Source organism: Enterovibrio gelatinilyticus (assembly GCF_028683095.1).
Lineage (GTDB): Bacteria > Pseudomonadota > Gammaproteobacteria > Enterobacterales > Vibrionaceae > Enterovibrio > Enterovibrio gelatinilyticus.
The window spans coordinates 57,672-115,342 of record NZ_JAJUBC010000002.1; the positions used below are offsets into that span (position 1 = coordinate 57,672).

At 48.1% G+C, this 57,671-nt stretch carries 57 protein-coding genes and 1 other RNA gene (1 of these 58 only partly in view); 26 read left to right on the forward strand and 32 right to left on the reverse strand.

The features are described 5' to 3' along the window. Nucleotides 1-73 precede the first annotated feature (73 nt). From LRP50_RS01765 to zapA, 3 genes are all read right to left on the reverse strand, one after another. The gene (locus LRP50_RS01765; protein WP_274162792.1) at nucleotides 74-676 is read right to left on the reverse strand and encodes a 5-formyltetrahydrofolate cyclo-ligase; all 603 of its coding nucleotides are present in this window, start codon (nucleotides 674-676) and stop codon (nucleotides 74-76) included. 41 nt (nucleotides 677-717) lie between these two features. Next, nucleotides 718-901, reverse strand: a non-coding RNA gene (ssrS, locus tag LRP50_RS01770) — 6S RNA. A gap of 13 nt (nucleotides 902-914) precedes the next feature. Next, nucleotides 915-1,223 carry a cell division protein ZapA gene (gene zapA, locus LRP50_RS01775; RefSeq protein ID WP_274162793.1) on the reverse strand — a complete coding sequence of 103 codons (309 nt, stop codon included), beginning with the start codon at nucleotides 1,221-1,223 and terminating at the stop codon, nucleotides 915-917. A gap of 281 nt (nucleotides 1,224-1,504) precedes the next feature. On the opposite strand from zapA, the gene LRP50_RS01780 reads away from it, so the two are divergent. From LRP50_RS01780 to LRP50_RS01790, 3 genes are all read left to right on the forward strand, one after another. Next, nucleotides 1,505-2,080 (forward strand): YecA/YgfB family protein, encoded by a 576-nt coding sequence (locus LRP50_RS01780; RefSeq protein ID WP_274162794.1) that lies wholly within the window; start codon nucleotides 1,505-1,507, stop codon nucleotides 2,078-2,080. A 94-nt stretch (nucleotides 2,081-2,174) separates the two neighbouring features. Further along, on the forward strand, nucleotides 2,175-3,380 hold the full coding sequence (gene ubiH / locus LRP50_RS01785; RefSeq protein ID WP_274162795.1) for a 2-octaprenyl-6-methoxyphenyl hydroxylase: 1,206 nt from the start codon (nucleotides 2,175-2,177) through the stop codon (nucleotides 3,378-3,380). Further along, nucleotides 3,380-4,591 (forward strand): FAD-dependent 2-octaprenylphenol hydroxylase, encoded by a 1,212-nt coding sequence (locus LRP50_RS01790; RefSeq protein WP_274162796.1) that lies wholly within the window; start codon nucleotides 3,380-3,382, stop codon nucleotides 4,589-4,591. Before ubiH ends, LRP50_RS01790 begins: the two co-directional genes overlap by 1 nt. A gap of 233 nt (nucleotides 4,592-4,824) precedes the next feature. Here the strand turns inward: LRP50_RS01790 and eno are convergent, their stop codons facing one another. The 5 genes from eno to rlmD all read right to left on the reverse strand — a co-directional run bounded on the left by eno (nucleotide 4,825) and on the right by rlmD (nucleotide 12,573). Next, nucleotides 4,825-6,126, reverse strand: a complete 1,302-nt coding sequence (eno, locus tag LRP50_RS01795; RefSeq protein ID WP_028022958.1) for a phosphopyruvate hydratase — start codon at nucleotides 6,124-6,126, stop codon at nucleotides 4,825-4,827. An 80-nt stretch (nucleotides 6,127-6,206) separates the two neighbouring features. Beyond that, nucleotides 6,207-7,841, reverse strand: a complete 1,635-nt coding sequence (locus LRP50_RS01800; protein WP_274162797.1) for a CTP synthase — start codon at nucleotides 7,839-7,841, stop codon at nucleotides 6,207-6,209. Nucleotides 7,842-7,980: 139 nt separating this feature from the next. Further along, nucleotides 7,981-8,799, reverse strand: a complete 819-nt coding sequence (gene mazG / locus LRP50_RS01805) for a nucleoside triphosphate pyrophosphohydrolase (RefSeq protein ID WP_274162798.1) — start codon at nucleotides 8,797-8,799, stop codon at nucleotides 7,981-7,983. Between the two features lie 124 nt (nucleotides 8,800-8,923). Next, complete coding sequence (relA, locus tag LRP50_RS01810) at nucleotides 8,924-11,137, reverse strand: GTP diphosphokinase (RefSeq protein WP_274162799.1); 2,214 nt, start codon at nucleotides 11,135-11,137, stop codon at nucleotides 8,924-8,926. A 116-nt stretch (nucleotides 11,138-11,253) separates the two neighbouring features. Then, nucleotides 11,254-12,573 (reverse strand): 23S rRNA (uracil(1939)-C(5))-methyltransferase RlmD, encoded by a 1,320-nt coding sequence (gene rlmD / locus LRP50_RS01815; protein ID WP_274162800.1) that lies wholly within the window; start codon nucleotides 12,571-12,573, stop codon nucleotides 11,254-11,256. A gap of 224 nt (nucleotides 12,574-12,797) precedes the next feature. Between rlmD and barA the strand changes: the two genes are divergently transcribed. Further along, complete coding sequence (gene barA / locus LRP50_RS01820) at nucleotides 12,798-15,542, forward strand: two-component sensor histidine kinase BarA (RefSeq protein WP_274162801.1); 2,745 nt, start codon at nucleotides 12,798-12,800, stop codon at nucleotides 15,540-15,542. A gap of 59 nt (nucleotides 15,543-15,601) precedes the next feature. On the opposite strand, the gene LRP50_RS01825 is transcribed toward barA, so the two are convergent. Genes LRP50_RS01825 through LRP50_RS01835 form a run of 3 tightly spaced genes read right to left on the reverse strand, consistent with a single transcriptional unit; the run spans nucleotide 15,602 to nucleotide 18,371 of the window. Further along, a complete protein-coding gene (locus LRP50_RS01825) occupies nucleotides 15,602-16,831 on the reverse strand; it encodes an NAD(P)/FAD-dependent oxidoreductase (protein WP_274162802.1) in 1,230 nt (409 codons plus the stop codon). Between the two features lie 41 nt (nucleotides 16,832-16,872). After that, a complete protein-coding gene (locus tag LRP50_RS01830; RefSeq protein WP_274162803.1) occupies nucleotides 16,873-17,946 on the reverse strand; it encodes a class I SAM-dependent methyltransferase in 1,074 nt (357 codons plus the stop codon). Between the two features lie 29 nt (nucleotides 17,947-17,975). Further along, on the reverse strand, nucleotides 17,976-18,371 hold the full coding sequence (locus LRP50_RS01835; protein ID WP_274162804.1) for a hypothetical protein: 396 nt from the start codon (nucleotides 18,369-18,371) through the stop codon (nucleotides 17,976-17,978). Between the two features lie 131 nt (nucleotides 18,372-18,502). On the opposite strand from LRP50_RS01835, the gene LRP50_RS01840 reads away from it, so the two are divergent. Genes LRP50_RS01840 through LRP50_RS01920 form a run of 17 tightly spaced genes read left to right on the forward strand, consistent with a single transcriptional unit; the run spans nucleotide 18,503 to nucleotide 33,604 of the window. Next, entirely contained in the window at nucleotides 18,503-19,255 is a 753-nt protein-coding gene (locus LRP50_RS01840; protein ID WP_274162805.1) for a beta-ketoacyl synthase chain length factor, read from the forward strand. Continuing rightward, the gene (locus LRP50_RS01845) at nucleotides 19,236-20,054 is read left to right on the forward strand and encodes a lysophospholipid acyltransferase family protein (RefSeq protein WP_274162806.1); all 819 of its coding nucleotides are present in this window, start codon (nucleotides 19,236-19,238) and stop codon (nucleotides 20,052-20,054) included. The genes LRP50_RS01840 and LRP50_RS01845 overlap by 20 nt, the downstream gene beginning before the upstream one ends. Then, nucleotides 20,038-20,298 carry a phosphopantetheine-binding protein gene (locus LRP50_RS01850; protein ID WP_274162807.1) on the forward strand — a complete coding sequence of 87 codons (261 nt, stop codon included), beginning with the start codon at nucleotides 20,038-20,040 and terminating at the stop codon, nucleotides 20,296-20,298. The genes LRP50_RS01845 and LRP50_RS01850 overlap by 17 nt, the downstream gene beginning before the upstream one ends. 2 nt (nucleotides 20,299-20,300) lie before the next feature. Next, nucleotides 20,301-20,558, forward strand: coding sequence for an acyl carrier protein (locus tag LRP50_RS01855; protein WP_274162808.1), 258 nt, complete (start codon nucleotides 20,301-20,303; stop codon nucleotides 20,556-20,558). After that, entirely contained in the window at nucleotides 20,558-21,112 is a 555-nt protein-coding gene (locus LRP50_RS01860) for a COG4648 family protein (RefSeq protein WP_274162809.1), read from the forward strand. The genes LRP50_RS01855 and LRP50_RS01860 overlap by 1 nt, the downstream gene beginning before the upstream one ends. Next, complete coding sequence (locus LRP50_RS01865; protein ID WP_274163005.1) at nucleotides 21,112-22,479, forward strand: AMP-binding protein; 1,368 nt, start codon at nucleotides 21,112-21,114, stop codon at nucleotides 22,477-22,479. The genes LRP50_RS01860 and LRP50_RS01865 overlap by 1 nt, the downstream gene beginning before the upstream one ends. Before the next feature lie 22 nt (nucleotides 22,480-22,501). After that, nucleotides 22,502-22,852 (forward strand): ApeI family dehydratase, encoded by a 351-nt coding sequence (locus LRP50_RS01870; protein ID WP_274162810.1) that lies wholly within the window; start codon nucleotides 22,502-22,504, stop codon nucleotides 22,850-22,852. After that, nucleotides 22,849-24,543 (forward strand): glycosyltransferase family 2 protein, encoded by a 1,695-nt coding sequence (locus LRP50_RS01875; protein ID WP_274162811.1) that lies wholly within the window; start codon nucleotides 22,849-22,851, stop codon nucleotides 24,541-24,543. The genes LRP50_RS01870 and LRP50_RS01875 overlap by 4 nt, the downstream gene beginning before the upstream one ends. Then, a complete protein-coding gene (locus LRP50_RS01880; protein ID WP_274162812.1) occupies nucleotides 24,527-26,074 on the forward strand; it encodes an HAL/PAL/TAL family ammonia-lyase in 1,548 nt (515 codons plus the stop codon). The genes LRP50_RS01875 and LRP50_RS01880 overlap by 17 nt, the downstream gene beginning before the upstream one ends. Then, nucleotides 26,071-26,511 carry an acyl-CoA thioesterase gene (locus LRP50_RS01885; RefSeq protein WP_274162813.1) on the forward strand — a complete coding sequence of 147 codons (441 nt, stop codon included), beginning with the start codon at nucleotides 26,071-26,073 and terminating at the stop codon, nucleotides 26,509-26,511. The genes LRP50_RS01880 and LRP50_RS01885 overlap by 4 nt, the downstream gene beginning before the upstream one ends. Then, nucleotides 26,489-27,106 (forward strand): outer membrane lipoprotein carrier protein LolA, encoded by a 618-nt coding sequence (locus tag LRP50_RS01890; RefSeq protein WP_274162814.1) that lies wholly within the window; start codon nucleotides 26,489-26,491, stop codon nucleotides 27,104-27,106. The genes LRP50_RS01885 and LRP50_RS01890 overlap by 23 nt, the downstream gene beginning before the upstream one ends. 34 nt (nucleotides 27,107-27,140) lie before the next feature. Next, nucleotides 27,141-29,378 (forward strand): MMPL family transporter, encoded by a 2,238-nt coding sequence (locus LRP50_RS01895; RefSeq protein ID WP_274162815.1) that lies wholly within the window; start codon nucleotides 27,141-27,143, stop codon nucleotides 29,376-29,378. A gap of 2 nt (nucleotides 29,379-29,380) precedes the next feature. After that, nucleotides 29,381-29,962 (forward strand): DUF3261 domain-containing protein, encoded by a 582-nt coding sequence (locus LRP50_RS01900; protein WP_274162816.1) that lies wholly within the window; start codon nucleotides 29,381-29,383, stop codon nucleotides 29,960-29,962. Nucleotides 29,963-29,986: 24 nt separating this feature from the next. After that, complete coding sequence (locus tag LRP50_RS01905) at nucleotides 29,987-31,189, forward strand: beta-ketoacyl-[acyl-carrier-protein] synthase family protein (RefSeq protein ID WP_274163006.1); 1,203 nt, start codon at nucleotides 29,987-29,989, stop codon at nucleotides 31,187-31,189. Next, complete coding sequence (locus LRP50_RS01910) at nucleotides 31,186-31,650, forward strand: hotdog family protein (RefSeq protein WP_274162817.1); 465 nt, start codon at nucleotides 31,186-31,188, stop codon at nucleotides 31,648-31,650. The genes LRP50_RS01905 and LRP50_RS01910 overlap by 4 nt, the downstream gene beginning before the upstream one ends. After that, nucleotides 31,647-32,372 (forward strand): 3-ketoacyl-ACP reductase FabG2, encoded by a 726-nt coding sequence (locus LRP50_RS01915; RefSeq protein ID WP_274162818.1) that lies wholly within the window; start codon nucleotides 31,647-31,649, stop codon nucleotides 32,370-32,372. The genes LRP50_RS01910 and LRP50_RS01915 overlap by 4 nt, the downstream gene beginning before the upstream one ends. Then, nucleotides 32,369-33,604 carry a beta-ketoacyl-ACP synthase gene (locus tag LRP50_RS01920; protein WP_274162819.1) on the forward strand — a complete coding sequence of 412 codons (1,236 nt, stop codon included), beginning with the start codon at nucleotides 32,369-32,371 and terminating at the stop codon, nucleotides 33,602-33,604. The genes LRP50_RS01915 and LRP50_RS01920 overlap by 4 nt, the downstream gene beginning before the upstream one ends. A gap of 89 nt (nucleotides 33,605-33,693) precedes the next feature. Here the strand turns inward: LRP50_RS01920 and acpS are convergent, their stop codons facing one another. The 11 genes from acpS to rpoE form a co-directional block, all read right to left on the reverse strand. Next, on the reverse strand, nucleotides 33,694-34,074 hold the full coding sequence (gene acpS / locus LRP50_RS01925; RefSeq protein WP_274162820.1) for a holo-ACP synthase: 381 nt from the start codon (nucleotides 34,072-34,074) through the stop codon (nucleotides 33,694-33,696). Further along, entirely contained in the window at nucleotides 34,074-34,805 is a 732-nt protein-coding gene (gene pdxJ, locus LRP50_RS01930; RefSeq protein ID WP_016960299.1) for a pyridoxine 5'-phosphate synthase, read from the reverse strand. Before pdxJ ends, acpS begins: the two co-directional genes overlap by 1 nt. Continuing rightward, nucleotides 34,805-35,515, reverse strand: coding sequence for a DNA repair protein RecO (gene recO, locus LRP50_RS01935; RefSeq protein WP_274162821.1), 711 nt, complete (start codon nucleotides 35,513-35,515; stop codon nucleotides 34,805-34,807). Before recO ends, pdxJ begins: the two co-directional genes overlap by 1 nt. Nucleotides 35,516-35,535: 20 nt before the next feature. Then, complete coding sequence (gene era / locus LRP50_RS01940) at nucleotides 35,536-36,450, reverse strand: GTPase Era (protein WP_274162822.1); 915 nt, start codon at nucleotides 36,448-36,450, stop codon at nucleotides 35,536-35,538. Continuing rightward, nucleotides 36,447-37,121, reverse strand: coding sequence for a ribonuclease III (gene rnc / locus LRP50_RS01945; RefSeq protein WP_274162823.1), 675 nt, complete (start codon nucleotides 37,119-37,121; stop codon nucleotides 36,447-36,449). Before rnc ends, era begins: the two co-directional genes overlap by 4 nt. A gap of 11 nt (nucleotides 37,122-37,132) precedes the next feature. Then, on the reverse strand, nucleotides 37,133-38,032 hold the full coding sequence (gene lepB, locus LRP50_RS01950; RefSeq protein ID WP_274162824.1) for a signal peptidase I: 900 nt from the start codon (nucleotides 38,030-38,032) through the stop codon (nucleotides 37,133-37,135). A gap of 22 nt (nucleotides 38,033-38,054) precedes the next feature. Then, the gene (gene lepA / locus LRP50_RS01955) at nucleotides 38,055-39,851 is read right to left on the reverse strand and encodes a translation elongation factor 4 (RefSeq protein ID WP_274162825.1); all 1,797 of its coding nucleotides are present in this window, start codon (nucleotides 39,849-39,851) and stop codon (nucleotides 38,055-38,057) included. A 76-nt stretch (nucleotides 39,852-39,927) separates the two neighbouring features. Then, nucleotides 39,928-40,422 (reverse strand): SoxR reducing system RseC family protein, encoded by a 495-nt coding sequence (locus LRP50_RS01960; protein ID WP_274162826.1) that lies wholly within the window; start codon nucleotides 40,420-40,422, stop codon nucleotides 39,928-39,930. Further along, nucleotides 40,419-41,408: a sigma-E factor regulatory protein RseB gene (rseB, locus tag LRP50_RS01965; RefSeq protein ID WP_274163007.1), complete on the reverse strand. Its 990-nt coding sequence runs from the start codon at nucleotides 41,406-41,408 to the stop codon at nucleotides 40,419-40,421. Before rseB ends, LRP50_RS01960 begins: the two co-directional genes overlap by 4 nt. 5 nt (nucleotides 41,409-41,413) lie before the next feature. Beyond that, nucleotides 41,414-42,040, reverse strand: coding sequence for an RseA family anti-sigma factor (locus LRP50_RS01970; RefSeq protein WP_274162827.1), 627 nt, complete (start codon nucleotides 42,038-42,040; stop codon nucleotides 41,414-41,416). Between the two features lie 29 nt (nucleotides 42,041-42,069). Further along, nucleotides 42,070-42,648: an RNA polymerase sigma factor RpoE gene (gene rpoE, locus LRP50_RS01975; RefSeq protein WP_274162828.1), complete on the reverse strand. Its 579-nt coding sequence runs from the start codon at nucleotides 42,646-42,648 to the stop codon at nucleotides 42,070-42,072. Nucleotides 42,649-43,098: 450 nt separating this feature from the next. On the opposite strand from rpoE, the gene nadB reads away from it, so the two are divergent. Beyond that, nucleotides 43,099-44,715, forward strand: coding sequence for an L-aspartate oxidase (gene nadB, locus LRP50_RS01980; protein WP_274162829.1), 1,617 nt, complete (start codon nucleotides 43,099-43,101; stop codon nucleotides 44,713-44,715). Between the two features lie 74 nt (nucleotides 44,716-44,789). On the opposite strand, the gene LRP50_RS01985 is transcribed toward nadB, so the two are convergent. From LRP50_RS01985 to LRP50_RS01995, 3 genes are all read right to left on the reverse strand, one after another. Further along, nucleotides 44,790-46,598 (reverse strand): methyl-accepting chemotaxis protein, encoded by a 1,809-nt coding sequence (locus LRP50_RS01985; protein WP_274162830.1) that lies wholly within the window; start codon nucleotides 46,596-46,598, stop codon nucleotides 44,790-44,792. Between the two features lie 136 nt (nucleotides 46,599-46,734). Further along, a complete protein-coding gene (locus LRP50_RS01990) occupies nucleotides 46,735-47,142 on the reverse strand; it encodes a protein YgfX (RefSeq protein ID WP_274162831.1) in 408 nt (135 codons plus the stop codon). Beyond that, on the reverse strand, nucleotides 47,114-47,374 hold the full coding sequence (locus tag LRP50_RS01995) for an FAD assembly factor SdhE (RefSeq protein ID WP_274162832.1): 261 nt from the start codon (nucleotides 47,372-47,374) through the stop codon (nucleotides 47,114-47,116). The genes LRP50_RS01990 and LRP50_RS01995 overlap by 29 nt, the downstream gene beginning before the upstream one ends. Before the next feature lie 224 nt (nucleotides 47,375-47,598). Between LRP50_RS01995 and ygfZ the strand changes: the two genes are divergently transcribed. The 4 genes from ygfZ to LRP50_RS02015 all read left to right on the forward strand — a co-directional run bounded on the left by ygfZ (nucleotide 47,599) and on the right by LRP50_RS02015 (nucleotide 50,413). Further along, nucleotides 47,599-48,579, forward strand: coding sequence for a tRNA-modifying protein YgfZ (gene ygfZ / locus LRP50_RS02000; protein WP_274162833.1), 981 nt, complete (start codon nucleotides 47,599-47,601; stop codon nucleotides 48,577-48,579). Then, on the forward strand, nucleotides 48,569-49,063 hold the full coding sequence (locus tag LRP50_RS02005) for an aminoacyl-tRNA deacylase (protein ID WP_274162834.1): 495 nt from the start codon (nucleotides 48,569-48,571) through the stop codon (nucleotides 49,061-49,063). The genes ygfZ and LRP50_RS02005 overlap by 11 nt, the downstream gene beginning before the upstream one ends. A gap of 5 nt (nucleotides 49,064-49,068) precedes the next feature. After that, nucleotides 49,069-49,995, forward strand: a complete 927-nt coding sequence (locus tag LRP50_RS02010; protein WP_274162835.1) for a LysR family transcriptional regulator — start codon at nucleotides 49,069-49,071, stop codon at nucleotides 49,993-49,995. A 214-nt stretch (nucleotides 49,996-50,209) separates the two neighbouring features. Continuing rightward, nucleotides 50,210-50,413, forward strand: a complete 204-nt coding sequence (locus LRP50_RS02015) for a DUF1107 family protein (protein ID WP_274162836.1) — start codon at nucleotides 50,210-50,212, stop codon at nucleotides 50,411-50,413. Nucleotides 50,414-50,576: 163 nt separating this feature from the next. Here the strand turns inward: LRP50_RS02015 and gcvH are convergent, their stop codons facing one another. From gcvH to tkt, 7 genes are all read right to left on the reverse strand, one after another. After that, nucleotides 50,577-50,969: a glycine cleavage system protein GcvH gene (gcvH, locus tag LRP50_RS02020; protein ID WP_274162837.1), complete on the reverse strand. Its 393-nt coding sequence runs from the start codon at nucleotides 50,967-50,969 to the stop codon at nucleotides 50,577-50,579. Nucleotides 50,970-51,224: 255 nt separating this feature from the next. Beyond that, nucleotides 51,225-52,058: a small-conductance mechanosensitive channel MscS gene (mscS, locus tag LRP50_RS02025; protein WP_274162838.1), complete on the reverse strand. Its 834-nt coding sequence runs from the start codon at nucleotides 52,056-52,058 to the stop codon at nucleotides 51,225-51,227. Nucleotides 52,059-52,299: 241 nt separating this feature from the next. Continuing rightward, nucleotides 52,300-53,211 carry a small-conductance mechanosensitive channel MscS gene (gene mscS / locus LRP50_RS02030; protein WP_274162839.1) on the reverse strand — a complete coding sequence of 304 codons (912 nt, stop codon included), beginning with the start codon at nucleotides 53,209-53,211 and terminating at the stop codon, nucleotides 52,300-52,302. A 157-nt stretch (nucleotides 53,212-53,368) separates the two neighbouring features. Next, a complete protein-coding gene (fbaA, locus tag LRP50_RS02035; RefSeq protein WP_274162840.1) occupies nucleotides 53,369-54,445 on the reverse strand; it encodes a class II fructose-bisphosphate aldolase in 1,077 nt (358 codons plus the stop codon). A gap of 226 nt (nucleotides 54,446-54,671) precedes the next feature. Next, a complete protein-coding gene (locus LRP50_RS02040; RefSeq protein WP_274162841.1) occupies nucleotides 54,672-55,835 on the reverse strand; it encodes a phosphoglycerate kinase in 1,164 nt (387 codons plus the stop codon). Between the two features lie 70 nt (nucleotides 55,836-55,905). Next, nucleotides 55,906-56,946, reverse strand: coding sequence for an erythrose-4-phosphate dehydrogenase (gene epd, locus LRP50_RS02045; RefSeq protein WP_274162842.1), 1,041 nt, complete (start codon nucleotides 56,944-56,946; stop codon nucleotides 55,906-55,908). A 229-nt stretch (nucleotides 56,947-57,175) separates the two neighbouring features. After that, nucleotides 57,176-57,671: the final stretch of a transketolase gene (gene tkt / locus LRP50_RS02050; RefSeq protein WP_274162843.1), read on the reverse strand. 1,502 nt of this gene lie beyond the right edge of the window; only the last 496 of its 1,998 coding nucleotides appear in the window; the start codon falls outside the window, past its right edge; its stop codon occupies nucleotides 57,176-57,178.

Consider the following 57,671-nt stretch of genomic DNA (forward strand, 5'->3'; position numbering starts at 1 on the left):
TACAGATCTCAATCGGTAAGTTGGGGATTTTTACATACACAGATCCCGTTCCGACTGATCCAATCAGATTCGTTCATATCGTCCACTGCCAGTGTTTTGAAGGCGTCAATATTTCAGGCAATGGAACATCCCACGCTTCGACGGGGAGAGCGTTCACTTGCTGACAGTCATGTGCAAGCCCCAAAGGCTTAGCACCTTGCTGCGTCTCATACCAAGGTGCAAGCGTGCGATCATAATAGCCTCCTCCCATGCCCAATCGTTGACCTGTTTGATCAAACGCCACCAACGGGGTGCAAATCAGATCGAGTTTGCTCACTGGTAACACATCTCTCACATCCAATTTGGGCTCTAGGATATGATAACGATTAGGAATGAGGACGGATTGACGATGGTAATGAAGAAAGAGTAAATGCCCTTTACTAAAAGGGTGAATCACTGGCAAATACACAGACTTACTTTCCGCCCAGCAATGCTCTATCAGTGGTGTCGTATCAATTTCGCCGTCCACCGACAAATAAAGAGCAATATGCTTGGCACTGCTGACAACCTCAGCCTGCTGAAAACGCGAGAGCAATTGCGCTGCAGCGTCTTGCTGGGATGAGTCTGATAAGGCGCGCCTCTGAAGGCGGATTTGTTTGCGTAGCGCTTGGCGCTGATCGGACGTTGTTGCTTGCATCGGCGGTCCTTGCCGTTTGCTGAATGGTCTATCTAAGAAGGGATGGCCCCGGAGTGCCGTTGGGGATCTTACGCCCTTGAACCCTGCGGTTCAAGGCGGATGGGCAGAACAGACCGTAGGCTTCTCGGTACGAGCCGAGCTTGCACAAAAGCCTGTAACAACTCACCCTTAGATGTGCTTATCGGCTCAGGGACTCAGATCCACTGACGCACACTCCAGGGTCAAACAGGTAAAGCCCTTAGGCTTTCGACGCGCTGTGCTTCAACAACGCCTCTTCAATCGTTTGCTGCAACAGCGTAATACGCTGCTCCATATCATTCTTTTCATCGACACTTTTTTGCTTTTCTGCCAACAATTCGTAGCAGACATTAAGTGCCGCAATCGTGAGCAACTGCTCTGTATTCGTTACTTTAGTGCGCCCAGACAATTCATGCAACCGTTGATCAAAGTCGTTCGCTGCTTCAACCAATGCCTCTTCCTGCCCTGCTGGACAGTTAACGCGCATCGTCTTACCTAGGATTTGAATTTCAACAGCCTGCGTAGTCATTATCTTTTTGAGCTCCCTTCAAAGTGCGATGTCGCACCCTGACGTAACGGGCACAAACTATAGAAAATGGCAGATTAAACTGCAAGTTTATCCTAATGTCTTGTGTCTCTCGACGCACTGATTAGACGAAAAGTCGTCAATGTGATGAAAATCAGAGCTATTTTGAAATTCTGAAAGACGTTTCCGTGGGCATGCATGGACTTTTTAGGTTGAGATGTTCAGTGACATTGCGCTAAGTGGTAGCATACGGCAAGAAACTAACGGTATCCAAGGTGGCCCTCGTGACACAAGTAACTTTACCTGAATACAGCATCATTGCTACCACTCTAAAGTCCGACAGCTTGGCGGTGACCCCCGCTGAAATGCAAGGATTGCTTTGCGGCATGCTTTGCGGTGGACTCGACCCAGAACTCGGCAATTGGATGCCAATGCTTTATGACTACACCAACGATGGTGCTGGCTGGCCACATGAATCAAAAACGCTGGCAGCCACCTCGCTGGGTATTGCTAATAATCAACTGACATCAGGCCAAATGGATTTCGACCCTCTGCTGCCAGACGAAAACGTTGAACTTGTTGACCGTGCTGATGGCCTATCAGAGTGGGTGAATGCCTTTATCGCAGGTATCGGTCTTGCTGGTGTGACTGCTGGGAAGCTCTCTGACGATGCAAAAGAAGTGCTTGCCGATTTGGCTGAAATTGCACAACTTGGCATTGATGAAGACGAAGACTTAGAAGAACAAGCCCTGCTGCTTGAGCAAGTGATTGAGCATGTACGTGTATGCGCCATGACTCTGCATATTGAGCTTGGCGCCAAAGCGCAAAACGATGAAGATGCGAAGCCAACACTTCACTAAGCCAGCACCGCAATAAACCAAGGTTAAGATCAGCGTATCACCAATTAACAACACGCGATTGTTATCAGAAGCACTCGCTGGAGAAAGGCAAGGAATGGACGCAACAGCGCCGTCAACACACACATATGATGTAATTATCGCAGGAGGCGCAATGGCTGGTGCAACACTCGCACTCGCCATTGAGCAACTGACGCAGGCTCAACTGTCCGTCGCCGTTGTGGAAGCCGCTATCCCTGACCATGCCCATCCTGGGTATGACGCGAGAAGCATCGCGCTGTCCTACGGAAGTTGCCAATTGCTTGAGCAGTTAGGTATTTGGCATCACGTTGCACCATTCGCCACCGCCATTAACACCATCCATGTTTCAGATCGTGGTCATTTCGGACTCACCGAGATGAATGCTAGCACGGAAGGCTTACCCTACTTGGGCAATGTGATTGAACTGGCTGATGCAGGGCGTGAATTTCATCAAGCCCTGAGCCAAGCTAAAAACATCACTTTGTACTGCCCCTCTTTCGTCACCGAACTGACCCGAGAAACGGACAAGGTCACGATAACGCTCAATGATGGACAAGTGCTTACCACCAAACTGATGGTTGCTGCCGACGGCGCCCTTTCCTCATGCTGTGACATGGTCGGTATCGCCCGCCATGAACATGATTTTGAACAAGTCGCGCTGATCGCCAATGTCACTACATCGTTGCCTCATCAAGGCAAGGCGTTTGAACGCTTTACCGAAACCGGTCCAGTCGCGTTGTTGCCAATGTCTGAAGGTCGCAGCTCATTAGTGTGGTGTGTCAAACCACACGAAGCGCCCGATTTTCTCGCGCTGTCTGATCGTGAATTTGCAGAGAAACTCCAACAAACGTTCGGCTGGCGCCTTGGCCAGTTGTTACATGTTGGGCAGCGAAACAGCTATCCACTGATCTTGCGCCAAGCAACTCAGCTGATCAGCCATCGCTTTGCTGTTGTGGGAAATGCAGCCCAAACGCTACACCCAATTGCAGGCCAAGGCTTTAACCTTGGGCTTCGAGATGTAGTCACCTTGGCAGAAGAAATTGCCAAGGCACACAAAGAACAACAAGACTGTGGCAACATGATAATGCTTCAGCGTTACCTTCATCGTCGCGAACCAGACAGAGATGCCACTGTCGCCATGACATCGGGCCTTGTTCATGGTTTTTCCAATACGTCTGCGCCACTCAGTCTTGGGCGCAATTTAGGACTGGCGGCAATGTCCGTCTTTAGCGGATTAAAAGCGCCATTGCTAAAACGTGCAATGGGGCTGGTAGAACGATAATGAAAATGACAAATGTAGACATCGCCATTATTGGTGGCGGTATGGTGGGATTAACATTGGCAGCTGCACTCGCTGACAGCGACCTTCGCATCGCCGTCATCGAAGGAAAAATGCCAGACATCGATCTGCCTCCCCTTCCCGATTTGCGTGTTTCTGCGCTCAGCCGCGCCAGCGAAAACATCTTAAAAAATGTAAGTGCATGGGACGGAATTACGTCTCGACGCAGCAGCCCATATCAGAAAATGTCGGTGTGGGAACAAGACAGCTTTGGCGCGATTGATTTTGATGCCATGGACATGGGTCAGCCGAACCTAGGCTATATCGTCGAAAACCGCGTTATCCAACTGTCATTGTTTGAACGCATCAAGCAGCAACACAATGTCACCCTATTTTGCCCAGACAAATGCGCGAGCATGATGTTCGGCGAAACCGAAGCTTGGCTAACACTCGATTCTGGCAATGCCATTACTGCGAAACTGGTGGTTGGTGCTGATGGTGCAAATTCATGGGTTAGAAATCAACTGTCCATCCCGCTGACTCATTGGGACTATGGGCACAGCGCGCTCGTTGCCAACATTCGCACTGCAGAGCCTCATGGCGGCGTTGCACGCCAAATCTTCACCCCTGATGGCCCATTGGCATTCTTGCCGCTGTCAGACCCGTACCTTTGCTCTATCGTGTGGTCTCAATCCCCTGAGCTTGCAGACCAACGATGTGCTTTGTCTGATGAAGACTTTAACAAAGCACTGACTGCCGCATTTGATACACGACTGGGGATTTGCTCTGTAGCAAGCGAGCGGGCTGCGTTTCCGCTGAAGATGCGCTATGCCCGCGACTTCGTGGTCGAGCGCGTCGCACTGATCGGGGATGCCGCTCACACCATTCACCCGTTGGCAGGTCAAGGTGTCAATCTCGGGTTGTTAGATGCCACCAGCTTAGCGCAAGAGTTAGTGCGTTTGCATGAAGAAGGCAAAGACATTGGCGAGAAAGCCAACCTTCGCAGTTTTGAGCGCTGGCGCAAAGCCGAAGCGGCTCACATGATTGCCGCCATGCAGGGGTTTCGCGATATTTTCTCAGGTGAAAACCCCGCCAAGAAACTGTTCCGTGGCATTGGCTTGATGGCCGCAGCGACCCTGCCAGGGATTAAAACGCAGTTTATTAAGCGAGCTTTGGGGTTAAATGGGGATTTGCCCGAGTTGGCAAAGAAATAGGGTACTGGGTACTGGGTACTGGGTACTGCAAAATGTTTTTGACGGCCTGAGATGCGGTCAAGCTTTTCGCTTTCGCTCTTCCTAGGATCTAGGGCCTGCTCTTCCTAGAACCTGTTTTTCCTAGATCTTTGTATTCCCTATCCTACAAACCCTACAAACAAAAAAACGGCTCCCGAGGGAGCCGTTTTCATATCTAAATCAGCGTATCGCCGACTGAATGAAGAGCTAAGCGATTACGCTTGGCCTTTAACTTCTTTCAGACCGTTGAAAGGTGCGCGTTCGCCCAGAGCTTCTTCGATACGGATAAGTTGGTTGTACTTAGCAACACGGTCAGAACGGCTCATAGAACCCGTCTTGATTTGGCCTGCAGCAGTACCAACAGCTAGGTCAGCGATAGTTGCATCTTCAGTTTCACCTGAACGGTGAGAGATAACTGCAGTGAAGCCAGCATCTTTAGCCATCTTGATAGCAGCCAAAGTTTCGGTTAGTGAACCGATTTGGTTGAACTTGATCAGGATAGAGTTAGTGATGCCTTCTTCGATACCACGAGCAAGGATCTTAGTGTTAGTAACGAATAGATCGTCACCCACTAGCTGAATTTTGTCGCCTAGAAGCTCAGTTTGGTGTTTGAAACCAGTCCAATCAGACTCGTCCAGACCGTCTTCGATAGAAACGATTGGGAATTGCTCAACGAGACCAGCAAGGTAGTGGTTGAACTCTTCAGCGGTGAAGGTTTTGCCTTCGCCTTTCATGTTGTAGATGCCAGCTTCCTTGTCGAAGAACTCAGATGCTGCACAGTCCATAGCAAGAGTGATGTCTTTGCCTAGCTCGTAGCCAGCAGCTGCAACAGCTTCTGCGATAACTTCTAGCGCTTCAGCGTTAGACTTAAGGTTAGGAGCGAAACCGCCTTCGTCACCAACTGCAGTGTTGTAGCCTTTAGACTTCAATACTTTCGCTAGGTTGTGGAATACTTCAGCACCCATGCGAACAGCTTCTTTCAAAGTTGCAGCGCCAACTGGCTGAATCATGAACTCTTGGATATCAACGTTGTTGTCAGCGTGCTCGCCACCGTTGATGATGTTCATCATTGGTAGAGGCATAGAGAACTGACCAGCAGTGCCGTTTAGTTCAGCAATGTGCTCGTACAGTGGCATGCCTTTAGCAGCAGCTGCTGCTTTTGCGTTCGCTAGAGATACCGCTAGGATTGCGTTAGCACCGAACTTAGATTTGTTCTCAGTACCGTCCAAGTCGATCATGATTTGGTCGATTTCTGCTTGGTTTGTCGCGTCTTTACCTTCTAGAGCGTTAGCGATTTCGCCGTTTACTGCGCCGATTGCTTTAAGTACGCCTTTACCTAGGAAACGAGCTTTGTCGCCGTCACGCAATTCAAGAGCTTCGCGAGAACCGGTAGATGCGCCAGATGGTGCAGCTGCCATACCTACGAAACCACCTTCTAGGTGAACTTCTGCTTCTACAGTTGGGTTACCGCGTGAATCGATAATTTCACGACCTAGAACTTTAACGATCTTAGACATTGTGTTTCCTCTCGTATGTCATATAGCTTAAAAATGCGAAAAGCGGCTGCACTACCTTCGCAACCGCCCTTTGTTCTCAGTTACAGCTCACCACGCTGATTTTTACCTGCCGCTGCCACAAAGCCTTCAAACAAAGGATGGCCGTCGCGCGGTGTAGAGGTAAATTCAGGGTGGAACTGGCACGCCACAAACCATGGGTGCTCAGGGTTTTCAATAATTTCAACCAGCTTCTTGTCCGCTGACAAGCCCGATACCACAAGGCCGGCTTCTTCAATTTGCGGACGAAGCACATTGTTGACTTCATAGCGGTGACGGTGACGCTCGTGAATAGACGCATTACCGTATAGCTCACGCGCTTTGGTGCCGTCTTTTAAGTGACACAGCTGTGCGCCAAGGCGCATGGTGCCGCCCAAGTCGGATTTCTCAGTACGCGCTTCAACCTTACCTTCGCCGTCGACCCACTCAGTGATCAGGCCAACAACTGGGAATTTGCTTTCTTTATTGAACTCCGTAGAGTTCGCGCCTTCCATGCCCACAACGTTACGTGCGTATTCAATCAACGCAACTTGCATGCCTAGGCAGATACCCAAGTAAGGAATTTTGTTTTCACGCGCAAACTTCGCTGCCAGAATTTTGCCTTCTACGCCGCGATCACCGAAGCCACCTGGAACTAGAATTGCGTCTAGGCCATGCAGTGCTTCTTCACCTTTGGTTTCTACGTCTTGAGAGTCAACATACTTGATGTTCACGGTCAGGCGATTCTTAAGGCCAGCGTGCTTCAGTGCTTCGTTGACAGACTTATAGGCGTCTGGCAGTTCGATGTACTTACCAACCATACCGATAGTCACTTCACCGGTCGGGTTCGCTTCTTCAAAAATAACTTGTTCCCACTCAGACAAGTCTGCTTGTGGCGCCGTGATACCAAAACGCTGACAAACCAAGTCATCCAAGCCTTGTGAACGGATCAGTGAAGGGATTTTGTAGATAGAATCCACATCCTTCATTGAGATAACGGCTTTTTCTTGCACGTTACAGAACAAGGCAATTTTAGAACGCTCGTTTGCAGGAATAACACGGTCGCTACGGCAAACCAGAATGTCTGGCTGAATACCGATAGACAGCAGTTCTTTCACTGAGTGTTGAGTAGGTTTGGTTTTCACTTCACCTGCAGCTGCAAGGTAAGGAACCAAAGTCAGGTGCATGAACATGGTGCGCTCGCGACCAAGTTCAACCGCCAACTGACGGATAGCTTCTAGGAATGGCAATGACTCGATATCACCAACAGTACCGCCGATTTCAACGATAGCCACATCGTGACCTTCGCCACCAGCAAGCACACGCTCTTTAATCGAGTTAGTGATATGTGGGATAACCTGAATGGTTGCACCCAAGTAGTCGCCGCGGCGTTCTTTGCGCAGTACATCGGCGTATACACGGCCAGACGTAAAGTTGTTGCGCTTAGTCATCTTGGTACGGATGAAACGCTCGTAGTGACCCAAGTCTAGGTCGGTTTCTGCACCGTCTTCCGTAACGAATACTTCACCGTGCTGGGTTGGGCTCATCGTGCCCGGATCCAAGTTGATGTAAGGGTCGAGCTTCATCATGGTCACATTAAGACCACGTGCTTCTAAAATCGCTGCTAAAGACGCTGCAGCAATACCCTTACCGAGGGAGGAAACCACCCCGCCAGTTACAAAAATGTAATTCGTTGTCATGCTAAACCTGAGAGTTGGATTTAGGGGAAATATTGGAAATCTGGACGGGACGACATGTTACCAGAGCCCGAAACTTCCCACAACGTGAAAACTATCACACGACCAAACGTTTTTTTTTGTCGTAAATCAATGGAGTGATTTACATTGCTTTGTTGCCTTCGTCACGTTTCACTTGCTGCCAGAGATTTTCGAGCTCATCTGTCTGACTTTCCTGCAAGTTTTTACCATTTTCGCGTAATTTCATTTCAATTTGACGAAAACGTTTTTCGAATTTTAAATTAGCTTTTCTTAATGCACTTTCGGGATTTGTCCCAACATGGCGGGCTAAATTCACTACGGCAAACAACAAGTCGCCTACTTCTTCATCAACACGTGCTTGATTGACGTCCACCATCAAGGCTTCTTCCATCACTTCTTCAAGCTCTTCTTGGACTTTTTCAGCCACCGGACCGATCGCATCCCAATCAAACCCGACGCTAGCGCAACGTTTCTGAATTTTTGTCGCTCGGCCTAATGCAGGTAATGCGGTAGGTACGTCATCCAATAAACTCACCGCCACATCTGGCGCTGCTTTTTTGGCACGTTCTTGTGCCTTAATGCCTTCCCAATCAGCTTCTTGAAGTGGGTTGCCGTCCGCATCTTTCTCACCAAACACATGAGGATGACGACGAACCAATTTGTCACAGATAGCCCCAACCACATCGTCGAAATCAAAGTCGCCCTGCTCTTTACCGAGTTGACTATAGAACACGATCTGAAACAGGAGATCGCCCAGTTCATCGCGTACATCCGCCCAATCTTGGCGCTCAATCGCATCCACGGTTTCGAAAGTTTCTTCGATGGTGTAAGGAATTATGGAATCAAACGTCTGCTTTTTATCCCACGGACAGCCATTATTCGGGTCTCGTAGGGTCGCCATAATTTCTAGTAATTCTTGCATTCGCGACATTTTTTTCATGTCTATTTACCCACTGTCAGTGTGTTAAAACGTGTTCAATAATAAAAAGGGAAAGCCTAAGCTCTCCCTTTTTTATACCGAATATTTTTTACCCAAATCAACCTGAAGATGCGCGATTTCTCACTCAGTGAAGTCGTTTTGCTTCGTGAACATCTCGCACCTGCTCAAGGCGAGAGATCACTCGACTCAGCACTTCTAAATCACTCAGTTCCAAATCAAAGTCCATGATCGACATGTTTTGCTTATAGTCGACTCGGCTTTGCATGCCTGCTACTTTCACTTTGTCATTGGTCAGTACGTTGGTTAGGTCTTTGATCAACCCATTGCGCTCTGACGCCAACACGCGAACCGTGATCTGGTAGTTACCTACAAACCCCCCGCCCCACACCGTATCGATAATACGCTCAGGCGCATGATGGCGAAGCTCTGATAATTGATCACAGTCTGAACGGTGAACCGATATACCACGCCCTTGCGTCACATAACCTTCGATGGCATCCCCTGGGATCGGCTGACAGCAACGTGCAAGGTGGGTCATCAGGTTATCAACCCCTTCAACCACCACGGCATCTCTGCGCGGTTTTTTCGGCGCTGACGAGGTTTCGGCTTGTTCGAGCTTTTCGCGAAGCTGTTGGTCTTCTTGTGCCTTGGTGGGTTTATTCACCAAGGAGTTGATATAATTCACCACTTGGTTGATGCGCAAGTCGCCACTGCCAACACCGGCATACACTTCTTCCAAGCTGTTCATGTTGAAGCGTTTCATGGCCAGCGAGGCATCTTTGCTAACCGCACCAATTTTCGCCAGTTCGGTATCGAGGATCTCTTTGCCCGCAATCATGTTCTTTTCACGTGATTGCTTGCGGAACCATGCATTGATTTTAGCGCGAGCACGGCCAGAATTGACGAAGCCCAAACTTGGATTTAGCCAGTCACGCGAAGGGTTCGGCTCTTTCTGAGTGATGATTTCAACTTGATCGCCCATTTGCAGGTGGTACGTGAACGGCACAATGCGCCCTTCCACTTTGGTACCAATACAACGGTGACCCACTTCAGAGTGGATGTGGTAAGCAAAATCTAGCGGCGTAGCACCGATAGGCAAATCGACCACATCACCTTTTGGTGTAAAGGCATAAACGCGATCATCAAAGACTTGGCTACGAAGTTCATCGAGCATTTCACCCGAATCAGACATCTCTTCTTGCCATGCCAACAGTTTGCGCAGCCAGGTGATTTTCTCATCGTAGCCACTGCGACCGCCCGCTGATGCACCTTCTTTGTATTTCCAGTGCGCCGCTACGCCGAGTTCGGCATCATCATGCATTTGCTTGGTGCGGATTTGGATTTCAACGGTTTTCCCTTCAGGACCTAGCACTACGGTGTGAATAGACTGATAGCCGTTAGGTTTCGGGTTGGCGACGTAGTCGTCAAATTCTTTAGGGAGGTGGCGATATTTGGTGTGCACCACACCTAATGCGGCGTAGCAGTCTTGCAATTGGTCAGCAATGATTCGGACAGCACGCACATCGAAAAGCTCATCGAAGTCGAGGCTCTTCTTCTGCATTTTCCGCCAGATGCTGTAGATGTGCTTTGGACGACCGTACACCTGAGCATTGATGTTGGACGCACCCATGGCCTGCTGCAAGTCTGTCACGAAGGTATCAATGTAGTCTTCGCGATCAATACGGCGTTCCGCCAGTTGCTTAGCAATTTGCTTGTAGGTGCCCGAATGCTGATAGCGGAAAGTGTAGTCTTCAATTTCCCATTTCAGTTGGCCTATACCCAAGCGGTTGGCCAACGGTGCGTAGATATTCGCACACTCTTTGGCAACAGCTTGACGAACATCGTCTGGTTCGTTTTTCACTTCACGCAGATAACTAATGCGCTCCGCCAGTTTGATCACGACACAACGAAAGTCATCAACCATCGAGAGCAACATACGGCGCACGTTATCCACCTGCGCTGCGGTGGCTTCTTCATTGTTGGAGTTCAAATGACGAATAGACGCCATCTCTTGCACCCCATCAACCAATTTGGTGATGTTGCTGCCGTAGCGTTCTTTCAAGGCCTCTGGCGTGAGTAGGCCATCTTCCACCACAGGGAAGAGCAACGCGGCAATCAAGGTTTCCTTGTCCATGCTAAGAGTGACAAGGATTTCAATCATCTCTCGACCAAACCACAATGATTGAGCGAGGGTCTGCTCGTCACCCAGTGTTTGGCAATCATAATAGGCGTTTATCAGCGCCTGCGAGACATCCGCATCTTGCGCTAGACCATCGACCCAGCGTTCAAGCAAAAATTCTGTGTTGTCATTTAGGTGCGCGCCACGAATTGCGACCATTTCACTATCCTGTTTGTTCTAATCCATATACACAAACCACCTCAACTTGCCTGTTCAACGCACAAGGAAGTAGCTTGTGTATAAACCAGCAACCCTCATGGTTGCCGGTGTGTCACTTATGCCTTTTTGATGAACAGCGCCATCGACTCTAAGTGCCCTGTGTGCGGGAACATGTCCAACATGCCCAACTTAGCCAATTTGTATCCTTTATCGAGCAGTATTTGGCTGTCTCTTGCGAGTGTTGCAGGGTTACAAGACACATACACAATACGCTCAGCACGTGATTGTGCCACATAAGGCATAACCCCTAAAGCGCCAGCACGTGCTGGGTCGAGCAAAATTTTGCTATAACGCTGCTTGCCCCACTCAGTCTTGCCCGCATCGAGTTCAAGGTTTGCATGATAGAAGGCCACATTGTCCAGCTTATTGCGTGCCGCGTTGTCGGTCGCACGTTGAACCATGTCCTCAACACCTTCAACGCCCACCACAGATGCCGCCTTGCTAGCCATTGGCAAACTGAAGTTGCCAAGTCCACAGAATAAGTCGAGCACTTTGTCATTACTATCAAGTGCAAGCCAATCAAGAGCCTGGGCAATCATTTTCAGGTTGATGTCGGCATTAACCTGAATGAAATCCTGCGGTTCAAACTCAAGAGAAAACGTATCTAGCGAATAATACGGCGCACTACCACAAAGACGCTGCGCCTCCGCATCTCCTTGCTGAAGATACAAAATCAGCGCCTTGTCATCAGCAAACTGTTTGAGAGTCACAATGTCGTCATCATGCAATGGCTTAATCGCACGCACTAACAGCACGCGCCCTGCATCAGATTCCACCAGCTCAATATGACCAATAATACGGCGACCGCGCAATGCATCCAGCAGTGAGTAAACCTCTGGAAGCAGTGCATCAAGTACTTTGGCTAACACTGGGCAATGCGTCACTGTCACAATGTCTTTCGAGCTTCGTTGACGAAAGCCCATTTCCAATTCACCCGTTTTAGCGATTTTCACGCTCAATCGCGCACGTCGGCGATATCCTTCACCAACAGAGCACACTGGTGCATCTTGGGTGAGTTCAGCATCTGCAAACTTTCTCATCAGCTGTGAAAGTGAGGTTTGCTTGGCTTTGATCTGCTCATCATGTCCAAGGTGCTGCAAGTTACATCCACCGCACACCCCATAATGGGCACAAAATGGTTCAACACGCTCTGCACTGGCAGTGGTCACTTTGATCAATTTGGCTCGAGCAAACTGACGTTTGTCTTCCGTCAATTGAGCTACAACGTCTTCACCCGCTAATGCACCCGCAATAAACACCGGCTTTTTACCGTCAAAGGCCACACCATCGCCTTGATGGTCAAGACGCTCAACGGTGAATGCCTTGTGTTTGGTGTCGATACTTTTCTTCTTCTGGGGCTGAAAAAAACGCGCCATGTTGATTTTCCAATGTCGGCCATCGCCACCTTTTCCTCTGGTGATGACAGCAGTGAATCGTATATTGGCGAACAGCGGGTTGTGATAACCTGCTGAATTCTCGCCGACAGCTTTGGTGTACAGCCGCACCTAGGATTAGAATGTAGCCTTAGGCACGTCATGATTTTATGTCATGAACAGGTACGTCATGAAAATGATGGCAATTCTCCCACAGAACAAACAGCATGACCAAATACGGACTTCGCGCCAGAGTAATTACCCTTACCATTGCACCGACATTGATCATCGGCATTTTACTGAGTGCCTATTTTATCAAAAACCGCTATCAAGAGCTGGAGCAGCAATTGAGCGTAGCGGGTCAGGCAATCATTGAGCCGCTGGCAATCGCTAGTGAAATCGGTCTTTCTAACGAAAGTCGCGAAAACGTGCGTCGCCTTATCGGTCACACTCACCGACAACACAGTCAATATATTCGAAGTATTGCGGTATTTTCGGGCAAGAATGATCTCTTCGTGACCTCAAACTACCACCGCAATCTCGATTTGATGGCCGTCCCTGACGGACAACCGATACCCGATCGCTTGGAGATAAGCCGACTGCAAGACACCTTGCTGCTTCGTGCACCTATTCGCGCTATCGGCAATTTCAATAACGCGCTAGCACCTGAAATGCCCATCGGCTACATCACGATGGAAATGGACTTGTCCACGGTGAAGCTTAAGCAATACCAAGAAATCATTTCCGCCAGCGTGGTGCTTATTCTTGGCGTTATTCTATCGGGATTCTTTGCCTATCGCTTGTTGCTTGATGTTGAAACGCCAATAAAGCAAATGATCAATATGATCGACAGAATCCGCCGAGGGCATCTCGATGTTCGGATTGAAGGCAAATTATTGGGTGAGCTTGATACCTTGAAGAACGGTATCAACGCCATGGCGATTTCATTGTCTGAATATCATTTGGAGATGCAACAGAGCATTGATCAGGCAACGTCAGACTTACGTGAAACGCTCGAACAGCTTGAAATTCAAAATGTTGAATTAGACATCGCCAAGAAAAACGCGCAAGAAGCGGCACGGGTGAAATCCGAGTTTCTTGCCAACATGTCTCATGAACTGCGTACACCACTCAATGGTGTGATTGGGTTCACCCGCCAAATGCTCAAAACCCAATTAAGTAGCAGCCAACAAGATTATCTGCAGACCATCGAAAAATCAGCCAACAATCTACTCACGATCATTAACGACATTCTCGACTTCTCGAAACTCGAAGCTGGCAAGTTGCTGCTTGAAAACATCCCGTTTGATTTCGAAGACTCTTTAGAAGAAGTCATGCGTTTGCTTGCCCCCATGGCGCACGAAAAAGGACTAGAGCTGAATTTACGCATTGACCCTCGCATTCCTTCTGGGGTGATTGGTGACCCGCTTCGCATCCAGCAAGTGCTCACTAACTTGATTGGTAACGCCACTAAATTTACCGAGCGTGGCCATATTCGTATTAGTGTTGAACTCAAACAGCAACGTGATGAGCAACTGGAATTACAGTTCGTGATACGAGATTCTGGTATCGGTATTTCCGAACGCCAACAGGCTCAGTTATTCCAAGCATTCCGACAAGCGGATGCGAGTATCAGCCGTCGCTATGGCGGAACCGGGCTAGGCCTCGTGATCACCCAAAACCTCGTGCAGCAAATGGGCGGAGACATTGGATTCAGTAGCCGATTGCACCAAGGGTCTACCTTCTGGTTTACCTTATCGCTGATGAAGACCGACTTGCCTTTGGTACAACCTGTCGATGATCAGGCGCTTGCCGGAAGTTCGCTAATTTTAGTAGAGAACGACCTAGAAAGTCGCCAGATCACCAGTGAGAAACTCTCTCAATTTGGTCTCAGCATCCGAAGTGTTGATCAGCTACCCGAGCATTCGGAACGCGTCTCTTGTGTGATGATTTGTATCGATGCCGACGCCGTTCCAGAACCCGATGCGTTAATAAACCAAGCATCTCGCGCTAAAGTCTTCAGTGATAAAATCGTATTTTGCCTTCCGACAACGGAACTCGCACTGTCAGAGCACCTCTTAAATGCGGGTGTCGATGCATGCTTACCGAAACCGCTGTCTGTACGTAAGTTAGTAGAGCTACTTCAGGGTGAACCACAACAACCTAAGGCACTTCCTGCCGTGGTTGAAGCGCACGTAAACAAACTGCCAATGACCGTCATGGCGGTGGATGATAACCCAGCGAACCTCAAGCTCATCGCGGCACTATTAAAAGAACGCGTGACCAATGTGGTGACGGCGCATGATGGTAAGCACGCGGTAGAGCGTGCGCACGCTCAACGTTTTGACCTGATCTTGATGGACATTCAAATGCCAGAAATGGATGGGGTGACAGCTTGTCAGGAAATTCGTCGTTCACCACTGAACCATCAAACCCCAGTTATCGCCGTCACCGCTCATGCCATGGCGGGTGAGCGAGAGCGTTTGCTTGGCGAAGGCATGGACGATTACCTCACCAAACCGATTGAAGAGCATATTCTCGAACAAGTCCTGCACCATTGGACTCACCCGCAATCTGGAGACGTACCTTCCTATAGCCCACTGACCCACTCAAACACGGTCAGTACATCGCTCAGTGTCGATTGGTCACAAGCCATGAAGCAAGCGTCAGGCAAAGAAGCTCTGGCGAAAGAGATGCTGCAAATGCTGGTGCGCTCATTCGATGAAGTAGAAGACAAAGTGAACCTTGCATTAGAGGGCGATACGATTGAACTCTGGCCTGTGATCCACAAGCTACATGGCAGTTGCGCCTATAGCGGTGTACCAAAGCTCAAAGGGCTCTGTTATGAACTGGAAACACAGTATAAGCAGGGAGCCAACAACGAAGACCTTGAACCTGAGCTCTGTGAATTACTCGATGAGATGAATAATATCCGCGAGCAATCCCCGCATTATTTGAGTGAGGAAAGCTGATCGAAAAACGGCAGAAAAGTCTGACTTTCCTGCCGTTTCATCGTTAGCTATTGGAGGGTTTACTCCGCGCAGATAGAAGCCAATATGTCCAGACGTCTCACGGGTTCTTTCACATAGGGATTGCCCTCGTCCCATGCATAACCCGCGAGTATAGAACAAATCATCTGTTTGATTTTCGCATCAGGGTTTGGATAAAAAATCACATCCTGCAATGTGCCTTTGTACCACCCCTCGACATAACATCGAAACGTATCAATCCCTTTTAGAAGAGGCTTTTCATAATCAGCGGTCCAATCGACTTTCTCACCACTCAATTGACGCAATAACGCGTCAGTTGCGTACTCAGCAGACTTCATTGCAATGGTCACACCGGATGAAAATACCGGGTCAAGAAACTCTCCAGCATTACCCAGCAAGGCAAATTTATCGGTAGCCAGTGTTGATACATTTGCAGAGTATCCGCCAATTTCTCCAGCAGGGTTAGGGTACTCTGCCTGAGCGAGCAATATAGCTAAACGCGGCTCTTCCGATGCCAGTTGGCGAATTGCATCAATGTGATCTTCGGGGTAGCGTTCGAAGAAAGTCGGCTCGCCCACAATACCAAAAGAACATGTTCCATTGCTAAATGGGATCAGCCAATACCAAACATCTTGGTTGTTAGGATGAACAGAAATTAAAATCTTATCGCGGTCATATTGCTCGTCATCAATACGATCTGTAATGTGCGTGAATATCGCTTTTCGAGGTGGAAGGCATGATGGTGTTTCAAGGTTCAATAAACGCGGTAACACTCGTCCAAAACCACTCGCATCAAGGATAAAATCCGCTTCAAGCGTATATTTTTCACCGTTCGCATCCTTGACCGTCAGGCGCGGAGATTCGCCGTTAAGTTCTACCGACTCAATCTCATGTTGGTAGCGAATCGTTACACCTTGTCGCTCTGCATCATCAGCCAGCACTTTATCAAACGCACCACGCTGAACTTGAAAGGTGGTGCCGATACCCTGTGAAAACTTGTCCGTGAAGTCGAAACTGACATAGCGTCCTCGACGGTTAAACGCCGCGCCATTTTTGAATTGAAAACCTGCATGATTAACCGCATCCAGCATGCCTGCAGCCCGAATGGATTCCATACACGCTGGCAACAAACTCTCACCGATAGAAAAGCGAGGGAATGTCGCTTTCTCAATCACAATAACGTCAATTCCCTTTTGGTTTAACAATGCTGCTGCAATCGCGCCAGATGGCCCAGCGCCAATAATAGCCACCTGTGTGGTTTCCAAATTCAAACAATGTCTCCTTACAATGTACGCAGAGCGATAATGCCTTGCTAATCCTGACGAGCGTTAAGTTTCAACAAAGTGTGTCCAAGACCGATGTCATCCGTTTTTTCCACCACGTCAAACCCTGCCTCTTCAACAATTTGAACAAACTCTTCGCAGCGATAGAAGCGACTGTTCCCATTGGCAAGGCAAGTAAAATACAACGAAGTCGCATTCAGACTATACGCCGCCGCTTCATATTTCTGAGCATCCCAAAATAGGTCCAAGATATAAACCGTTGCATCCGGCTTCATCGCTTGGCGAACGCGGCGCAAAATGCTCAAAATCTCCATTGGCGAAAAGCAATCTAAAAATTGACTCATCCACCATACATCCGCACCTTGAGGCAGGGACTGAGAAGCATCAAGTGCATTAAAAGCATGACCTTTGATTCGACCTTCATAGCCAATCTCTTTTGCCTGCTCTAATGCCATTTCAATCTGCGGAGGAAGGTCAATAATAGTGACTGTCACATCAGGGCAGTATTGACAACATTGCCTCGCCCATTGCCCTGTATTTCCACCAATATCAAACACGTTTTTAGGCGTATCCGCGAACACTTTTTCGAGCAACAAGGGAAAAGAGCGATCAGAGTAAAAGTGATCGAACTGGAACCAGCTTTTCTTGGCCTTTTCTGGTAGCTGCGATAAGCCTTCGTAAATCGTACTCCAGTCTCCTAACTCTTTTAGGCCTGCAGGCGTACCAGTTTCTATAGACTCGGTGAGATGGCTCATCGCGGCGTAACAAACGTCAGCAGTGAAATCCATATTTGCACGTGTCATTCCATCATGCAGCAGGAAATATCCCAGGTTGGCAATACAATAGCGCGGTGACTTCCACGTAACGATATGGGCAGACACTGCCATATCGAGTAGCACTTTAACACCGTACTCTGATACTCCCGTTGTAGTTGCGATCTCTGTGGCATCAAGGCCATCACTTCCCGCCTCATCAAGGGCAGACAAAATATTGAGATCTCGCAATGTGCGAGCGGTATGAAAAACAATTGGCGCAAAAGCGAGCTTTTGCGCCTCTGTTTTTGCGCTCAATCCGTTATACGGATCAACTTCATAAGACTTCACGCTAAAAACCTACTACCTAAACAGTGTACTTATGACTTAGAGGCACTCAGCACCGCTAAGTGCTTACGGATATCAACATCCAGATTGTTGATCCAGCGATTGTAGTTACGATGAATTTTACCATCACTGTATTTAAGATTTTCAGAATCAACGTAATCAATCGAATAGCTCTTATCGCTATACGTCACATCAATCACAGCACGATGAGAACGGACAAAGAGTTCACCCCGAATCACACCTGGTGCCGTTTCTGTCATGATCCAACCACGATCAGCGCCAGATTCCATAATGGCCTGCTTTACCGATAGCACTGGCACATTAAAAGCAACGGGAACGCTCTCAACATTTTTGATAGGTTGAACACGACCACAACCAACCAGCCCCACGACAACTGCCAACAAAACTAGACATTTCTTTAGATTCACGACTGACTCCTTATTATTGATTCAAACACCTTGTTGCGTGTTACAGTGATTACGATATCATCAACATTACACATTGTTCATGCTAACAATACCTTGATCAATCACATATGCACTGATGTTATAGCCCGCCAATGAGTAGTATTCAATTTAACCTACGAAAACTTAATGCACTGTCGCCTGGTCTAGTAAATCAAGAAGACTGGACAAACTGGTCTCATCTCGATTATCAATGGCCAGAAGGGGAAAACACTCCACCGGCCAGTGCCATACCAGCAATGATGCGCCGCCGCATGAGTGCTATTAGCAAATTAGCGGTGCAAATAGCAACAGAGCTCATTGAGCATGAAAGTGTCGACTTTGTGGTTTTCTCAAGTCGGCATGGTGAACTTCAACGTACTATCACCCTGCTTAACGAAATACAGGCTGGTCAAGATGCGTCACCCACGGCATTCTCTCAATCGGTCCACAATACAGCTGCAGGCTTATTTACCATCGCAACAAAACAAGCCATACCCGCGACATCCCTCTCTGGTGGTGAGGATTCTTTTCATTATGCCCTCACTGAAGCTGCTATTTATTTAACAGAGAACCCCAAACACAAAGTATTGGTTGTTGATTTCGATGCTCCCTTACCTGAACCATATACGCCATTTAACCAATATCACGTTCCCCCATATGCTTTTGGCGTAATTATCGAACACGGTGAGCAGTTCACTGTTTCTCGCTCTAGCGCTAGCCGCCATGACGCAACGCTCTTATTACCGCAAGCACTCGCGTTTTATGCCAATGTCATGAATGCAGCACCCACCTTCGTCATTCAAAGCTCACGGCAACATTGGGAGTGGTGCACAAAGGGGACATGGAATGTTGATAGCAATCAGTAAGGGCTGGCGAATTCTAGCCACAGGTTTTTGCTTTAGTCTCTTTGGGGTTGGGGCTTTATGCCTAACCTTTATTATATGCCCAATAATGACGTTTTCAGCACGCGACGCGCGAGAACGGGAGCATCGCGTGCAGCGAATCATTCAGCGCACTTTTATCGCATTTTGTCTGACGATGAAATATACAGGCGCTATCAACTTTCGAATTTCAGGTGCAGATATTCTGAAGAAAGACAGACGCTGTCTTATTTTAGCCAATCACCCTAGCTTGATTGATTACGTATTAATTGCATCTCAATTACCCCAATGCGACTGCCTCGTTAAAGCCGCTATTTGGCGTAACCCCTTTATGAAAGGCATAGTGAAAGCGGCTGGTTACATCCCCAACAATGATCCAGACGACCTACTGTCACGCTGTAGTGATCGCTTAGACCAAGGCAATGTGTTGTTGGTGTTTCCTGAAGGTACTCGAACCACACCCGGCGAAAAGCAAAAGCTGCACAGAGGGGCATCACAAATTGCAGTTCGCACCCAAACCGACATCCGAATCATCCACATTACAGTCACCCCCAGCTTTCTTACCAAAGAGAGAAAATGGTATCAGGTTCCTGACATTCGCCCCTTTTTTCATGTGGAGGTGAAGGGTAAGATAAGCGCCAGTGAATTTAGTGGCAGTGATGCAGCGGAACCAACAGAAGCTCGTCGTCTAAATCGGAGACTGGCAACCGAACTATTCCCCACCCCAATTAATTCCAAACATCGATATTCAACGAAAGAGGGCCACTGTGAGCACACTACATAACGACATTAAAAAACTGATCATCGATGCATTGAATCTAGAAGATCTCTCCATTGAAGACATCGACACCGACGCCCCTCTGTTTGGAGAAGGTCTAGGACTAGATTCTATTGATGCACTTGAGCTTGGCCTAGCCATTAAGAAAGCGTACAACGTGGTCATTGATGCTGACGATAGCAACACACGTGAGCATTTCGCCTCTGTCGCTAATTTGGCTTCGTTCATCTCTGCTAACAAAGCGGAGTAAACATGACTGACGTAAACAAAGCACAAATATTCGAACAAGTTCGCGATGCGCTAGTCGAACTCTTTGAATTAGCACCTGACGACATCACCCCTGAAGCCCGCCTCTATGATGAGCTGGATCTTGATAGCATTGACGCCGTTGATCTCGTGGTACATTTACAAAACACCACAGGCAAAAAAATCAAACCCGATGAGTTTAAGTCGGTGCGTACAGTGCAAGATGTTGTCGATGCTGTTGCTGATTTGCTAGCAGCACAGTAATGAGATCCCTCAGTGCGGTAGCCGGAATGCTGCTTCTTGCTTACCCACTGGCGGTCTATGCAGGATTGTCCTATTGGGGTGCAGCACCTTTGGCACTGGTTCTCATTGTTCTTTTTGCTTGTCGTATCGTATCAAGCAGACGTTCAAAGAGTGGGCCACTCAAACATTTAGCCATACTCACTGGCACAATAGGAATAGCACTGGCATCTCTGGGCTACCTTTTCAAACAGCATGACTGGTTTCTCTACTATCCCGTGGTGGTCAACGCTGTCATGCTGGCGATATTTGCGCATAGTCTGAGTCAACCTCAGAGCATTGTTGAAAAGTTAGCGAGATTGCAAGACCCAGACCTTCCCCCCTCGGGAGTCAGTTACACGCGAAAAGTCACCAAGGTCTGGTGCCTGTTTTTTCTCCTAAACGGTAGCATTGCATGGCTCACCTGTTTCATGCCTCTGAGTAACTGGACTTTGTATAACGGCTTACTCAGCTACTTAGCTGCAGGAACACTGTTTGCCGTGGAGTATTTAGTAAGAAAAAAGGTTCAAGCTTCGTGATTTCTTTCACTCCACTTTCAGCACTGATTAGCTCGACGGATAGACCCCACACTCATCCCGTCGCCATTGACGACAATGGTAACGAACGAAGCTGGCGTGACTTCACTCGCCATGTCATGACGCTTAGCCACCAGCTCGCTGCGCGACCTGAAAAAGAATGGGCTCTAGCCTTTGAAGACAGTTACCTCTTTTCCGTCGCGTTTTTTGCATTGTGTCATGCCAACAAGTCGGTCATTTTACCAGGAAACCTTCAGCCGGGAGCACTCACTGAGCTCACAAGCTGCTGCGATGGCATTCTTCACGATACACGTGTGATAGCGCCAAAAGGCCTCTTAACACTAACGTTGCCGGACGCGCTCATCCCAACCAATGACGCGCTACCCGCGCTACAACCGTTTACTGATCTTAAGTTAACCTTGTTCACCTCAGGCTCAAGTGGCGTACCTAAAGCTATCGAAAAGTCACTACATCAACTACAAGAAGAATTGAACCAGCTTGAACAACAGTGGGGAAAGCAGGTTCAACAAGCGACGTTTTTTAGCACTGTTTCTCACCAGCATATCTACGGTTTTCTGTTTCGTATTCTCTGGCCATTAAGCGCAGGTCGCCCATTTATGTGCCGCGACTTGGTTTACCCAGAACAAGTTATTGCTCAAGCAAAGGGGCACCATGTGCTCGTCAGTAGCCCCGCGTTGTTAAAACGGTTATCAGAACAAACCAACTCTGACGGTTATTGCTCCATCTTTTCATCTGGAGGCCCCCTTCCGTATGACGCCGCACAGCACAGTATCGCCAGTCTTGGGTATCTTCCGATCGAAGTCTATGGCAGTACGGAAACAGGCGGCATTGGCTTTCGTCAGCAAACCAGTGAGTCCTCACCTTGGCGTTTGTTTGATGGGATCACGGCATCACTCAATGAAAGCGGCTGCTTATCCTTACGCTCCCCTTATATTGACCCTCAGCAGTGGTATCACACCGCGGATATCTGCGAACTGTTCGATGATCGCCACTTTCTTCTGAAAGGCAGAGCCGATCGAGTGGTTAAAGTTGAAGAAAAACGCGTATCTCTGACGGAAATCGAGCAACGCCTTTGCCAAAGCCCGTGGGTGACGGACGCGGCGTCAGTTGTGCTATCACAAGGTGGTAGGCAGGTCATTGCCGCAGTCGTGGTATTATCTGCACAAGGTTTGGATATTATCCAAGAGACTAGCCAAGGAAAATTCAAGCTTTCGCTCCGTCACGCTATGAGAGAATGGCTTGAACCTATTGCGATTCCACGGCGATTAAAGTTCGTGCAAAATATCCCGCAAAATAGTCAGGGGAAAAGACAGCATTCGCTCATTGAAGCTCTATTTACCGACGAATAGCATCACGGCATACAGGAACAATATGCAACGAAAACCCACACTGGTCAGTGTCGAACTCAATGAAGATTCGGCCTCATTAAAACTCAAAATGGACCATACGCTCGAGGATTTTAAAGGGCATTTCCCGCAATACCCAATCCTCCCTGGCGTCACACAAATCGATCTAGCCGTTCAGTATGCTCGTGAGTATTTTGGTCTTTCTGGCTCGTTTGGTGGAATGGAAGTGATCAAATTTCAAGAACCAATATTGCCCGACATGGTCGTCACCCTCTCATTGACGTGGCACGCTGAGAAGCAAAAACTGTACTTCCGCTATGACTCCGACAAGTCTACTCACTCGTCAGGACGGATGATGTTGAGTGAGCATGCATGAGCGCATACTCTCCTTGTTTTTTAATCCCTTGTTATAACCACGGCGCAACGATTGGTGCTGTGGTTGAGGCACTGCGTGACTTTTCACTCCCCGTGTTAATTGTTGATGATGGGAGTGACGAGCAAACCAAGCAACAATTGTCTGTGGTTGCTCAATCGCCTCACGTCTACCTTCATACGCTAACCGAAAATCAAGGCAAAGGCGGCGCCGTCATGGCGGGGTTCAGAAAAGCCACCGAGTTGGGCTTTTCACATGCATTACAAATTGATGCTGACGGACAACATGATTTGACAGCCGTCCCTTCGTTGATTGCAGCCTCAACTGCGAACCCAGCTTCGTTAATCTCGGGTCGTCCGATCTACGATGAATCGGTGCCCAAATCACGGCTATATGGACGTTATATCACCCATTTTTGGGTCATGCTGGAAACTCTGTCCACAACAATCAAAGATTCGATGTGCGGTTTTCGTGCTTATCCATTGGTACAAACCCTTGCCGTGATTGACCAATCATCACCCGGTAAGCGCATGGATTTCGACATTGAAATCATGGTGCGCATGTACTGGGAAGCGATAGACGTTCGGTTTATTGATATTCGCGTCATTTATCCAGAAGGCGGCATCTCTCATTTTGATGCGCTTAGAGACAACATGCGGATCAGTAAAATGCACACCTTACTGTTCTTTTCTATGCTGCCGAAAATCCCTCATCTCCTCGCGATGAAACGCCAAAATAAGCAGCACTGGTCGGCACGTAAAGAACGCGGCACCATTTTAGGTATAAAGATTCTGTTGGGTATCTACCGCTTGCTTGGGCGCAAAGCTTTTAGCTTATTGTTACGTCCAGTCATGGCCTATTACTGGTTAACGGGTAAAGCGGCTCGAGAAGCATCAAAAGACTATTTGTCCAAACTAGAAGCCTTTTCCACCCAATATGGTCACCCCATACCCCCTAACCTATCGACTTACCGACACTTGGTTTCTTTTGGCGAAACCATGCTGGACAAGCTAGCAGCATGGCAGGGTGATTTTAACGAAAGCCATTTAACTATTTCCGGCGCAGAGCATTTTCAACACTTAGCGGCAGAAAAACGTGGAGCCATATTAATTGGCTCACACCTTGGGAATATCGAACTTTGTCGAGCGCTCAGTCGGCGCCATACCCACATAAAAATTAATGCACTGGTGTTTACTGAACACGCTGAACAATTCAACAGCGTGATGGATGAAGTCAACGCGAATTCCTCGGTGAACCTCATCACGGTATCCCACTTAGGGCCAGACACCGCGATCATGCTGCAACAAAAAATAGATGACGGCGAATGGGTAGTGATCGTTGGAGATCGCACATCGGTAACGCGAGAAGGTAGAGTCGTCATGGCTGATTTCTTAGGTGAGCCTGCGCCCTTTCCCCAAGGCCCATTCATTTTGGCCGCCGTGTTAAAAGCACCGGTATTTCTTCTTTTCGGCATTCGAGACGAAAACAGCAACGATCCACATTTCAACGTGTATTTCGAACCATTCTACGATCCCATCCTCCTTCCACGCGGGAAGCGAGAGGACGCTCTACAAAAAGTCGTCGCACACTATGCAAGCCGACTTGAACACCACACACTAAAAGCGCCACTTCAATGGTATAACTTTTTCAATTTCTGGCAGTTAACGAGCAACGACAATGACATTCAACGCTGATAACACAATCGTATTCGGTGATGGCCTACTCACCATCGAATCAGTGGTCGCCATTGCAAATGGACACCATGCCACACTAAACCAAGCTCCTGAGTTCTCAGCACGCATTGATCGTGGAACGCAATTTTTAGAACGTCTACTCAAAGAGGAAGGCGTGATCTATGGCGTCACAACAGGCTATGGGGACTCCTGCACTGTCGCGATTCCTCCTGCGCTGGTTAACGAACTTCCCCTTCACTTAACACGCTTCCATGGCTGTGGGCTGGGACAAAACCTTGATCACATGCAAAGCCGTGCGGTACTCGCCACGAGACTCAATTCTCTGACTCAAGGCGTATCTGGCGTTAGCATGGAGCTGCTCAATCAGCTAGTTACCCTGATAAACAAAGACATTGCGCCACGGATTCCGCAAGAAGGCTCTGTAGGAGCGAGTGGTGATTTAACGCCGCTATCCTATGTCGCAGCCACCTTGATTGGTGAACGCGAAGTCTCTTACAAGGGGGAGCTGCGTCCTACGGCTGACGTATTCGCGGAACTTGGCATAAAACCTATCACGCTAAAGCCCAAAGAAGGCTTAGCGTTGATGAACGGGACCTCTGTAATGACGGCGCTGGCGTGTTTAGCCTTCAAGCGCGCCGAGTACCTCGTGCAACTATCTACTCGTATTACGGCAATGGTGTCTCTGGCGATGCACGGCAATGACTTCCATTTTGATGAAGCGCTTTTCGCCGTAAAACCTCACCCAGGTCAACAGCAAATTGCTCGCTGGTTACGTGAAGACTTACAAGCAGATCGCCCGCCACGCAACAGCGACCGCCTTCAAGATCGTTACTCTTTGCGCTGTGCCCCTCATGTCATTGGCGTTCTGCAAGACACTCTGCCTTGGCTCAGACAGATGATCGAAAACGAGCTTAACAGTGCAAACGACAACCCAATCATTGATGGCGATAATGAGCGAGTGCTGCATGGCGGTCATTTTTATGGTGGTCATATCGCCATGGCCATGGACACCCTAAAAACCGCGGTTGCGAACATTGCCGATCTGCTTGATCGCCAAATGGCGCAATTGATGGATTACAAATTTAACAATGGTCTGCCGTTTAACCTAACAGGTGCTGAGGGTGAGAGAAAGCCCATCAACCACGGATTCAAAGCGGTACAAATTGGCATTTCAGCATGGACTGCTGAAGCATTGAAAAACACCATGCCCGCCAGTGTGTTCTCACGCTCTACAGAATGTCACAACCAAGACAAAGTCAGCATGGGGACAATTGCAGCGCGAGATTGTTTACGCGTACTGGAGTTAACCGAACAAGTGACTGCAGCCAGCTTATTGGCGTCTACACAAGCATTGGAAATACGACGTCGACACGGCGAACTGGATATGAACCATTTCAGCCCCGCACTACGCGAAATGACACAAAACGTGCTAAGTGACTTTGATTTTGTGGTTGAAGATCGACCATTGGAATGCGATCTTCGTCGCTTCATCACACACATTCAGCAACAGGAATGGAACCTGTACAAATGACAAAGGTAGTCCTTGAGGCAGAAGTCACTCTGGTCACGGCATTTCAAGATGCCGATCCCATGGGCGTGATTTACCACGGCAATTACTTTCGTTTTTTCGAAGAAGCGCGTCGGGTCATGATGGAAAAGATTGATTATGGGTACGTTGCAATGATGGATTCCGGCTATATGTGGCCAATCATCGACACTGCCGTCCGATATGTAAAGCCGATACGCTTCAATCACACCATAAGAGTGACCGCCAAACTCTCTGAGTACGAAAATAGACTCCGTACTGATTATGTCATTTATGATGCCCAATCCGGTGCTCGCCTCACCAAAGGGCATACCACTCAGGTAGCCGTGAGTATTGAAAGCGAGGAAATGTGCTTTGTTTCGCCACGAGCATTAACCGACAGATTGGAGGCATATTGCCATGCTGCATCACCTAATCATTAACGTCATACTGCTTATTGCGGTGATGCTCTCTCTGCCAGCAAAAGCATTTGATTTACCTGAGCTCCAGCAACAGCTTTCTTTATCTCCTGTTGTGCGAGGCGATTTTATTCAGGTACGCGAAATCGCCTTGCTGGACATGCCTCTTCAATCACAGGGGCAATTCCTACTGAGTGAGAAGCATGGTTTATTGTGGGAGCAACAAACACCCTTTCCTGTGTCGTTGACCTTGGCTGGCGAAACACTTCGTCAGCGTATTCCAGGGCAACCGGAAACGGTCGTACACGCCAACGAAAATCCAATGGCATTTTATTTTAGTGAGATGTTCCTCTCTCTGTTCCATGCCGACACTCACGTACTAAAAGAACAATTCAACCTCTCGCTAACCGGTGATAAAAACCAATGGCAACTGACATTGATTCCGAACGCCGCCCCTTTGACTCAAGTGTTCAAAAATATTGTGTTATCTGGCGGAGATAACATTGAAACCTTGTCATTGCATGAGCTGCGCGGCGACAAAACCACACTCACCTTTTCTGATATTCAGCATATGCCGACAGTATTAAGCGACGAGGAACGTCTTGCCTTTAGCCACTAGAGCCATTATTTGGCTAATGAGTTTGACTATTTTGATGGGAACAGCCCTATGGCAGCACCCTTCAAATACCCCGATGTTAGACACCAACATCCTCAATCTCCTGCCCAAAGACCAGCAAGATCCGACAGCTCAAAAAGCGTTTCAGCACGTCGCTGAGCAAATGGAAGATCAGGTTGTTATTTTAGTCGGTCACGACACGGAGCAAGGCGCTATTGAAGCTGCTGATTCACTGGCCTCGACACTTTCCACCTTGCCACTTTTTCAACACGTTGATGGAAAGATTTCTACTGAAGACCAAATGGCCTGGATTCGCTCATTCGCTCCCTATAAAGCCCAGCTTTTAACTCCCGCACAAAGAACACGTTTAGCCGCCTCACCCCAGCAACAGGTTAAGCAGGTCATCCAAACGGTGTATAACCCGTTTTCTGGGGTGACAGGATCGGAACTGGCAAGCGATCCTTTTTTATTGTTTCGCGAGTACGTTCAATCTCTTAATGCCCAAAATAGCCGTTTTAAGATGCTCGACGGCTACCTCACCACGTCTCATGAAAACAAACATTATGTGCTGCTTCGCGCCACGCTTCGCGGCTCGTCATACAGCATCGCCAATCAACAATTATTGCCATCACTCATCGCTGCTGAAAACGACGTCGCACAACAATTCAATGCCGACATTCTTCATACTGGTGTGATTTTCTATGCGGCATTTGGTACAGAAAGTGCGCGATCGGAAATTAGCACCATCGGATTAGGATCACTCGTCGGCGTTATTCTCTTGGTGCTGGCGGTATACCGAAGCGTTTTGCCACTAGGGTTAACACTTTTATCCGTCGGAGCAGGCTTGGCTACCGCGTTTGCCGTTAGCTTAATGGTATTTGGGCAAATCCATCTCTTTAGCCTTGTCATGGGGGCTAGCCTTATCGGTGTCTCCATCGATTATGCGTTCCATTTTCTGACAGAACGTCTGGCTGCAGGACAAAAATGGCATCCGCGAAAAGGATGGTTATCCGTGCGTGTCCCCATTACTTTCGGGCTGATTTCAACGCTCATCGCTTACCTCAGCATGCTGGTTGCCCCTTTCCCGGGCTTACAACAATTAGCTTTATTTTCAGCGTGTGGTTTGATCGGTGCATTCCTCTCAGTGATGTGCTGGTTCCCGGTACTTGCCGCCTCGCCATCACGAGATATTGCGCTGCCTCTTTCGCAGCTATCGCATCACTACCTGACTCTTTGGAGGCAATCGACAGTACGATGGGGATTACCTTTCCTTGCCATCGGAATTAGCGCCCTAGGGCTTCACTTTGCTGACTACAACGACAACATCCAGCAATTACAATCGCCTCCCCAAGCACTGAAAATGCAAGAGCAACGTATCCAGTCCATCACAGGACTGAGCAGCAGCCAACCTATGCTGTTAGTGAGAGGCAGCAGCGAACAAGATGTTCTAGAGCAGCTCTACACTCTAAGCCCTTCGTTAGACAAGCTGAAAGAGGAAGGGGCGATTTCCAATTTCCGAAACCTTGCTGATATCGTACCGCCCGCATCGGTGCAAAAAGCCGACTTCGACATAGTACAAGCGCTTTATGCTTCACACTCACAATCCCTTGCAACAACGCTAGGCTTACCGAATAAACCTGCCGCACCCGATGATTTCACAGCACTATTACCTGAACCATTCTTGGCTTCGGCAGCGGGTAAAGCCATGTCTCCACTTTGGCTAGGTGACATTGATGGACAATTTGCTGCCATCGTATTGCTGCAAGAAGTCACCGATACCCAACAGGTTCAGTCCTTAGTTTCAGCGACACCATCCATTACCTTGCTCAATAAAGCGCAAGAAGTGTCGGCACTTTTTGGTGAGTACCGCACGCGTATCAGTGTATTAATGAGCCTGTCGGTCATGGCGATATTATTGGTATTAGCGTGGCGATTTGACCTACGCCAAGCATGCCTTGTCGTTTTGCCTCCCGTGCTTGCTGCAGGTGTTGGTTTGGCGGCAGGGGCTTTGAGCTCAGTCCCCATGAATTTGTTCAACCTTCTTGGTCTGTTTCTGGTACTGGGCATCGGCATCGACTATGCATTGTTCTTTGCTGAACAGAAAGACAGTCAGCGAGCATTGCTCGCCAATTCGTTAGCAGCCCTCACCACCATATTGTCATTCGGTTTGCTCTCCTTGAGTAAAACTGAAGCCATTCATAGTTTTGGCATTACGGTTTTAGTCGGTATTTCCATTGCTTGGCTTTTGTCTCCGCTAGCTATCAAGAGACGTTGATTATGAAAAAAATCCACATCCTCGTTGGGATTATCATGCTATTTGGCTTTACAGGCTGTACCTCCGTCCCCAGAGGAAATCAGGTCAACATTGCGCCGAATACCACAGTAACACTGCCATCACCCGCCAGCTTTGGTGCAACAACCAGTGTCAGCCAACTCATCACCGCAAATTGGAATGGGGAAACGCACACGCTACCGGTTCAATTACAAATTTCTGAAAATAGCGTGGTGTTGGTTGGGTTTTCAAGCTGGGGGACACGCATTCTCACGCTGTCCTATTCAGAAAATGAGATTGAAGAAGACACCTTGGCAGGATTGAATGCCGTATTGCCGGATGGTCGACAAGTACTGCTCAATATCATGTTAACGCTGTGGCCCATAGAGTCATGGATACCGCACCTTTCGCCAATTGGATGGCAACTCATTGAGCGAGATGATAATCGTGTCTTGTTCAATGCCAATGGCGAAACAATCGCTGAAATAAAGTATGATGAACCCCTGCTCGCAGGGAAAATACCGGACACTATTCGCTTTGAGCAATTACGTCAGGACTATCAAATCACCATTAACACCTTAAAGTAAAACGGACTGAAACTCTTAGCGATGATGGTATCAACACACACGACAACCCCCGTTTACATCCATGCTTGTGGCTCACATTCAGCACTCGGGCTGACCGAGACTGACATTCATGACAGCCTTACAACAGGCGAAAGTCGAGGCATGACGGGTGATGCATTTCTTCTCAATGATGGCTCCACTGTGACGGTTGGTAGAGCCACAGATGCGCTACCTGCTATTAACCCGCACAACCCCCATCACAACACTCGCAATAACCAACTTGCCGCATCAGCGCTGTTACAAATGCGGGATAAGATTGAACAGGCAAAAGTAACATTTGGTGCTGATCGCATCGCCGTGGTGGTAGGTTCGAGCACCTCAGGGATCTCTGATGGGGAGTTGGCACTTAAGCACCTTGATGACAATGGCGCACTCCCAGAGGGGTTTCACTATTATCAACAAGAGCTTTGCAACCTCTCTGATTATATCAATGACACGTTTGGTTTAACGGGGCTACATTATGTGGTTTCCACTGCGTGTTCATCCAGTGGCCGGGTGTTTATTACCGCAAAGCGCTTACTCAAAGCCGGATTGGCTGACGCCGTCATTGTTGGGGGGACAGATAGCCTTTGTGCCCTGACTCCGAATGGATTTCACAGTTTAGATTCCGTTTCATCGTCACTTTGCCAACCTTTTGGTGCAGAGCGAGATGGCATTAATATCGGCGAAGCTGCAGCGTTTATGCTCTTATCTTTAACACCTCCCGACAACGGCTCTGCCATCGCATTGTTAGGCGCGGGTGATAGCTCAGACGCACACCATATCTCCGCGCCAGAACCGGAAGGCAAAGGCGCTGAAGAAGCCATGCGAAAAGCGCTAAAAGATGCAGGGTTATCAGCCAATGATATTGGCTATGTCAACGCGCATGGTACCTCAACGCGACTAAACGACGCCATGGAGTCCAAAGCGATACTCCGTGTTTTGGGTGACCAAATCCCCGTCAGCTCCACCAAGCCACTAACAGGACACACTTTAGGTGCGGCCAGTGCTATTGAAGCGGTGATTTGTTGGCACATCCTAAACCACAATCTTTCTCTACCGGTTCCGGCTCAAACGCATGAACGCGATCTATCTATTGCGCCCATTCGCATCGCGAATCATGGTGAACACCTTGAACGTAAAGTGATTTTGAGCAACTCGTTTGCCTTTGGTGGCAATAACGTTTGCCTGATTTTTGGAAAGCTATGAACAATCATCCTTCACTCAACCAGCTTTTGCCTCATCAAGCGCCCATGATCCTGATTGACGCATTGATCGATGTCGGCGAAACGCATGTGCATTGTCGCGTCACTGCCCACGCTGACAACCTCTTTTTCGATAAAGATGCTCAAGCTATTCCGGGCTGGGTTGGCATTGAATTCATGGCACAAACGGTTGCTGTATGGTCGGGGTATCAGGCATGGAAAGACGATAAACAGCCCCCGATTGGTTTTTTACTCGGTAGCCGCAGATACCAAAGCGAACTCGCAGAGTTTCGCGCAGGAACCGTACTCGACATTCATGCCACACACATGATGGAAAGCAATGGCATGGCCGTATTTAGCTGCCGTATTGAACATCAAGGTCAAGACATTGCCAGCGCACAACTGAATGCCTATGTACCATCAGAAGAAAAGCTTCAAGAAATGATAAACAGGACCCCAAAATGAATCGAGATGTACTCGTTACCGGTGCCAGCAAAGGAATAGGACGAGCGATCGCCCTCCAACTGGCGAAAGACGGTTTTAACGTAGTGATCCATTACGGCCGCGATCTGACTGGTGCACAATCCACACTTGCTGAAGTTGAAGCAGCAGGTGGACAAGGGCGACTGATCACCTTTGATATTGCCAATCGAGAGCAATGCAGAACCATGCTTGAAGCCGACATCGAAGCCCATGGTGGTTACTACGGTGTAGTAAATAATGCGGGTATCACCGCAGACACGGCCTTCCCAGCAATGACAGACGACGAATGGGACGGCGTCATACACACAAATTTAGACAGTTTTTACAACGTACTGCACCCTTGTGTCATGCCAATGATCCAATGTCGTCGCGGTGGCCGCATTGTCACCATGGCGTCGGTTTCTGGCATCATGGGGAATCGCGGACAAACCAATTATAGCGCTGCCAAAGCCGGCATTATTGGAGCATCCAAAGCGCTTGCGCTAGAGTTGGCAAAACGAAAGATCACCGTAAACTGTGTCGCACCTGGCCTGATAGATACGGGAATGGTAGACGATCACGTCAAAGAGCATGCACTGCCACAGGTCCCGATGCGCCGCATGGGCAAACCTGAAGAAGTTGCTGGATTAGTCAGTTATCTTATGTCTGATTCAGCTGCATATGTCACCCGTCAGGTAATCTCAGTCAATGGAGGACTGATATGAATCGCAGAGTTGTTATCACTGGTATGTCTGGTGTTACTGCGTTTGGCAACGAATGGCAAGATGTGCAGCTTAAGCTGCGCGAAATGAAAAATGCTGTGCGTTATATGCCTGACTATGAGCAGTACAACGGGCTTAACACCAAACTGGCCGCGCCAGTGCCCGGTTTTTCACTGCCCGCACATTACCCTCGTAAAAAAGTGCGTGGTATGGGGCGCGTGTCTCAATTGTCTACGGTGGCGACTGAAAATGCCCTGAATCAAAGCGGGCTGATTGGTCATGAGGTACTCACTAATGGGCAAACAGGTATTGCGTATGGTTCATCGACAGGCAGTACCCCCGCCATCGGTGCATTTGGTGTCATGCTGAATGAAAAAACCACTAAAGCCATCACAGCGACGACCTATGTTCAAATGATGCCGCATACTGCCGCGGTCAATGTTGGGCTCTTTTTTGGCTTAAAAGGCCGAGTGATCCCAACCAGTAGTGCTTGTACATCCGGAAGCCAAGCTATTGGGTACGCTTACGAAGCTATCAAACACGGTTATCAAACCGTCATGGTCGCTGGTGGAGCAGAAGAATTGTGCCCAACAGAATCCGCAGTGTTTGACACCTTGTTCGCCACCAGCCTTAAAAATGATGCGCCAGAAACAACCCCCCGACCTTACGACGTTGATCGAGACGGTTTGGTGATAGGCGAAGGTGCTGGCACCTTGGTTTTAGAAGAGTATGAGCACGCTGTTCAGCGTGGCGCGAATATTTTCGCCGAAATCGTCGGGTTTGCAAGCAACTGCGATGCCGCACACGTTACCCAGCCTAGTCGTGAAACTATGCAGATTTGCATGGAAATGGCACTCGAAAATGCCCATTTACCTGCGACGAAAATTGATTATGTCTCAGCACATGGGACGGCGACCGAAAAAGGTGATATTGCGGAAAGCCAAGCCACTGCAAATGTGTTTGGGTCACGTATACCGATGAGTTCTCTAAAGAGTTATTTTGGTCATACACTCGGTGCCTGCGGTGCAATCGAAGCTTGGTTGAGTGTAGAAATGATGAATGAGGGGTGGTTCAGCCCAACATTGAATCTCGAGAATATTGATCCTGCCTGTGGCGATTTAGATTACATTCGCGGTGAAGGCCGTCACATTGATTGCAGCTACATCATGAGTAACAACTTCGCGTTTGGTGGTATCAATACCTCGATTATCTTTAAGCGCCACATCCCTGCATAACTCCCGCTAATAAGCATAAAAAAACGCCCGGGATATTGTTCAGTATCACGGGCGTTATTCGTTCAGTACTTTTCGCTCAACACAAACCGCTATCGCTCCAGTAATACCGTTGCAACGGCATAACGCTTTTCGTCTGCAATGGTAAGCAGGATATTTGTCACTTGGCGCTCATCCGCTAACTGTTTAGCGACACCAGTAAACGCTACGATAGGCTTACCCAAGTCATCATTGCTGACTTCGAAATCATGCAGCGTCACGCCACACGCTATTCCTGTGCCCAGTGCTTTTGCCGCAGCTTCTTTAACAGCAAAACGCTTTGCCAAATAACGAGCAGGAAATTTGGTGGTGTTGTACTTAACCATTTCGCTGTCAGTGAGTACGCGTTTAGCAAACGCGTCCCCGCTTCGCTCGATGATTTTATCAAGTCGATCAATCTCAACAATGTCTGTCCCTAGACCAACAACTGACATTAGCGACGTGCGTCCTGCATGATAGCTTTCATGTCTGCGACCGCTTTTGGTAGACCATCAAAGACGGCACGACCAATAATGGCATGACCGATATTCAGCTCGTAGATCTCTGGGATCTTGGCTATCGGTGTCACGTTGTGATAGGTCAGACCATGGCCTGCATTCACCTTGATACCTTGGTCTGCTGCATAGCTCGCACCCGCAGCGATTTTCTTCAGTTCAGCTTGCATCTCTTCTTCAGATTCTGCATCCGCATAACTGCCGGTGTGAAGTTCAATAAACGGCGCACCACACGCTTTCGCAGCATCAATCTGCGCACGGTCAGCATCGATAAACAGTGACACTTTGATGCCCGCTTCCGTTAACGTCTGCGTGGCAGCTTTGACTTTCTCTAGCTGACCAACCACGTCCAAGCCACCTTCAGTGGTTAGCTCTTCACGCTTCTCTGGTACCAAGCACACGTAAGCAGGTTTTACGTCCAATGCGATGGCGACCATTTCATCGGTCACGGCCATTTCTAGGTTCATACGCGTTTGCAGCGTGTCTCTAAGAATGTAGACGTCACGATCTTTAATGTGGCGGCGGTCTTCACGTAAATGCACAGTGATACCATCAGCACCTGCACGCTCTGCTATTTCAGCTGCATGAACAGGATCAGGGTATTTAGTGCCACGTGCATTTCGAACGGTTGCGACGTGGTCAATGTTGACGCCCAGATAAATGGTATTCATTACGTTAATTTCCTTGTTCTTAACGAAAATAGCTCTCGGCTTTTTAGAGGCTTGGAGCCAAGATACGGCTTGAGTGCCAGCCGTGTAAAGCGCTTCGCCGCTTTTAGCTGGTCTGCCGTTGAAAATTGTCTCGAAGATAGCGCCATCAAGTCGCTGCCCGTAAACACAAGGTTGTTGCTCTTCATCAGCGAAGCCACAAAACCAAGTTGTTCCCGAAATATATATGTCATGCGCTCGTCAACAGGTTCACCGCTGCCCGCACAATTGAGAAAGTCGATACCGTAGCCAAGAGAGTCGAGCAAGGCAAGTTCAAAGCGACGCAAAGCGGGTTCAGGGTTGGCGTGTTGTGCCAATTCCGTCAATGCCGTCACGTAATCAAAGAACAGCTGATGATAAGACGTTTCCTGTTCAACCACACGGCTCAATATCTCATTAAGATAGAAGCCTGAGAACAGTGCATTACCAGAAAGCGGGATCGCGAGGCCAATCGCTTCAGCATGCCGAAGGGTCCGCATTTCACCGCGACCAGACCATTTCATCAAAAGTGGAGTAAAGGGCTGAAGTGCCCCTTTAAGGGGAGAGCGCTTGCCACGAGCGCCTTTCGCCATAATGCTGACGCGCCCGTGGCTTTCGCTGAATACATCGAGGATCAGGCTGGTCTCACTGTAAGGGCGTGAGTGCAGAACAAAGCAGCGCTGCAAGCCTTCCATAAGGTATTCCTAATTGTGGATTAAAGGTCGTCGATATAGCCAAGGCTGCGCAATGCGCGTTCGTCGTCAGCCCAACCCGATTTCACTTTCACCCAAAGCTCAAGGTAGACCTTGCGCTCGAACAAACCTTCCATATCCAGTCGTGCTTCACGACCGATGGTTTTAATTTTGTCGCCCGCCTTGCCAATCACCATTCTCTTCTGGCTATTGCGCTCCACGAGAATCAAGCCATTGATTTCAAACCCATCTGTCGCAGGGTTGTAGTCAAAGCGCTCGATTTCTACGGTAACGGAGTATGGCAATTCATCACCCGTAAAACGCATTAGCTTTTCACGGATAATTTCAGATGCCATAAAGCGCTGAGAGCGATCGGTCACGTACTCTTCAGGGAAGTACCACTCGCCTTCAGGCAAATGTGCGCGAACCAATTTCTCAACCACATCAATGTTTTTACCGCTCTTCGCAGAAACAGGCACAACGTCAACGAAGTCCATCTTCTCGCTTAGCGCTTGAAGGTGTGGGAACAAGTCCGCTTTTTCTTTTACGTTGTCGACTTTGTTGATCAGCAGAACAACAGGCAACTCAGACTTTTTAAGCTTATTGAGAACCATTTCGTCGTCGTCAGTCCAGTGTGTACCGTCAACAAGGAAAAGTACCAATTCCACATCCGTTAATGAACTCGCTGCGGCGCGGTTCATCAAGCGGTTAATGGTGCGTTTTTCTTCGATATGAAGCCCCGGAGTATCGACATAAACCGCTTGGAAACCATCACGCGTATCAACACCCATAATGCGGTGGCGTGTGGTTTGTGGCTTACGCGAAGTAATCGACAGTTTCTGACCCACTAAGCGGTTCAGTAGTGTCGATTTACCGACGTTAGGGCGACCAACAATAGCGATAAAGCCACAGTGGTGAATTTCGTGCGTGTCTGTCATGAGTCCAGCTTTTCTAATGCTAGTTCTGCAGCCGCTTGCTCAGCCTTGCGACGACTACTGCCTTTACCAACTACAGGTCGTTCCAAACCTGCTACTTCACACTCAACCGTAAACTGTTGGTTGTGCGCTTCACCGTGCACCTTTGTTACATTATAGGCTGGCAGTGGCTTTCTACGCCCTTGCAGGAACTCCTGCAAACGCGTTTTAGGATCTTTTTGGTTCACGCCCGGCATAATGGTGTCCAGACGCTGCTTGTACCAACTCAGCACTATTCCACGTACCGTTTCCAGATCGCTGTCGAGATAGATAGCACCAATGATCGCTTCTACAGCATCAGCCAGAATTGAGTCACGGCGGAAACCACCACTTTTCAACTCACCAGGGCCCAGCTGCAGGACATCTCCTAGTTCGAACTCGCGGCCCAATTCGGCCAACGTGTTACCACGAACTAAAGTTGCACGCATGCGGCTCATGTCGCCTTCATCAACGTTCGGGAAACGATGGTAGAGATCGTCAGCAACAACGAAACTCAAAATAGAATCACCCAAAAACTCCAAACGCTCGTTGTGTTTTCCACTGGCGCTGCGGTGTGTAAGGGCAAGACTGAGAAACGCCGCATCGTTAAATTCATAACCAATGCGACGTTGTAGTTTATTTGTAGGTGTTGTCATGTCTTTCCAAGTTAATCAATGCCGCCGATACGCTCGAAGCGCACGCCGACAGGTACCCAAGACGGTAGGAAGCTATCGCCTTGTTCGTCAAATTCAAAACTGGTCCAGATAGCGACGGCCTTGCCCACAAGGTTGGCTTCAGGCACAAAACCCCAGAAACGGCTGTCTTTACTGTTGTCACGGTTATCACCCATTACAAAGTATTGGCCTTCTGGTACAACCCATTCACCCTCACCTGGGGTCGGATAATACTGACCTTCTTGGTTTGGCATGTAAGGGTTAACTAGGATTTGGTGTGGTTCTTGGCCTAGCTGTTCTTGTGCTTGAATTAGGTCAACTCCGCGCTGTGTGAATTCACTTTTATGAACATCATCAACCGGCACTAGCTCACACGTTGCTTCACCTTGCTTTTGAACACACAGACGCTTTTCTTCGCTATAGCGAATGGTGTCGCCTGGTAAGCCGATCACGCGCTTGATGAAGTCGATACTAGGCTGTGGCGGGTATTTGAACACCACCACATCACCACGCTCTGGTTTGCCCGTTTCCACCAATTGATGACGGAAAACAGGATCTTTTAAACCGTAAGCGTATTTCTCAACCAGAATAAAGTCGCCCACCAATAAGGTCGGCATCATTGAGCCTGACGGAATTTGGAACGGCTCGTAAATAAACGAGCGCAGTACCAATACCAAGCCAATCACAGGGAACACTGATGCTGCCGTCTCCACCCAGCTAGGCTGAGGGGCGACGCTAGCGATTTGTTCAGCACTTATCTCGCTGCTTTCCAGATTAAGCGTATCCGCCGCTTTTTGCTGACGCAGAGGTGCCCATCTGAATTTATCCAATGCCCAGATAATCCCAGTAAACAGGGTGACAAGCACCAGAATCAGCGAGAAAGTATTAGCCATTATGTTCCCTTAAGTCCTTTTATTACTTATCTTTGCCTACGTGCAGAATTGCAAGGAAGGCTTCTTGAGGCAGTTCAACGTTACCGATCTGCTTCATACGCTTCTTACCGTCTTTTTGTTTCTGCAGTAGTTTCTTCTTACGGCTAATATCGCCACCGTAACACTTAGCGGTTACGTTCTTACGTAGCTGTTTCACGGTTGAACGCGCAATGATGTGCGTACCGATCGCCGCTTGAATCGCAATATCAAACTGTTGACGAGGAATGAATTCCTTCATTTTCTCAACCAAATCACGGCCACGAGTCTGTGCATGATCTTTGTGAGTAATGATCGCCAATGCATCCACGTTATCACCGTTAAGCAATACATCGACACGCACCATGTTTGACTCTTGGTAACACTGGAAGTTGTAATCCAGTGACGCATAACCACGTGAGGTTGATTTCAAACGGTCAAAGAAGTCGAGTACCACTTCCGCCATTGGAATATCATACGTCAACGCCACTTGGTTACCGTGATAAACCATGTCTACCTGTGTACCGCGTTTCTCAACACACAAGGTAATTACGTTACCTAGGTATTCAGATGGTACCAAGATGTGACAGCGAGCAATTGGCTCACCCATGATTTCCACGTCGTTAGTCGCAGGCAGCTTCGCCGGGCTGTCAACGTAGATAACGTCACCGTTGGTTTTCTTCACTTCATACACTACGGTCGGTGCTGTGGTGATCAGATCAAGGTTGTATTCGCGCTCTAGACGCTCTTGAATGATTTCCATGTGCAGCATACCAAGGAAGCCACAACGGAAACCAAAGCCAAGTGCTGCTGAGTTCTCTGGTTCATAGAACAGAGATGCATCGTTAAGGCTCAATTTGCCCAATGCGTCACGGAAGTTCTCGTAATCATCAGACGACACAGGGAATAAACCTGCGTAAACCTGAGGCTTCACTTTCTTAAAGCCAGGCAACGCTTTTTCTGCGCCGTTTTTCGCTTGAGTCAGGGTATCACCGACAGGTGCACCCAAAATGTCTTTAATACCACAAACAACCCAGCCCACTTCACCGGTACGCAGACCTTGGGTGTCGGTTTGTTTTGGTGTGAAGATACCGATGCGATCCACGCCCCAGATTTGACCAGTGCTCATCACTTTGATCTTGTCGTTTTTCTTCAGTTCGCCGTTTTTAATACGAACTAAAGAAACAACACCCAAGTAGTTATCAAACCATGAGTCAATAATCAGCGCTTGCAGCGGACCTTCTGGATCACCTTCTGGCGCAGGAATGCTCTTAACGATTTCTTCAAGCACCAAGTCAACGCCTAGGCCTGTCTTCGCAGAACAACGGACGGCTTCCGTTGCATCGATACCAACGATGTCTTCAATTTCTTCAGCCACACGATCAGGATCGGCTGCTGGTAAATCGATTTTGTTCAAGATTGGAACCACTTCTAGGTCCATCTCGATAGCGGTATAGCAGTTCGCCAGTGTTTGGGCTTCTACGCCCTGACCCGCGTCAACCACCAGCAAAGCACCTTCACAGGCCGCCAAAGAACGCGATACTTCGTAAGAGAAGTCAACGTGTCCTGGGGTGTCGATGAAGTTCAGCTGATAGGTTTCCCCATCATTGGCTGTGTAATTCAGCGTCACACTCTGTGCTTTGATGGTGATACCGCGTTCACGTTCTAGATCCATAGAATCCAGAACCTGTGCAGCCATTTCACGGTCTGTAAGACCACCACAAACCTGAATTAAACGGTCTGATAATGTCGACTTACCGTGGTCAATGTGGGCAATAATCGAAAAGTTACGAATGTGCTTCATAGATGGTGTGACTAACTCGTTAATGAAAATGGGACGATCAATAGATCAAGTGGCGGGATTCTACCGAAATTAATGGCTACTCGCTATCTTCTGTTGCGGCATTTATCACCGCCGCACTTGGAATAGCACTGCCAAGGACACGTACAAGTGTCGGTGTCGAACGCGTATCCTGTTCAACCTTCCGCGAAAAGTGGCGTGCTACAGCCACGCCTAATGCGCCTGCGAGCAGCGACAACAAAATGACAATGCCTTCACCCAATGACAATAATGTTGCCAAAAATTGGCCTGACAGTGCGCCTGCAATCGCAAAAAATAACGGCAGAATATAAACCAGCAGCGCCGATGTGAGGACGGTTTGCTCTTCGAGGCCAATCTCAATCACACTGCCAACAGCAACTGCTTGTGATGATGGCACTCTAATATCGAGCACCTTCCCCGGAAGAGCGTTGCTGACAATGCCCGTACCGCAATGACTTTTCGACGCACAGCTACCACAACTTGTTTTTTGCTGGCAACGCACCATCACATAGCCGTCACCATTGCCTGTCACTTCAGCCAGCGCTTTTATCATTGCGTGGGTGTCTCAATAGCGGGCGAAGGCGGCGATTCAGTGGCTGGCGATAGCTTCACAGACTCTGCGACTTTCTTGGCCGTTGCCGGAGGAATATCTCCCACCACGGTGATTTCTGCATTACCAACAACACGGCTATGAAGCGTGCGACTGCCTTTACGAACTAACTGCTCTCTCACCGACATCTTATCGGCTTCAGAGAGATACACAGAAAAGCTAAACAATCCATCGCTGAACATTTGGCTTTCCACTGGACGCTCAGTAATAAGCAATCGATGGCGGTTTTGATAAATCGGCGTAAAACCTTCTGGCAAACCCGTGACCTGCCATTTTAGTTGGGCGCTCGTCTGTCTAGGCACTTGCACGACGGGTGGCAACTCCAACAACGCCAATTGCCCCATTGCTTCGCTGATTTGAGGAGAAAGCGCTAGGGACAAGGCGCGATATTGCTCAATGGGGTCACCATCGCGATCCAAAAGATCAGCACGTACTAACAGCTTGCTGTTTTGGTCAATCCACAATACGTAAGAATAACGCTCACCGTCTTTAGGAGAGACGCGCACCACATCGCTCGCCACACCTGCCTCTCTAGCTCGGCCTAGTGGCACGAAATCATACAAGGTGGCTAAGTGCGCGATATCAGTCTGCATAATGGCCGGAAGCGGCGCAATCATTTGACTACTTTCAATCGTGAAAGGATCAGTACCTGGTTCGAAGTAACTCACTTCATTGCCACGGCGAATCACTTCTCTTGGCGGCCCCGCCAGATAAGCAATGTGACCAAAAGATTCCCCGTCTACGACTGCGTGACGGAAACGAAGAGGTTCGATGCTATTTTTACGCACCAAAATGTAGGATATTTCGTAGTTCTGTTGCTCCGTGGCTTGGCTCATCTGATGCAGCAATGCCTCGGCGGGGTTCTGTTCCGTCGAGGCATTGGCGGCCAAGCTAACCAGTGCAACCACACCGATAAGGAATGGTTTAATCAATCTTATTTGCTCATGTCAGGTGATAGCAAAACGCCTTGGTCGATTTCATCAGCATTGAGCCGAAGCTGCAACTCATAATCTTGGAACATCGCATTCACGCGACGACGTTGCTCCATCAACAATGCTTCAGACGGGTTACCTTGCACCGAGTTTCTACTCAAGCTAACAGGCTCAGCAGAGCCACTCAACGGAATAGTTTGCAACACGGGTGGCTGACTACTCGCAAACGTCGTGTTGGCATCAAAACCACCGTTGTACTGCTGAACACCCACAATCACAACAAGGGATACGGCGGCAGCCATACCAACTTGCGTCAACTGTTGCAGCCAAGAAGGCATTGATGATCTCGCCACTTTTGGCGTAGGCTGAGACTCACGCAATGGCACAACATCAGGTTGCGACGCAGCCGTTTGCAAACCATAAGTTGGTTCGTTGTCCAACGCTGCAGCGACACTGGCGGCAATATCCCAACTTGGATTCTTAGGCGCATCTCCACGCATTACATCACGAGTAACGGCAAAGCTTTTCCATGCTTCTTGCGACGATGGATCATTTTCTAGCGCATCAATTAGCGCCTGATCTATCTCGTTACCATCAAACAATGCGGAAAGGTTTTCTTTTTCAGCCATTTATTTCACCGTTTTAAACAGAAATACTGTTATTGGTTCATGAGTGGACGAACACGTTTGTCTACCGCTTCCCTGGCACGGAAAATACGCGAGCGTACCGTTCCTACCGGGCAGTCCATTACCTCTGCGATCTCTTCATAACTCAAGCCGTCGATTTCACGCAGGGTAATCGCCGTTTTCAGATCGTCAGGCAAGGCATCAATCGTGCTAAATACCACCTGCTTCAACTGTTCAGACAACATAAGGTTCTCAGGGTTCGAAATTTCTTTCAATGCGCCACCATTTTCATAATTTTCTGCTTCTTCAGCATCAATATCACTGGATGGCGGGCGTCGCCCCTGAGCCACTAAATAATTTTTCGCGGTATTCACTGCGATGCGGTACAACCACGTATAAAAGGCACTTTCACCTCGAAAGCCGGGCAAAGCACGATAGGCTTTAATAAAGGCTTCTTGAGCGACATCTGGGACATCACCGCTATTGTTAACATAGCGAGCAATCAGGTTGCTTACCTTATGCTGATATTTGATGACCAACAGATTAAATGCCTGTTTATCGCCGTTTTGTACTCGCTCTATTAGGGCTTGATCAGTTAACTGCTCGCTCATTCGAGCGCCTTCTCCTTATTATTGATACCAATATGCTTATTGATGTGCTCATACTATCGGCACACATTGTCACTGTATAAAATCAGTAGACCGTCAGCATTTGGTATTTCTTTTCGCTCGTTGTCACTTTGCTGTCACTACATGGAAAAATGACACGTCGTAAAGAGTGAGCAAAGTGTATGAGTAACACCGTAAAATAAAGTTCCCTAAAATAGTGGGATTCATCTCGTGATCCGATCCCGATCGCAAAGTCTATCAGATTGCACGACTACTCTGTAATCAATGAGCACTAGCTTATCACGGTCATCAAGAGCATACCGTCGACTCAGTAAGCATTCTACGGCTTGTAAGATTAGTGTAAACTCACTAAACCACCTGAATATCTCGTTGTTTCAAATGAAAGCAGGCGGATTTAAGCGGCTTCATTTGAGAGAAAGGAATACATAATCAATGAGCAATCACCCCGAACATATCTGTGACGTACTGGTTATTGGCAGTGGTGCAGCGGGTTTATCACTAGCACTGCATTTGGCACCCACGCAAAAAGTGATGGTACTGAGCAAAGGACCTCGCAGTGAAGGGGCAACCTATTACGCGCAAGGTGGTATTGCCGCCGTTTTTGACGAAAACGATTCTGTTGAATCCCACGTTGAAGATACACAGATTGCCGGCGATGGCCTTTGTGACGAAAGCATCGTCCATTTTATTGCAGAGAATGCCAAAGAGTGCGTTCAATGGCTGATTGATGGCGGCGTTCCTTTTGATCGCGAAGAAAACAGCAATAGTGATGAACCTAAGTTTCACCTCACTCGAGAAGGTGGACACAGCCACCGACGCATTTTGCATGCGGCTGATGCAACAGGTATGGCGGTGCAAACCTCGCTGCAAGAAAACGTGATGCTTCATCCTAATATTTCAGTGCTTGAGCGCCACAATGCTCTTGACCTCATCACGCGTAAAAAGATTGGTATTTCAGGCGGAAATCGTGTGCTTGGGGCATACATTTGGAACCGTGACAGAGAAGCCGTTGAAACCGTTCGAGCCAAATTTGTCGTGCTCGCCACGGGTGGTGCGTCCAAGGTATACCAATATACGTCCAACCCTGATGTTTCTTCCGGTGATGGCATTGCGATGGCGTGGCGTGCAGGATGTCGGGTAGCCAATCTTGAATTTAACCAGTTTCACCCGACCTGTTTATTCCACCCAGAAGCCAGAAACTTCCTGATCACCGAAGCACTTCGCGGCGAAGGGGCTTATTTGCGCAGACCAGACGGTTCACGCTTTATGCTCGACTTTGACGAACGCGCCGAGCTAGCGCCACGCGATGTTGTCGCTCGTGCTATCGATTACGAAATGAAGCGCCTTGGCGCAGATTGCATGTATATCGACATCAGCCATAAAGACTCGGAATTTGTGATGAAACACTTCCCGACAATTTATGAAAAGTTGCTGACCTATGGCTTTGATTTAACTAAAGATGCCATTCCTATTGTACCTGCCGCGCACTATACCTGCGGTGGCGTGATGGTTGACCTAAATGGTCAAACTGACCTTGAAGGTCTCTATGCAATAGGAGAAGTAAGTTATACCGGCTTGCACGGTGCGAATCGCATGGCGTCCAACTCCTTACTCGAATGTGTCGTGTATGCATGGGCAGCAGCAATGCATATTGGTGATAATGCCGCATCGGCAGAAATCCCCCCACCGCTACCACATTGGGATGACAGCCAAGTGTGCTGTTCAGATGAAGAAGTCGTTATTCAGCATAACTGGCACGAACTGCGCCTCTTTATGTGGGATTACGTCGGCATCGTTCGCTCAACCAAGCGCCTTGAACGCGCATTGCGACGCATTGAATTACTCAAGCAAGAAACCAATGAGTACTACAGTAATTTCCGTGTATCTAACAACTTGTTAGAACTGCGTAATTTGCTGCAAGTTGCAGAGCTCATGGTACGCTGCGCGATGGCGAGAAAAGAAAGCCGCGGCCTGCATTACACTATCGATTACCCCAACAAACAGGAAGATAGCGGCCCGACCATTCTGGTTCCCGACTTTCCATGTTGAACACGTTATTCGTGTCGTAAAAAAGCCCTCTTCATGAGGGCTTTTTCATATTTGCTATTTGTTCACGCAAGATACTATGAACGGAACGCCGCAATGGCTGTTTCTAGCTCCTTGCTTTGCTCTGATACGCGAGCTGCTGCGCGTGCATTCTCACTGGTTGATGCTGTGTTAGCTGAAGTAATGTCCTGAATCGAATGAACGTTCAAGTTCACCTCTTTGGCAACCATGCTTTGCTCTTCTATCGCTGCAGCGATCTGTGTGCTCATGTCCATGATCTGCTGCATATCGATAATGATGTTATCCAGCTCTCCAGCCGCTTCTTCAACATACGAGACAGATTGCTCACTGTCATGCTGACACGATGTGATTCGTTCAACTACTTGGTTTGTTTGCTGCTGCAAAGACCCAATCATGGTCGCGATTTCATCTGTCGATTTATGTGTGCGTGTTGCCAATGTGCGGACTTCGTCGGCTACCACAGCAAAACCACGCCCTTGTTCGCCCGCTCTCGCCGCTTCAATGGCGGCATTCAATGCCAACAAATTGGTTTGCTCAGAGATATCTTTAATGACATCAACCACGCTACCAATTTGCTGAGACAGAGACACCAAGCTATGAATGTCACTGTTAGCTACCCCTAAACCTTCCGACAAGGTAACAATCGCGCTGCGCGTTGCTTGAACCGTTTGATGGCCTTTTTGCGCGCGCAACAGGCTTTGGTCCGCATTAGCGGCGGCAGCTTCCGTATTAGATGCAATTTCACGGATCGTCGCTTCCATCTCGTTAACTGCGGTGGCTGCCATTTCTGCTTCTGAGTGCTGCTTATCAAGCGCCACTTCTGCATGGTTACTGCGCTCTTGCACATCTGAAGCCGTAGCGTTCAAGGTCGTGATAGACACCTTCACGCCCGCAATCAACGTCTGGCAATGTTCGAGCACCATGTTGAAATCAGTGGCGACGACCGCAATTTCATCGTCACCTTCTGTGCGGGCTCGCAATGTAAGGTCACGTTCAACAGCAACTTGCTCCATGGTGCTTGTCAGTGTTTTCAATCGACGCTGAATGTCACGATTGAGCCAAATGCTAATGGCAATCAGTAGCAGAGACACAATGACAAGGGCCAGCCCCGTCATCACGATCAACGCTTCGGTTGATGACTTTAGCTCGTCTTGCAACTGGACGCGCATGGCATCAAAATCAACTTCAACTTGGTGCGTTTGCTCTCGAATATTTCCTAGCAAGCCAGATTTATGGTCCAACCCCACAATGCGCTTTAATTGCAGGTAACGTTCTACTAGCGATTTTTGCTTATCCAATAGAGGGGAGTTTACGCGAGAGGAAATATCAGACCAATTTGCTGAGAACTCATCGAATCGTGTCGTCGAAGTATCTGCCACCAATAATCGAACCAGAGTAATCAAATACTCAACTTCAGCGTTACCCGACTGTTGCTCAAGCAGCGCACTGTTCGTCGCAGTTAGCTCTCCCCACGTACCAGACTCGCGGTTCAATCCCAAATCACGATAACCGTTTGCCAATTTAACAAAGCCACTATGGTAATTTGTCATGGCATTTCTCACTTCGCCAATTTGTGGCAATGCCAAATCCAGCGCATTCGCCTCTTGCTCCAATTGAGAAAGTAGCCCTTCAAACTGAGAAACGTTTCCTTCAAACGTATCAACATATTTGTCATCTAGCCGTGCAAGAAAATCTTTTTCATTACGGCGTAAGTTGAGCAGACCAACTTCCAAGTCCCCTACCAGTGTTAGCTTGGTTTTAAGATCGACCATTCTTTCGGACGCTTGGAAACTGACTAGGCCAAATAAGACCAAAGACACCGCGGAAAAAGCAGTCAATGCGTACAACTTGGTTCTGATTTTCATGTCATCCTTCCCTTAAAATTCATGGGTGCCGTAATTGATAGCAGGTAAGACAAATAACGACTTAAACCCTTATCGGCGGCACTAATGAATGGTTTAGGGATGATGTACGCTAAACTGTAAGAATATGAGACATCGATCAGCTTTTAAGCGAAACACTGACTCGACTGATGTGACGAAAAACATCGTGAGGAACCGCGTCGTAGGTTATTGGCAAACGAAGCCGATGATCAGAAGTCCGTAGATCAAGCACAATCAAATAACGAGACAGTATGGCAATGCGAGCGACGTGATAGGACTGGCCGTGATAGAGACAATGACCGCTACTATGTAACTGAAAGTCACCTTCGAATGCAGCAAAACTGGCTAGGCGTCGGTGAGTTTCTGAGAGAAGAAGCGAGAGAAGCAGTGCACTCAGCTCCAGCGGCACGGCTGTAGATACAAAAAGCATTACCGCAGGAATAACATAGAGGCAAACAAGTCCCCAGCGCAACCAGTAAGAGCGCTGGAGTCGAGAATTAACGCAATTTGCTGCGGTTATGTGCAATGATTTTATCCGTCATCGCTGACAGTGCCGGTGCTTCACTGCGAGTGTGTCCCATTAACCAAGAGAACAGATCAGGGTCATCACATTCCAAAAGCGCGACAAAATCTAATTTTTCTTGCTCGGTCAGATCATCAAAGCACTCTTCGAAGAAGGGCATAATGATCACATCCAACTCCAACATGCCACGACGGCACGCCCATTTGATCCGCGGTTTATCTTCAGCGGTCAGCATGATTACCTCATTTAACACCAAATATATCTGCACAGATAGTAACAGTGCCCCGTCTATGGTGCTATTACTGCTGATGTAAGGGTGTTGACCTTGTGATCTAGATAACTCACCCATACATAAAGGGTTATACCCAAACAACCTCACAGTGCTTGTTTGGGTATAATGCTGACATTCACGACAGACAGCATTACCATAACGAATCCGTTCTATTAGCGAGAGACACCATGACAACTTGGTACCAAACGCACACATTTTCCAAACTTCCACTTTCTTCAGACAGTGCGCTACCAGCATTGTCAGTGATCGCGCTTGACCATATTGCACTTATCACCGCAGTAGGCGCCGACACCATCAGTTACTTACAGGGCCAGTTAACCTGCGATTTGGTGTCACTAGACAAGACGCAATCAACACTGGCTGCTCATTGTGACGCAAAAGGGAAAGTTTGGTCAGCCATGCGTCTTTTCCATCATCGAGATGGCATTGCCTATACCCAACCTGCATCCATCGCAGAAAAGCAGCTGGCTGAAATAAAAAAGTACGCCGTGTTTTCAAAGCTGACCTTTTCGCTCAGTGAACAAGTATTGCTGGGTGTTGTAGGTGACAAAGCCGATAACGCCATGCAATCGCGCTTTTTAGGTGAAGGGGATGTTCGCCCAACGCAAACAGGCACCGCCGTGAGAATCGAAACAAACCGCTGGTTGCTAGCCGTGGATGCGGAAGAAGCCGATAGCATCATTAGTGAAATGGGTGAACGTGCCGTACTCAGTGACAGCAGCTTATGGGACCTTTGCGAGCTTCGCAGTGCGATACCTTCTATTGCTGACGTCACCACCAACGAATTCATTCCCCAAGCACTTAACCTTCAAGCCCTAGACGGTATTAGCTTCAAAAAAGGCTGCTATACCGGCCAAGAAACCGTGGCTCGCGCCAAGTATCGAGGCATCAACAAACGCGCATCGTACTTGCTACAGGGCGAGGCGGAACAAGCACCCAAGGCGGGTGATGTGTTCGACCGCAGTGTTGGCCAGAACTGGCGTACCGGTGGCACCGTGCTATCGGGATATCGTTTTGATGACGGACAAGCACTCGCATTGGTTGTGTTACCGAATAACTTGGACGAAGACAGCCAGTTCCGTCTTCCTGAAACAGAGGCTTTATGGCAGAAAGTTGCCCTGCCTTACAGTGTTGAAGATGATGCTTGATCTGAACACCCCCATCATTGCGGTGCTTCGCGATAGCAACATCTCGCACCGTATTTTGCCGCATGACCGTGCGGCAACAACGATATTAGATGCCGCCGAACAACGCGGCGTCGACCCGAGGCAATTGGTCAAATCGATGCTTCTTAAAGATATGGGAGGTCAATATGCGCTGGCTTGCCTTCCAGGCACTGCATCAGTAGATCCGAAGAAAGTACGTGCGCTACTGGGCTGCCGTCGTATGACGTGTGTCGACAGCGCACATGTTCAGAGCATTACTGGCTACTCTCCAGGCATGATCACGCCTATCGCCGTATTAGGCGCTATGCCGATTGTCTTCGACCCAGCCCTAAGTGACTTCGAGCACATTAATATCAGCAGTGGCACACCCTTAGCAGGGGTCGAGCTTGCGTATGAAGATCTCGTTGCACTTTGCCAACCCGTTATCGCAGATATTTCTCGCGATGCGCAACCTAACGCAGAGTAGTCCAATTGAACTGGCGAGGGATTGACTTAAACCTGCTTGTGGCTTTTTCCGCATTAATGGAGACGCGCAGTGTCACTCGCGCAGCCAATAAGTTATCCATTGGCCAATCTGCAATGAGCCATAACCTGTCTCGCCTTCGTACTTTGCTCGATGACCCCTTGTTTCATCGTCAAGGGCACGAAATGCGACCCACCAGTCGAGCCCTTGAGCTCGATCCGGTGATCAGCCAATTGTTAGAGACCATCACTCACGAAGTACTTTCTCCCGCAGCCTTCGAGCCAGAGAATTACCAAGGAACGGTGAGAATTGGTCTAACTGACTATGCTGAATTAGTTTTCGCTCCTGCTCTGTTTGATGTGTTCCGCCAACAAGCCCCTTATTGTCAGTTGAGTTGTCGCCCTGTTGATCGCGTCAACTATCGGGAGGCATTGAAAGCAGATAGCGTCGACGTGGTGCTAGGCGCCGTTGAACCCCAAGAGCCTGCGCTCGAAATGGAAGACCTCTACACAGAAAAGCATGTCTGCTTGTATGATCCTCTAGCAACCGGTATTACTCAGCCATTAACGCTGCAAGACTACATTGCGTCGCCCCATGCGCTCGTCACTGTAGATGGGCAACTCAGTAGTCCTGTTGATGACACGCTTAAAGCGTTGGGCTGTGACCGTCAGGTGGTGATGGGTTCTCAACGTTTTCTGACCGTTCGCCATTTGCTATCAGGACGCAACCTGATTTGTACGGTGGCAGAACTGATGGCAAAACTAGACATGTTCAACACCACGCTGGCAATAAGCCCAACACCCGTTAATGTCAGTAATTTTGTCATCCGTCAGATTTGGCACAAGAAACACGCCAGCAGCGCCAAAAACCAATGGATCCGACAAACCATTCATCAAACTGTTCGCCAGCAAGTACAAAATTTACGTGCCAGATAATGGAGCGATATGTCCAGTTATCTAGAATGTGACCTACCCCAGATTCATTAGATTGAACCGCATTTTATTAAGCCAAGTGTCTTAGCTGTCACATTGTGGTCATGCTTGCGTCGTTATAATCCCGTCCGCCAAATTTCCAGAGTTTATCGCTGGAAAAAGGATGTTGGCTAGCCGTGTCGAGAGGCACAACAATAAAAATGAAAAGGAACTGCGAATGCGGATGTTTAATCGATATGTCCCCACCCTCATTGCTAAACACGTCTACCGTTTGTTTACCGGACACATTTACATTGATGGTCGTGGAAATTTCGACTTTCATCAGGGAATGGTGCAGGCGCAATCAAATGCGGACTTTGAGCATTATCGTACCGTAAAAGAAATTAATGCCGAGATCCGTCGCTTGAAAGAACAGTACTAATACTGCCCTAAAATTCTCATGCTACTTGCTCAGCAAGAGTGAAGAGATAACGGGATTATTGCTTCAAACACTTCGCTTGATCAAAAACACCGCGCCTTACGCGGTGTTTTTTTATGTCTAACATTTATCCTACCCACCAATGTGGTCAGTACCGAATGTCCAATTACTCTTCTTCTTCCAACGTTTCTTGGTATGCGGCAGCGTCGAGTAACTCATCAAGCTCTGTGGCATCACTAATTCGAATTTGGAACAACCAGCCATCACCATAAGCATCAGTGTTGACGTATTCTGGTGAACCGTCCAGGTCTTCATTGATAGCGACAATTTCACCGGTCAGCGGAGAATATATGTCTGAAGCTGCTTTAACAGATTCAGCCACGGCGCAATCGTCTCCGGCATCAACCGTGTCACCCACATCAGGTAGGTCAACAAAGACCATATCACCTAACATCGCCTGCGCATGATCAGATATACCCACGGTATATACGCCATCACCTTCAGGTCTTACCCACTCATGGGAAGCAGCAAATTTTAATTCAGATGGGATGTCACTCATAAATCAGCTTCCTTCTAGAAATTTTGTGCGACCAATCGTCAGTCACTTAAAATGCACATAGCGTCAGATACGCAAGTTAGGAAAGCCTTCACCTAATCGCAAGTAAAATCACCTTACAAAAAGCAATTGTTTTAACTCGATCAATCCTTACCTCGACATTCACGTATCAGCAGGCAGTAGAAACTAAACCTGCGACAAACAAAAACGCCAATGGCGATCCTCTCAACCATTGGCGTTTTGTTCAACTAACAGCGGTTAGTCGCTAGTTTTTTGCACGTGTACATCCATTTGTGGGAATGGAATCTCAATACCCTCTTCATCCAACCCTTCTTTGATGGCTTGCAGCAAATCAAAGTAAACACCCCAATAGTCGCCAGTGCGAACCCAAGGACGTACCACAAAATTAACAGAAGAGTCAGCAAGCGCCACGACACCAATGGTTGGTTCTGGCTCAGCCAGCAAGCGAGGTTCTGCTGCCAATACGCGTGCCAATACCTCTTTCGTTTTTTTCAAATCTGCGCTGTACGACACGCCAATTTCAAAATCAATACGACGCGTGTCATGACGAGAGTAGTTGGTGATTGGGCTAGAAATTACACCACCATTTGGCACGACAATCATTTTGTTGTCTGGTGTCTTCAATACCGTTGAGAAGATCTGAATTGAATCAACTGAACCCGCAACACCGCCGATTTCCACATAGTCGCCTGATTTGAAAGGACGAAACGCAACGATCAATACACCAGCAGCAAAGTTAGACAGTGAACCTTGCAACGCCAAGCCAACAGCCAAGCCCGCGGCACCAATAACAGCAACAACAGAAGCCGTTTGGACACCTAACTTACCGAGTGCAGCAATAAGAACAATCACGAACAATAAATAACGCACAAAAGTATGTACAAATTCGACAACCGCATTGTCGAGATCCTTTTTGCGCATTACCTTTGCGACACCACCAGCAACTTTTTTAACGACCCAGTTACCGATGATGATGATAGCGAGTGCAGAAATAATATTAACTGCGTATTGAAGCAGGAGATCTTGGTTGTCTGTAAACCAGCTCACTGCGCCTTGCGTTGCGTCTTCCATTTGCAATGTCCTTGATAGATTTATGTACGTAAATAGTCCTGAGATACGTCTGGTAGTAATCGCACCCCAATCACCTTATTAAGTCTCACAGGTGAAAATCAGAAGTGAGTTTACAGTTTAAGCGGCATTGAAGAGTGTCTCAAACTTAAAACAATGGGGCTGATCTTTTTGTGACTCATCTATGCCATAGATAGTAAAAAGCCCCGCATATTTGCAGGGCTTTATTCAACAATCCAAGCGATTAAACCGCTTCAGCAACTGGCTTTTTTTCAGCGTCGGCTTTTGCTTTCGCTTCAGCAGCCGCTGCGTGGTAATGCACATCCATTTGTGGGAATGGAATTTCAATACCCGCTTCGTCTAGGCCTTCTTTGATGGCTTGCATCAAATCGAAGTACGTTGCCCAGTAGTCCGCAGTGTTTACCCAAGGGCGAACAACAAAGTTCACGGAAGAGTCCATCAATGCATGCACACCGATCGTTGGCTCAGGATCTTGCAGAACACGCGGGTCTGCTTTAACAACACGCGTTAGCACTTCTTTGGTCTTTTTAAGATCGGCCTTGTAAGACACGCCAATAACGAAATCAATGCGGCGTGTTTCATGGCGTGAGTAGTTCGTGATTGGGCTAGAAATCACGGTGCCATTCGGTACAACAACCATTTTGTTGTCTGGCGTAGTCAAGATGGTTGAGAAGATTTGAATCGACGCAACCGAACCCGAGACACCACCCACTTCGACGTGGTCGCCAGATTTAAACGGACGGAACGTAACAATCAATACACCTGCAGCAAAGTTCGATAGCGAGCCTTGTAGCGCTAAACCAATAGCAAGACCTGCCGCACCAATAACCGCAACGATAGACGCAGTTTCAACGCCAACGCGGCCTAGAGCTGCAATCAGTACAATGGTAAACATCACGTAGCGAACCAAGTTTTCGATAAAATCGACAACCGTTTGGTCCAATTCACGCTTTTTAAGGACAACGGCTACAGAGCCAGCGACTTTCTTAACAACCCAATTACCCACAAGCATAATCATGATTGCGGTAATAATATTCACGCCATACTGAATCATCAGTTCATGGTTTGACGCCAACCAACTCATTGCTTCATTTGCTGTTTCTTCAACAGCTTGAATCGCATTTTGCTCAGTCATCTCTTTCTCTCATATTAAGATCACACAAGCCAACCCCTCCTGTCGTTTCCAACAATCAGAATTGGCTTGGTTACATGACTAAATTTCAGCCACAAAAAAACCCGCTAAATTTAGCGGGTTTTGAGAGATTTGTAATCCGTTTTTTTAAAAAACGAACTTACAGAACGTCAATTGCGTTCAGGTCAGCAAATGCTTTCTCAAGACGAGTAACCATAGAAGCCTGACCAGCACGTAGCCATACGCGTGGGTCGTAGTACTTCTTGTTAGGCGCAGCTTCGCCAGTTGGGTTGCCGATTTGACCTTGTAGGTAATCAAAGTTATCAGCAGAGTAAGTGCGGATACCGTCCCACGTTGCCCACTGAGTATCAGTATCGATGTTCATTTTGATAACACCGTAACCGATAGACTCTTGGATTTCTGCTTCAGAAGAACCAGAACCACCGTGGAATACGAAGTTCAGAGCGTTAGATGCAATACCGAATTTCTCTGCACAGTACGCTTGTGAGTCACGTAGGATAGTTGGAGTCAGTACAACGTTACCTGCTTGGTAAACACCGTGTACGTTACCGAAAGATGCTGCGATAGTGAAACGTGGGCTAATTGCGCTCAGTTTCTCGTATGCGTATGCAACGTCTTCTGGAGAAGTGTATAGCTCAGACGCGTCCATGTGAGAGTTGTCTACGCCGTCTTCTTCACCACCAGTACAACCTAGTTCGATTTCTAGGGTCATACCCATCTTTTCCATGCGCGCTAGGTATGCAGAACAGATTTCGATGTTTTCTTCTAGAGACTCTTCAGAAAGGTCGATCATGTGAGAAGAGAACAGAGGCTTACCCGTTTCAGCAAAGTGTGCTTCACCAGCGTCTAGTAGGCCGTCGATCCAAGGAAGAAGTTTCTTCGCAGCGTGGTCAGTGTGCAGGATAACTGGAACACCGTAAGCAGCAGCTACAGCGTGAACGTATTTAGCACCAGCAACAGCACCAAGGATTTGTGCACCTTGGCCTTCTAGCTTAACGCCTTTACCAGCAAAGAAGCCTGCACCGCCGTTAGAGAACTGAACAACAACTGGCGCTTTAACTTTAGAAGCAGCTTCTAGAACACCGTTGATTGAATCTGTGTTTACTACGTTTACCGCTGGAAGAGCGAACTTGTTCTCTTTAGCAATTTCAAACACTTTCTGTACGTCGTCACCAGAGATAACGCCAGGTTTTACAAAATCAAAAATCTTAGACATGACAATAGTCCTATTTACTCTGTAGTCTTTGAATGAATCAGTACCAAGCTGGCTATATCCCAACCAACTCAGCTAAATCGGCAAACGTTTGCGATCAGCGCTGCGCATTGTACCCAAACGTCTCACCAAACACATTAATTTTTGTCTTTGGTGTATGCATTTCCGCACGCAATTTTGGGTGAGAAACACATAAAAAAACGGAGGCTATCAACCTCCGTTTCATCAATTACGCTTTAGCGCGTGCTTCTAGCATTTCAACAGCTGGAAGTACTTTACCTTCAACGAACTCAAGGAAAGCGCCACCGCCAGTAGAGATGTAAGAAACATCAGCTTTGATACCGAACTTGTCGATAGCTGCTAGTGTGTCACCACCACCGGCTACAGAGAAACCTGCAGATTCAGCGATTGCTTTAGAAATGCCTGCAGTACCCGCTTCAAAGTTCTTGAATTCGAATACGCCAACTGGGCCATTCCAAAGGATAGTTTTCGCTGAACCGATGATTTCAGCAAGTGCTGCTGTTGATTGAGGACCAAGGTCGAAAATCATGTCGTCATCTTGAACGTCAGCAACGTTTTTGATTTCAGCTTCTGCGTTTTCGTCGAATGCTTTTGCACAAGCAACGTCAGTTGCTACTGGAATCGCACACTCTTTCATTAGCTTCTTAGCAGTGTCTACTAGGTCAGCTTCGTACAGTGATTTGCCCACGTTGTGGCCTTCAGCTGCGATGAAGGTGTTTGCGATACCACCGCCAACAACCAATTGGTCAGCGATTTTAGATAGAGACTCAAGAACAGTTAGCTTGGTAGAAACTTTAGAACCACCAACGATAGCAACCAATGGACGCTCTGGGTTGTCCATTGCTTTGCCAAGAGCTTCAAGCTCAGCCGCTAGAAGAGGACCCGCACATGCGATTGGTGCGAATACGCCTACGCCGTAAGTAGACGCTTGAGCGCGGTGAGCAGTACCGAATGCATCCATCACGAATACGTCACACAATGCAGCGTATTGCTTAGACAGTTCGTCTTCGTTCTTTTTCTCGCCTTTGTTAAAGCGAACGTTTTCTAGAACCACTAGCTCACCCGCGTTCAGCTCTAGGCCGTTCAGGTAGTCTTTTGCTAGTTTAACGTCGCAATCAAGCGCGTCGTTTAGGTAGTTAACAACTGGTTGTAGAGAGAACTCTTCCGCGTACTCGCCTTCGGTTGGACGACCAAGGTGAGAAGTTACCATCACTTTTGCGCCAGCTTCTAGGCAAGTTTTGATGGTTGGGATTGACGCTAGGATACGCGCGTCAGAAGTTACTTTGCCGTCTTTTACTGGTACGTTCAAATCGGCACGGATAAATACACGTTTGCCAGCCAAGTCCAGATCGGTCATTTTAATTACAGACATTTTCGTCCTCTCTATAAAGTTGCAAAAATTAATAAATTTGCTTTAGCTCTTACGAAGTAAAAGCCGTGACTCAAGCCTTCGAGCCACTGGAAACTGCGTCCATGGCTAACGCGGTATCTATCATCCGGTTAGCAAACCCCCACTCGTTATCGCACCACACCAGCATTTTCACCAAATTGTGGTTACTCACTCGTGTTTGCGAGCCATCGACAATGGCACTGTGAGGGTCATGGTTAAAGTCAATTGAGACTAATGGTGCCTCGGTATAATCGACGATGCCACTCAATGTACACCGAGCGGCCTCTTCGAGTGATTGATTTACGTCATTAACTTTCACTTTTGTGTTAACTGTGACGCTTAAATCCATCGCCGTGACATTTATGGTAGGAACTCTAACTGAAATTGCTTCAAATTTGTCAGAAAATTTCGGAAATATTCTTCCAATTCCTAAATGTAATTTGGTGTCGACAGGAATAATAGACTGACTGGCAGCACGTGTGCGTCGCAAATCTGGGTGATATGCATCAATCACCTGCTGATCGTTCATGGAAGAGTGGATTGTTGTGATCGTGCCGGATTCAATACCGAACTTCTCATCCAGTACTTTTATTACCGGAACAATACAGTTAGTGGTACATGAACCGTTCGACACGATGAGGTCAGATATTCTTAAAGTGTCTTCATTTACACCAAAGATAATCGTGTTATCGAGATCGTTGCTGCCAGGGTGGGAAAACAGCACTTTCTTTGCGCCCGCATCAATATGTGCTTGGCCATGTTCACGGTTACCGAAAACGCCTGTGCAATCGAGCACGATATCAATATCTAGATCTCGCCAAGGAAGCAGTTCGATGTCAGCAAGGTGTAGAAGGCGAATGGAATCATAATCACCGTCTTCATGATGAACGTAGAGGTGTTCCTGATTATTGGTGATTTTTTTCTGGAATCGCCCATGACTGGTGTCATATTGCAGAAGATGAGCCATCGCATCGGGCTGTGCAAGTTCATTCACCGCCACCACTTTAATGTGTTGGCTCTTTCCGCTTTCGTAAACGGCACGCAAAACATTGCGACCGATACGCCCAAATCCATTGATCGCTACCTTAAGCATCGCACCCTGTGTCCTAACACGAATTTATTGTTCTAGATATTACATGATACGGATCACAATCGCATCCGTAGAATCATATCTGTTAGAAGCAAGCGCTTTCATCGACATTACCTCGTCATACCAAATAGTTCCTGCTCTAGAATCCAAACACAATGCAGGCGTGCTCCTTCTTTTTTAAGCAAAAAAAACCGAGCCTGCTGGCTCGGTTCTCATTGTCACTGTCTTGCTATTACGCGAGAAGTTCTTTCGCCGTTTCAACCACATTTTCAACGGTGAAACCGAACATCTTGAACAGCTCGCCCGCTGGTGCAGATTCGCCAAAGGTGTGCATACCGATGATACGACCGTCGAAGCCAACGTACTTGTACCAGAAGTCAGCAATACCCGCTTCAATTGCAACACGAGCAGTCACGTCTGAAGGCAATACAGATTCACGGTAAGCCGCATCTTGTTGGTCGTAAACGTCAGTGGCAGGCATAGACACAACACGAACCTGTGTGCCGTTAGCCGCTAATTGTTCAGCAGCTTCAACTGCCAGTTCCACTTCAGAACCTGTCGCGATCAAAATTAGATCTGGCTTGCCTGCACAATCTTTCAGAACGTAGCCGCCCTTCGCGATGTCAGCTACTTGCTCAGCAGAACGATCTTGCTGTGCCAAGTTTTGACGCGAGAAAATCAGTGATGTTGGGCCATCTTTGCGTTCAATAGCCAGTTTCCACGCAACC

Excerpts from the sequence above, each read along its gene's own strand:
- LRP50_RS01900 (WP_274162816.1), top strand. The coding sequence starts at position 29,381 with ATGAAAAAAATCCACATCCTCGTTGGGATTATCATGCTATTTGGCTTT.
- lepB (WP_274162824.1), bottom strand. The coding sequence starts at position 38,032 with ATGGCTAATACTTTCTCGCTGATTCTGGTGCTTGTCACCCTGTTTACT.
- era (WP_274162822.1), bottom strand. The coding sequence starts at position 36,450 with ATGACAGACACGCACGAAATTCACCACTGTGGCTTTATCGCTATTGTT.
- ubiH (WP_274162795.1), top strand. The coding sequence starts at position 2,175 with ATGGACGCAACAGCGCCGTCAACACACACATATGATGTAATTATCGCA.
- LRP50_RS01890 (WP_274162814.1), top strand. The coding sequence starts at position 26,489 with ATGCTGCATCACCTAATCATTAACGTCATACTGCTTATTGCGGTGATG.
- LRP50_RS01880 (WP_274162812.1), top strand. The coding sequence starts at position 24,527 with ATGACATTCAACGCTGATAACACAATCGTATTCGGTGATGGCCTACTC.
- LRP50_RS01995 (WP_274162832.1), bottom strand. The coding sequence starts at position 47,374 with ATGCTGACCGCTGAAGATAAACCGCGGATCAAATGGGCGTGCCGTCGT.
- zapA (WP_274162793.1), bottom strand. The coding sequence starts at position 1,223 with ATGACTACGCAGGCTGTTGAAATTCAAATCCTAGGTAAGACGATGCGC.
- pdxJ (WP_016960299.1), bottom strand. The coding sequence starts at position 34,805 with ATGAATACCATTTATCTGGGCGTCAACATTGACCACGTCGCAACCGTT.
- rpoE (WP_274162828.1), bottom strand. The coding sequence starts at position 42,648 with ATGAGCGAGCAGTTAACTGATCAAGCCCTAATAGAGCGAGTACAAAAC.
- LRP50_RS01870 (WP_274162810.1), top strand. The coding sequence starts at position 22,502 with ATGCAACGAAAACCCACACTGGTCAGTGTCGAACTCAATGAAGATTCG.
- mazG (WP_274162798.1), bottom strand. The coding sequence starts at position 8,799 with ATGAAAAAAATGTCGCGAATGCAAGAATTACTAGAAATTATGGCGACC.
- LRP50_RS01895 (WP_274162815.1), top strand. The coding sequence starts at position 27,141 with ATGGGAACAGCCCTATGGCAGCACCCTTCAAATACCCCGATGTTAGAC.
- LRP50_RS01765 (WP_274162792.1), bottom strand. The coding sequence starts at position 676 with ATGCAAGCAACAACGTCCGATCAGCGCCAAGCGCTACGCAAACAAATC.
- LRP50_RS02015 (WP_274162836.1), top strand. The coding sequence starts at position 50,210 with ATGCGGATGTTTAATCGATATGTCCCCACCCTCATTGCTAAACACGTC.
- LRP50_RS01905 (WP_274163006.1), top strand. The coding sequence starts at position 29,987 with ATGGTATCAACACACACGACAACCCCCGTTTACATCCATGCTTGTGGC.
- mscS (WP_274162839.1), bottom strand. The coding sequence starts at position 53,211 with ATGACTGAGCAAAATGCGATTCAAGCTGTTGAAGAAACAGCAAATGAA.
- LRP50_RS01920 (WP_274162819.1), top strand. The coding sequence starts at position 32,369 with ATGAATCGCAGAGTTGTTATCACTGGTATGTCTGGTGTTACTGCGTTT.
- LRP50_RS02040 (WP_274162841.1), bottom strand. The coding sequence starts at position 55,835 with ATGTCTGTAATTAAAATGACCGATCTGGACTTGGCTGGCAAACGTGTA.
- mscS (WP_274162838.1), bottom strand. The coding sequence starts at position 52,058 with ATGGAAGACGCAACGCAAGGCGCAGTGAGCTGGTTTACAGACAACCAA.
- LRP50_RS01910 (WP_274162817.1), top strand. The coding sequence starts at position 31,186 with ATGAACAATCATCCTTCACTCAACCAGCTTTTGCCTCATCAAGCGCCC.
- LRP50_RS01860 (WP_274162809.1), top strand. The coding sequence starts at position 20,558 with ATGAGATCCCTCAGTGCGGTAGCCGGAATGCTGCTTCTTGCTTACCCA.
- LRP50_RS01960 (WP_274162826.1), bottom strand. The coding sequence starts at position 40,422 with ATGATAAAAGCGCTGGCTGAAGTGACAGGCAATGGTGACGGCTATGTG.
- acpS (WP_274162820.1), bottom strand. The coding sequence starts at position 34,074 with ATGTCAGTTGTTGGTCTAGGGACAGACATTGTTGAGATTGATCGACTT.
- LRP50_RS02005 (WP_274162834.1), top strand. The coding sequence starts at position 48,569 with ATGATGCTTGATCTGAACACCCCCATCATTGCGGTGCTTCGCGATAGC.
- recO (WP_274162821.1), bottom strand. The coding sequence starts at position 35,515 with ATGGAAGGCTTGCAGCGCTGCTTTGTTCTGCACTCACGCCCTTACAGT.
- LRP50_RS01875 (WP_274162811.1), top strand. The coding sequence starts at position 22,849 with ATGAGCGCATACTCTCCTTGTTTTTTAATCCCTTGTTATAACCACGGC.
- relA (WP_274162799.1), bottom strand. The coding sequence starts at position 11,137 with ATGGTCGCAATTCGTGGCGCGCACCTAAATGACAACACAGAATTTTTG.
- epd (WP_274162842.1), bottom strand. The coding sequence starts at position 56,946 with ATGCTTAAGGTAGCGATCAATGGATTTGGGCGTATCGGTCGCAATGTT.
- LRP50_RS01800 (WP_274162797.1), bottom strand. The coding sequence starts at position 7,841 with ATGACAACGAATTACATTTTTGTAACTGGCGGGGTGGTTTCCTCCCTC.
- barA (WP_274162801.1), top strand. The coding sequence starts at position 12,798 with ATGACCAAATACGGACTTCGCGCCAGAGTAATTACCCTTACCATTGCA.
- LRP50_RS01790 (WP_274162796.1), top strand. The coding sequence starts at position 3,380 with ATGAAAATGACAAATGTAGACATCGCCATTATTGGTGGCGGTATGGTG.
- lepA (WP_274162825.1), bottom strand. The coding sequence starts at position 39,851 with ATGAAGCACATTCGTAACTTTTCGATTATTGCCCACATTGACCACGGT.
- gcvH (WP_274162837.1), bottom strand. The coding sequence starts at position 50,969 with ATGAGTGACATCCCATCTGAATTAAAATTTGCTGCTTCCCATGAGTGG.
- rlmD (WP_274162800.1), bottom strand. The coding sequence starts at position 12,573 with ATGGCGCGTTTTTTTCAGCCCCAGAAGAAGAAAAGTATCGACACCAAA.
- ygfZ (WP_274162833.1), top strand. The coding sequence starts at position 47,599 with ATGACAACTTGGTACCAAACGCACACATTTTCCAAACTTCCACTTTCT.
- LRP50_RS01985 (WP_274162830.1), bottom strand. The coding sequence starts at position 46,598 with ATGAAAATCAGAACCAAGTTGTACGCATTGACTGCTTTTTCCGCGGTG.
- fbaA (WP_274162840.1), bottom strand. The coding sequence starts at position 54,445 with ATGTCTAAGATTTTTGATTTTGTAAAACCTGGCGTTATCTCTGGTGAC.
- LRP50_RS01970 (WP_274162827.1), bottom strand. The coding sequence starts at position 42,040 with ATGGCTGAAAAAGAAAACCTTTCCGCATTGTTTGATGGTAACGAGATA.
- eno (WP_028022958.1), bottom strand. The coding sequence starts at position 6,126 with ATGTCTAAGATCGTTAAAGTTCTAGGTCGTGAAATTATCGATTCACGC.
- nadB (WP_274162829.1), top strand. The coding sequence starts at position 43,099 with ATGAGCAATCACCCCGAACATATCTGTGACGTACTGGTTATTGGCAGT.
- LRP50_RS01855 (WP_274162808.1), top strand. The coding sequence starts at position 20,301 with ATGACTGACGTAAACAAAGCACAAATATTCGAACAAGTTCGCGATGCG.
- rnc (WP_274162823.1), bottom strand. The coding sequence starts at position 37,121 with ATGACAACACCTACAAATAAACTACAACGTCGCATTGGTTATGAATTT.
- LRP50_RS01845 (WP_274162806.1), top strand. The coding sequence starts at position 19,236 with ATGTTGATAGCAATCAGTAAGGGCTGGCGAATTCTAGCCACAGGTTTT.
- LRP50_RS01915 (WP_274162818.1), top strand. The coding sequence starts at position 31,647 with ATGAATCGAGATGTACTCGTTACCGGTGCCAGCAAAGGAATAGGACGA.
- LRP50_RS01885 (WP_274162813.1), top strand. The coding sequence starts at position 26,071 with ATGACAAAGGTAGTCCTTGAGGCAGAAGTCACTCTGGTCACGGCATTT.
- LRP50_RS01840 (WP_274162805.1), top strand. The coding sequence starts at position 18,503 with ATGAGTAGTATTCAATTTAACCTACGAAAACTTAATGCACTGTCGCCT.